The organism is Carboxylicivirga sp. M1479 (assembly GCF_007097485.1).
Taxonomy (GTDB): domain Bacteria; phylum Bacteroidota; class Bacteroidia; order Bacteroidales; family Marinilabiliaceae; genus Carboxylicivirga.
In genome coordinates, this window is sequence record NZ_VKDE01000037.1 from 1 (window position 1) to 42,731 (window position 42,731).

A 42,731-nucleotide genomic window follows, 5' to 3' on the forward strand; every position below is an offset into this window, starting at 1 on the left:
AGCGTCATTAAAAACAAAACACCATATCGTCAGGATTATATATGTCTTGATCCGAGAGAGAAAAATATTAATAGCTCCACTAATAAAGTGGCTTAAAAACTTGTAATTAATTAGAGTATATGAAACGACCATGTAAATTTAATTATCCAAATTGACACACATGCGGATGATGAAATTTACTTGAGAGTTCCATCTGACAGATGAAAATAAATTTAAACAGATGAAAATCTTAAGCTATAACGTTAAAAATTTCAGGCAACTAGAATACATAAAAATGCTCCCCGAAAGTGTTAAACAGGAAATAGAAATTGTTTCCCGCGTTTTGCCTTTTAAAGCGAACAATTATGTAACCGACTACCTGATTGACTGGAAAAACTACGAAACAGACCCCTGTTACATACTCACTTTTCCGAACCGACACATGCTGCCGGAGGATGATTACCAGAAAATTAAATGGGCGGTTGTGAATAACAAAGCCCAGCATGAAATCACTCAGATAGCCAACAACATTCGCCTGAGTCTTAACCCACATCCAGCACAACAACAATCAAACATACCAAGCTTAAATGGCGAACCCTTGCCAGGCGTACAACACAAATACCGCGATATTGCCTTGTTTTTCCCTACACAAGGACAAACCTGTCATGCCAATTGCACTTTTTGCTTTCGCTGGCCTCAATTTGTAAAGGACCTGGATCTTCAATTTTCGATGAAAGAGATTGACCGTGTGTGTGACTATTTCAGGCAACATGAGCATTTGCATGAACTATTGTTTACTGGTGGCGACCCAATGATTATGAGTCCGCGTACCATTAGTAAATACATCGACACCATTTTCAAGGCCAATTTAAAAAACCTGAAAACCATTCGTTTTGGAACCAAATCACTGACTTGGTGGCCGTTCGTATTTCTTCCGCAATACAACGAAGAAGCACAAGAAATGCTAGATTTGTTCAAACGAATTGTTGACAAAGGCATTCACCTTTCTATTATGGCACACTTTAACCATTACCAGGAGATGGGTAACAGTGCGGTGGCCGAAGCCATTGCTAACATTCGTGCCACAGGAGCCGAAATTAGAACGCAATCACCTCTTTTGAATAACATTAATGCATCGGCCGAAGTATGGGAAAAGATGTGGGATCAGCAGGTTAACATGGGCATGATACCCTATTATATGTTTATCGAACGCGAGACAGGTCCTTATGGCTACTTTCAGGTGCCCTTGGCTAAAGCGTACGACATATTTACCAATGCCATACGCTATACATCTAGCTTAGCTAAAACTGTTACAGGACCATCCATGTCGGCAGCCATGGGTAAAGCACAAATTATGGGCATCATCGAGAATCCAGTAAATGGAGAAAAGTATTTTCAAATTCAATACATCAGGCATCGTGATGTGAACCAATCGTACAAACCATTTTTAATGCACTACGACGAAAATGCCACATGGATAGATCAGTTAAAACCCGTTGACTCGTTTATAAAATAAGATGATGAGGTGTGGCATATCTTAAAACACTACACTCATTGGAAACTTAAGTTTTGATCACCCCTAAGCTCCCATTGAAGCGGAGCTTGTAGGGCGATCGAAAAAGATCTCTTCTTACACCCACTTCACTCACCACATTAATAAACTTCTTCCTGGTATTTCTTAGCGCCTTTTAGCCCTTCAAAATAAGTGAGCGCATCACTTTCGTTCATCTGTTTATGTTTTGCAATGGCCTTAATAAAACTGCTACGTACCGTTACAGCCAACTGGTCTTTACTACCACAAACATAGGTAACAGCCCCTTTCTCTATCCATTCCAAAATTTCACGCCCATTTTCTTCAATCAGATGACTCACGTATCGTTTTTCCTTCTGATCGCGCGAGAAAGCAGTACTTAACTGCTGAAGGGTACCATCTTTTTGAAATGACATGAGCTCATCTTTATACAAAAAGTCCGATTCACTATTGCGCTCGCCAAAAATCAACCAGTTCACACCCTTGGCACCACGGGCCCTGCGCTCTTGTAAAAAACCCCTAAAGGGCGCTATACCTGTACCTGCTCCAACCATGATCACGGGAGCATCATCATTATCTGGTAATCGGAATTTGGCAATAGTTTCCAGGGTAACCGGCACCATATCACCCTCATCTAATCGATTCCATAAATAGGATGAACAGACACCATTTCTTACCCTTGAGCCACCATTATTTTCAATCACCTTCACCACAATGTCGGCCTGATCGTTTACCGCACTTTTGCTCGATGAAACAGAATACAAACGCTGACTCAACTTACGTAAAACACTCAGAAATTGCTCAACAGTGATGTGCCCCGGATAATCCAACACCAAATCCATGATGTCTTTCTCACTGCTATAAGACTCAAGCGCTTTATCGTCTTGCACTAATTGATTAAGTGCTTCAACTTGTACAATTTCGGCATATTTTTTTATCACCAAAGGAGTTACAAGTGTTAGCTCATAATCATTAATCAACACATCTTTCAATAAACGTGTGGTCTCCTTTTGAGGCACAGGGTAGGCTTTATCAAAATTCAATACCGTCAATAGTTCATCAACCAACGCGCGCGAATTGGTTCCATAAACACCAATGGCATCACCCGGTAAATAGTCAATACCAGAATTTTTCAGCGACAGGCTAACATGCAGCACTTTCTTACTACTGGTTTCTGAAGTCAATAGTTTCTTTTCCAGCAGCTCGGCCTTGTATGCCGAATGTTGCTCTCCATCGATTTTTAGCTCAAAGGTAAAGCCCTCTTTATTGGGTGGATTGACTTTTTTAAGCTGTCCATCCAAGGACTGAAAAACATCGAGAACCCACTGCTTAGCCGTTTCTTCAAAATCAATATCACACTTAGCATGCTCCATTACCGGGTGGCTTCCCAATTCCTCCAGGCGCTTATGAATATCCTCGCCTGTTTGACAAAAATAACGGTAGCTACTATCGCCCAATCCCAAAACAGCAAATTGTGCCTTTACCGAATCCATAGCATCACTGTGCAGAAATTCATAAAAACCCTCGGCTTGAACAGGCGGTTCACCTTCTCCATGCGTACTTACAATTACTAACAGGTTCTTAATGATCTTTACCTGGCTATAATCCATCTCTTGCATATCAAGCAATAAAGCTTCGTATCCAAGGCTCAGGGCATATTCGTGTGCTAGTACTGCCACCGATTTTGCATTACCAGTACGACTACCAAACAGAACATATAAAGTATCTTTCAATTGACTCATCATTTTAGCTTTGTTTTAAAAGGAAAAAGAGGTCGAATTGTTCACATAATGCCACCTATTCTACTGATGAAACGGAGAATGCATTTTTCAAGCAGAAATTAAATATTTTCGTCGACAGTTGAGAGGAGTAGCAGGTTTGAAGCACTTTCTGAATTACCTACTAAAATTAATGCCTAGACCTAGAATTTGAATGTAGTCCGAATTAGGATATTCACTTACATGTGACTAATAAAAAGCACCTTTAATTCGTTAATTAAAAGTGCTTTTACAGTTTGAAGAACTGATCTACTGTAACTAATACAGTCAAAAATCAATATCATATAGGCCTTCGGCATCTTTTTCGAACCACTCTACACTCATATCAGTCATAGGGTGACTTCGTAAACGCTCCAATATTTCAAAATTGATGGTGGCTGCATGACTACCCATCATACTAACACGATGCACCTGGTCAACGGTTTTAAAGCTAGCTGCCAATACTTGTGTATCTAAGCCGTATTGCTCAAAATTCTCTACAATATTTCCCACCACTTCAATACCGTGCGATGAGATATTGTCTAAGCGATTGACATACGGAGCCACCCAATCGGCCCCTGCTCGGGCAGCAACCAAAGCTTGTTGCTGTGTAAAAATGGCGGTTGCAGTTACCTTTATACCAGCCTCTTTTATCATGCTCATCGCCTTGTATCCCTCTTCAGTAACAGGAATTTTAGCGAAATAATTATCTCCTAAAGCGTACTTTTGCTTGTAAGCTTTAGCCTCACGAAGCATATCCTCTGCTTTATTACTTATCATTTGCACATGAAGCATTTTATCACCTACAATCTCAATCAACCCTGGTAAAATCTGTGACATAGGCTTACCAGCCTGAGCAATAATTGTAGGATTAGTTGTAACTCCATCAATGGGAAAATAGTAAAACAACTTTTTCAACTCCTCTACATTAGCAGTATCCGCTAAATACAACATATCTATTCAATTAATAATTTAATTTATCCGCATTCTCTAATAAAAAAGCTTCCGCTTCTACATTCCACAAACCTACATTTTTTTCACAAATCTCATGCAACTGAGCGTAAACAGGATTGCTTTGACCTAAGCTCTTGAATTCTGAAATGGCTGTTAGCGGCATCTCAACATGAGGATACACCAATTTTTTGCCACCTGGAATATTTGGTAAATCAAGCGTTGCCTCTGGCACTACGTTTAGTCCACCAATATGTGTCACCAAGCCAGCAGGATCTAGTCCATTAGTCATTATCTCAAGCGCTTCTTTCATATCATAGGTATTTCCACCTGATGTACCCACAATATGTGTATAAGCGTAATGCACGTTATAAAAATTCATTTTGGCTGAGAACTCGGTATTAGATGGTCCTGCAAAGAAGTTTAAACAACCATCAAAACCCAGAATGGCATCGCCCTGCTCAATTACCGGTGCTACTGGTGCAAAAACAAATACATCGTTGTAACCATCACCTCCTGTTATTTCGCGCAGACCAGCCACTGCATCACCCATCTTAGAGGTATTGACATATCGTAAATCAATACCCTTTGACGCTGCAAATTCAACCGTATAAAGACTTGCTGCTCTATCTAAACGCGCCTGGTCAATATCAGTAACTACTAATAATGATGGTTTACGATCTTCACGACGAAGGGCGTAATTAATGGCGGCCAAACCCATAGGCCCAACGCCCGCTAAAATTGCCATCTTACCTCCATCAACAATCTCCATATCGTGCACGTAACTACCTGCTTTAGTATGATAATTAGCATGCATAGCTCCAATTACACAACTTAATGGCTCGGCTAATGACGCTGGATAAAAACCTGGACCTTCATAAGCTAACAAGCAATCCTGTACCAACACATCTTTCGGAATAATTACATAGGTTGCATCACCTCCAATGTGCTGGTATGAATAACCTGGTGCGCTTAACACACCAACTGGACCGTCCTCATAATAAATAGCCGGTTGAATGGAAAATTTCTGGCCAGCTTTGAACTTATCGGTCCATTTAGCCCCCACTTCAATAATTTCACCCGCAAACTCATGACCGATAATAATCGGATTTGTATCAATATCATTAGGTACCCGCTTGTGGTCACTGGCTTGGTTCGCTGCCTTGTAACTTGACATACAAAGGCTATCCGTTACCACTTTTGCTAAAATCTCATCCTCTGTAATCTGGGGTAATTCGAACTCTTCTATGCGAAGGTCTTTTTTACCGTATAATCGTACTGCTTTTGTTTTCATCTGTTTAAATCTATTTTTCAATGGTCAGATGGAACTCGCCAAAATTAATCATACTTCTGTGTGAGAAGCTATTCTCATGGCTCGTTTCATAATTCTTAAGTATCAAGATGCAAGACGTTAGTATCAAGACATTAGTCGATATACCCGCATCATACATCATCATTCAAACATCATTCATCTATCTGAGCATTTCCTGGCCTCCCGTTACCGGAATGGCCTGCCCTGTTTCATATTCCTGATCGATCACATATACAATGGCTTTAGCAACATCTTTTACACGACAACCTCGTCCTGCTGGCACTTGTTTCTCGTAATGAGCCTGAACATCTTCAATGCTACAAGCACCTGGCACTTTACCAGCTTTTAGGTATTGCACAAAGAGGCCATTCTCAGGATCGCTCCATAATGGACCATCAAAGAAATTGCCCGGACAAATGGAGTTCACTTTAATATTGTGAGGCATCAGCTCCAATGCAAAAGACTGTGTTAGACCAATACCACCAAATTTACCACCTGCATAGGCAAAATTACGGTTACTGCCCTTTAATCCTGATTTAGAATTAATTTGAATGATATCAGTGAAGTGTTGCGGTGCCACTTCAGCCTGAAGTTTCATCACACGCGAAGCATGCTTGGCACAATAAAAATATCCGGCATAGTTCACCTTCGTCATTAAATCAAAAGTATCAGGGTCCATCTCATCCAAGCCTCCTGCCCGCAGAATACCAGCATTACTAATGATTGCATCAACACCACCCAATTGTAGCACCGTTTGCTCAACCATGCGCTTAACAGAGTCCGAATCCCCCACATTTACATGAACAAAAATGGCTTTATTGATTTGGCCTAAACTATTCAGCTTGTTAACCATTGCATTACCCACTTCCTCGTTTAAGTCGGCCACAACAACATGTGCACCTTTAGCGAATAATTCCTCGGCAACACCACCGCCAAAGCCCTGTGCTCCACCGGTCACAATAATAATGCGATTTTCAACCACACCATTGATGACAGGTGCACCCTTGGGGTATTCAACCGAAATCACTCCTTTTCCTTTAATAGAAATGGTTTTAACAGGTGCTGACCCCTTTGATAAGTGCTCTTTTAAAGCGGCTATCAAACGCTCCTTATTATCACTTTCATCAATACAAACACAATTGTCAGAGGAAGAATCACACTGTTCAGTTGCATCTAAACTTCCATTACAACTTACCAATGCTGCCTTAGATAACAGCATGCGTACCATTGGTATAATATCAATCAACTCCATGAAGTTCTTTTTTACAGGTTACATGTTTAATAAGTGAATTTCCCAGTTGGAAAAACTCTTCTCGTCTTTCCTGAATGAACACACCTGTTTCATTCAGTATGCCTTTGCCATCTTTCGCAAACAAGTATTGATGAGCGGCTAAAATACAGGCTCCTTCATAATTGATTTGCAGCAATTCATCATCCAGGGGTACGCCACCTTTAGCCATAACCTCTATAGGCTGTTTACCTGGACTATTATGCTCGGTACCAAAGCTCACAACAAAGCCATGCTTTCTTAAATATACAGCATACTCTTTAAGTACCTGATGCGAATTGCGGGTGGGTATCAATTCTACCGAATAGATATTTCGACGCTTAAGACCTTCTTTTACTTTATGCAATTCACGTTCAAAATCAGTATACCCTTTTACGGCATCGGCCAAAAATGGATAAGTAGGTACGCCGCCAGCTTTTAAGATAATTTCTTTAATAACACTACTAGGTGCAAATGCATCCGGATTTTCTTCAACATAAGCCGGTTTACCCGCCTTTAGTAAGGCACTTCTAATCTCATTTTCCATTCCTGCAGATGAGTGCAGATTACTTTCGAAGCACTTATTACCAAATAACAAAAGGTAAAAACCCAGTAAGCGTTCAGTATAATGATAATGCTTCTCAGCTAACAACCTAATTGCCAAAGCCAAATGGCGTTCACGCACATGACCACTGGTCAGATTTCTTTTAATGTCATCAAAATTTAATTCATAGCCAAAACCAACCTCTTTAAACCAATCATTTAACTTCTGCGTCATTTCTTCAGAGCGTTGATTGTTTAGCACCATAATGTCATCCAGTACCCTTTGGTCATCGTCTGACAAAACTGAGGGATAAGCCAAAGCTTTACCACTAATGTAGATACGCCCCGGGTTAGATGGATCATTGATTAAAAAGCCGTTCTTTTTATCTTCCTGATTAATGCCGATAAATTCAACATTAAACAATGGATACAACCCTCTTTTGAAAGCGCCACTACACCATTTTTGATAGGCTTCAAATGTGTAAAAATCATTCACACCAACAACCTGAACATTTTCTTCCAATGCCTGATCTAAGGCCTCTTCAACAGTTGCAAACGCACTAAATGAATAGGGAGTATGAAGGTGATTGTTAACCTTTAGAGGTTCCAATTCCCCCGAAACTGTTTCGGGGGTAAAATCTTTCATATAATTTATGTAGCTCATTGTTGTTTGGTTAAATACCTAGTTTAGAGCGACGAATTATCTCTGCATTAGTGAAGTTATTGGTCACCACATGCCCTTTCAATGGCACAATCTTTTCGTGTATTGCATCAATTAACCATTCTTTAGTTGGGAAGAAATAATCTTCCAATTCATAAGCTGGCGTAATCCAGTTACGTGATCCAACGACAACTGGTGGGGCATCCAACTCGTCGAAAGCCAGTTCAGTAATGCGTTGTGCCATATCCTTCAAGAATGAACCACGTTCGTTAGCATCACTCGTTAACACAATGCGTCCTGTCTTTTTCAAGCTTTCAATAACCGGCTCATAATTAAATGGAACAATCGAGCGGGCGTCAATCACTTCGGCTGACATGCCATATTTTTCTTCTAATTCCTGAGCTGCTTCTAAAGCACGATACATGGTAGCACCTATTGAAAGAATAGTAATGTCTTTACCTTCTTTTTTAACATCTGGCTCACCAAACGGTATTTCGTAATACTCTTCTGGCACACCGCCTTCATGGAATTGCTCACCAATATCGTATATTCGCTGACTCTCAAAGAAAATAACGGGATCCGTTCCCTGAAGAGCAGTATTCATCATTCCTTTAGCATCGTAAGGGGTAACTGGGAAACACACTTTCAATCCAGGAATATGCGCCACTAACGATGACCAATCCTGCGAGTGCTGTGCTCCGTACTTAGAGCCTACCGACACACGAATAACAACCGGCATCTTAATCACATTACCCGACATGGCTTGCCATTTTGGTAACTGATTAAATACTTCATCACCACAACGTCCTAAGAAATCGCAATACATAATCTCAGGAATAACGCGACCACCACACATGGCATAACCAATGGCTGTACCGATGATAGACGCTTCTGAAATTGGTGAGTTAAACAAGCGCTGATATGGTAAGGCTTCTGTTAAGCCACGATACACGGCAAAAGCACCGCCCCAATCGCGATTTTCTTCACCATAGGCAACAAGCGTAGGATCTTTATAAAAACGATCGACAATGGCTTCAAATAAGCCATCACGCAATTGGTATTGTTTGATTTTTGAAAACGATTTTCCATTGGTATCAAAAGCAAAACGCTCTTTCTTGGCAATCTGCTTAACACGAGGATTCTCTTCCATTGGATGATTAACTTCCACCGGACGATCTTCCATTTTGTCCACACTACCTTCAGAGAACATCATGTCTCCAATAATCTCAGGATGCTTTACTAAATCCATGCATGGAGATACTTCATCATCAATAGCCAAAGTCATTGAGTATTTCATCAACTCCGTAATATCGGCTTTAATGGCTTCCAGTTCATCAATACTTGCAATGCCAGCACCTGTTAGCTCCTTGGCATATGAAAGAATACAATCCTGATCTTCCCATGCTTCTACCTCCTCTTTACTTCTGTACGATGAAGCATCAGACGGCGAGTGACCACTATAACGGTAAGTCAGAACATCCAATAAAACAGGACCTTTCTTATCCTTTAATAATTCCATTTTACGACTGTAAGCATCAATCACGGCCAACGGATTATAACCATCAACACGCTCGGCATGCATACTATCACGATTGACACCAGCACCAATACGAGCAGCAATGTCGTAACCCATGGTTTCGCCACAAGTTTGCCCGCCCATACCATATTGGTTATTCATGATGTTAAAGATGATTGGCAAACCACCTTTGTAAGCTCCTTCCCATAACTTTTCAAACTGATCCATTGAGGCAAAGGACAAACCTTCCCAAACAGGGCCACAAGCCATGGATGCATCTCCAATGTTAGCTACTACAATACCATCTTTCTGATTCACTTTCTTAAACAAAGCGGCACCAACTGCGATATCGCCAGATCCGCCCACAATGGCATTATTTGGATAAACACCGAAAGGCGTAAAGAAAGCATGCATTGATCCACCTAGCCCTTTATTAAAGCCCGTTTCGCGAGCGAAAACCTCGGCTAATGTTCCATAAATTAAGAAACGACGAGCCAATGATTTTAAATCGCCTTGATGATTCTCGGAAACGATTTTTAAGATGGTGCCATCAAAGAAATTCTGCATGACTGCAGTTAAGGTCGCGTCATCCATTTTATGAATGGCAGACATTCCTTTGGCTAAAATTTCGCCATGCGAACGGTGCGAACCGAAGATAAAATCCTTTTCATCTAAATGGTAAGCCATACCAACAGCAGCCGACTCCTGTCCGATTGACAAGTGAGCTGGCCCCGGGTGGTTATATGAAATCCCTTGATATTCACCTTTAACTTTAATCTCATTTAACATGGTTTCGAATTCACGAATCAAAACCATATCATGATATATATCTTTAAACTGCTCTTTTGAGAAATTTACTTTCTCTTCCTCAATACTTTTATGGTACTGATTTACTGGAATATCTTTAAATTCAATCTTACCTGATTGTCTAACTTTTGCGGGATCTATAAATTGTGATTTTGGCATTTTTTCTAAACTTTTAAAATTTGCAATTGTGTTTAATGAGAAAAGCTAAAAATGGTTTCTCGGAATATTTCAGATACAGTAGGATGAGGAAAAACGACTTGCTCTAGTTCTTTCACAGTCATTTCGCCTTCGATGGCCATACAGGCACCATATATCATTTCGCTGGAAGGGTTACCCAACATATGCACCCCCAATACTTCGCCATATTTAGCGCCAACAAGCACCTTGCACATACCTGAACCACCTTCATTTTCAGCAATAAAACGACCTGCATACGCCATTGGCAACTGAGCAATTTTATAGCTTATACCTTTTGCTTTGGCCACTTCCTCTGTTAGTCCAACACCAGCAATCTCGGGATTGGTATACACAACTCCCGGAATAGCATTGTAACGCATTTGATCTTCTCCTCCACTCAGGTTGTTTACAACCACTTCGCCTTCGCGACTAGCTGTATGAGCCAACAATGAAAAACCTGTTACATCACCTGCAGCATAAACATTCGGGATATTGGTGCGCATTTTTTCATCGACCTTAATACCACCTTTGAATAGCTCAACGCCGATATTCTCCAAACCAAAACCTGTAGTTACAGGCCTGCGACCAACACTCATCAGTATTTTATCACCCTGGATAGTATGCGTCTTGCCTTCTTTTTCAAAACTTACGGTTTGTCCATCTACCTTGGTAACTTTTGATGACATATTAAAGTCGATGCCTTTCTTGGCATACATTTGACGAAGCATGGCACTCATCTCAACATCCATACCAGTCAGTATTTCATCCATCATTTCAATAATGGTAACCTTTGTTCCTAAGCTATTAAAGAAGCTGGCGAACTCCATTCCAATAACACCGCCACCAATAATCACTAAGGACTTGGGCTGTTGCTCCAAATCAAGAATTTCACGATTTGTTAGAATGGCTTCATTGTTCTCCACTCCAGGAATAGGTGGGACAAAAGCCTCAGAACCTGAACAAATCAGCAGGTTCGAAGCCATTATCTCTCTTTCTTGAAATGCTATTTCAATACCCCGTTGGGTACGTCCTTTTATTAAAGCAGATCCATTCATAACCTCCACCTTAAATTGTTTCATCTTGGCACCAACACCACCGACGAGTTTCTTCACTACCTTTTGCTTGCGTGCCATCATCTTTTCAAAGCTGAATGACAAACTTCCAGCTTCAACACCGTACTTACTACCAGCCTTGGCATTATCGTATAGCTTAGCACTGTACAACAAGGTTTTGGTAGGCATACACCCTTCATTCAAGCATACACCACCTAGTTCTTTCTTTTCGAAGAGCACCACTTTTAGCCCTTTTGCACCAGCCCTTTCGGCAGCTACATAACCAGCAGGTCCTCCTCCTATAATTGCTAAATCGTACATATCCTTAAAAATCTATTGTTAGGTTCTCAATCTCAATGGCTATCTGCTTTAAGAAACGTGTTGCCATTCCACCATCTAAAGCCTGGTGGTCGTAAGTCAGACTTAATCCCATATAAGGCACAAAACCATAAACTCCTCCACCTAAATCAGCCGGACGTGGAACAATCGTATTGACACCTAAAATTGCTACTTGAGGTAGATTAATAACCGGTGTAAACATCTCAACGCCGTAGTTACCCAGGTTGGATACCGTAAACGACGCTGCTTCAGAATTCAATAGCTCAGGATCAACATTACCCTGACGACATGATTCTGCAACTTCCTTAAATTGATTAGATAAACCAGTAATTGATAGGTCATCGGCATTTTTAATGGCAGGAACCATTAGGCCTCTTTCAGTATCTACAGCCAAACCAAGGTGAACCTTACTAAAATACTTCACGCTGTCTCCCAAGAAATGTGCATTGGCATCAGGGAATTGCTTTAAAGCTTTAATAAGCGCAAAACACACCATATCATTGATGGTAATATTAGGTGCACCTTCTGTTGCTTTTACCTGTTTGCGTAATTCTAACAAACGACGTGCATCAGCCCCTAAATGGTGCGTTAGCTGAGCTGAGTTTTGTAGAGAAGCATGCATAGCCTTTGCTATAAGCTTTCTAATATTTGGTAATCTCTTAATTTCAAAATCATTGCCATAAACCGGATTATTGGCACTTAAGTCAGTTGCCCTCACTGCCCCTGCTAAGCCGCTGCCTTTTTCGGCAATTGTCAAACCTTCTTCTTTCATTACCTCCTTGGCCAATGGCGTTACCTTTGGTTTAGATAACAAATAGGCTTCAATATCACGAACAATTACGCGTCCTTCTGGTCCTGTTCCAACAATGCTTGCATAAGGCACCAATTCCGATTCAGCCATTTTTTTTGCTCGAGGCGAAATTTTCACCCGCTCATCGCTGTCCGATTCTTTTAATACTATCTCAACAACGGGCTCTTCCTGCACTTGTTTATCCACCTCTGTTACCTGGATCTCTACCTCAGTAGATTCTGCACTATTAGAGTTAAAACCATCAACGCTCTCTCCTTCCTGACCAATCACACCGATGTTTTGTAATACTGGAATTTCATCACCTGCTTCACAAAAAACAGCCAATAGAACACCATCTTCTTCTGCTTCTTGTTCAAACGATGCTTTATCAGTTTCGTAAGCAAAGAGCATATCTCCTTTAGCGATTACATCTCCTACTTGCTTGTACCAATCGGTAAAAATGCAGGATTCTACGGATTGCCCCTGGCGAGGCATTATAATTGCGTTAGCCATATCTTATTTATTACCAGTTATAATTCATTTTTAATTGCGATCAAATTTATCAAGCACAACATGTATACACAAGTTAATATTAAGAAATCAATCAAGTTACTCTCTTACTGACATTTAACACTATTTACAAGTAACTTGTATATACATCTTATTTAGCTTATCTTTACATGAAATTTTAAAGCATGTCTGATAAAAAAGCACTTCCTCCATATAAAATTCTCTATGAGCAATTGCGCAAGCACATAACAGAGGGCTCGTATTCAAAAGGAGATATTCTCCCCTCTGAAAATGAACTATGCACAACACACAAAGTAACCCGACCAACCGTTAGAAAAGCACTGGACAGGTTGGTGCACGAAGGCTACATTCGCAAAAAACAAGGAAAAGGAAGCATTGTACAAGGACAACCACAAGGCGTAGGCATCCTGTCATTGTCAGGTACCACATCAGCCATTGGCAAAGACAATTTGGAGACAAAGATGATTGTAAGGCCATCGCTAATTAAATGTGACGATGCCTTTGGCTTTCCACTGCATGATTTTGAAAAAGAAGTGGGCTGCTACCGACTTGAACGGCTACGAATAATGAATAAGCAACCGATTTTTTATGATATTACTTTAATCCCCAATATCAATCTCCCGCGCTTTTCAAGTCGAAATTTTGAAAACCGATCGTTATTTGAAATAATGCGTACAGCCTACCAAATTGAAGTATTGGGAGGAGAACAAAAGCTGATGGCTATTAAAGCAGATGAGAAAGTTCAAGAGTACTTTAATGTGGAAGTGGGCCACCCTATTCTTAGACTTGATAGAAAAATGGAAACCAACAAAGACGGCTTTTCTTTTTACAGTCAGGTATATTGTAATACAAATGAATATGGCTTATATGGAACATTCTAAGCCAAACTATGCATTTGGAATTATATGTAATTAGCAAAAATGATTAAGACTCAATTGACGATACATTCTTAAAAAAAGGAGGAGAAAGCCTGAGCCCTCTCCTCCAATTATCTAATCCTATAAGATAAAAACCCAAGCTTAATACGCCGCCTGGTATATTGCAACAGCATCTTCCAAGGATACTTCCTTTGGATTACCGCCTGTACAAACATCCGCAAGCGCATTTTTAGCCATCAACTCAAAATCTTCTTCTTTAGCACCCAATTCTTTAATACTTATTGGAATACCAACATCTTTTGACAACTGAGTAATCGCATCTAAAGCAGACTCAGCAGCTTCAACAGCACTCATCTTTGAAACATCAACACCCATTGCCTCTGCAATTTTAGCAAACTTCTCTGGGCAAGCCGATAGGTTAAAGCGCTCGACATGTGGTAATAAAACCGCATTGGCTACACCATGTGGCGTATTATACAAACCACCTAACTGGTGAGCGGCTGAGTGTACAAAACCTAATCCACAGTTAGAGAAAGCTTGGCCGGCGATGAATTGAGCCCAAGCCATTTTACTGCGAGCTTCCAGGTTACTGACATCCTTAACGGCATCACGAAGACTTTCGCTAATTAGTTGAATAGCATAAAGAGCCATGTGATCGGACCAATGGAATGCACCTGCCGTTACATAGGCTTCAACCGCATGTGTTAATGCATCCATACCTGTTGCTGCAGTTAGAGCAGCAGGTTTATTCAACATTAGTTCAGGATCATTAACCGCAATTGAAACTAAACAATTCTTATCAACCATCACCATCTTCACTTTACGCTCCTCATCGGTAATCACGTAATTAATGGTAACCTCACTGGCCGTACCCGCTGTTGTGTTGATGGCCGCTATTGGTGTTGATTTATGCTTTGAGACATGAATACCTTCAAAATCTTTGATATTACCACCGTTAGTAGCCAAAATACCAATTGCTTTACCACAGTCTTGAGGCGAACCTCCACCAATAGTTAATATGTAATCGCACTTGTTTTCTTCGAAAATAGCCAAGCCATTATGCACATTGGCACAGGTTGGATTAGGCTGAACATCGTCAAAAGTTACATAACCAACAGATTGAACATCCATTAGATCTGTTACTTTCTTAACAACACCTAATTCATTTAAAACTTTATCTGTTACAATAAATACCTTGCAGACTCCCAAAGCTTTAATTTCTTCGACAAGGTCTGTAATAACGCCCGGTCCAACAAGGCTCAAAGGCGGCAGATAAATTCTTCTCTTCTCTAACATTATATTCTTATTTAATTGTCCTATTTTTTTCCAAATGAGCAAAATAAAACCGGCATAGCAGTTAACGGTTCACACCATTAACTAACTACCCGGATTTCTATGTATTACTACAGTAATTTACCTCGTCCTAGAAAAATGTTTTTCTAAGTTCATCGATTTCGCCATCACTCATTGGAGCAAATGCACCTAATGATGTACCCATTACTAATGATTTAGCACTAAACTCAGCAACCTCTAAGCGATCAAAAGCCTGAAGTAGAGAATTACCTGTCATTAACACCGAATCATTCTCAATAATGGCACCCGGGTTCTCCTTAGAGATCAATTCGGGTAATGTATTGTTATTGGTAAAATGCGAACCAAATGGCACATTCGCCATATCTTGCAAGAAAATCCAGCTTTCAGGAATGGTTCTTACATCCAATTTCTTGTGAGTCACACCATATGCCATTAAATACTCTGGCTGTGTTAAAATAATGGCGTTAATCTCAGGATGCATTTCGTAAATTTTTTGGTGCAACCAAGTTGAACGACTTGGTACTTTATCAGCTTCACTCCTGCCGTCTTTTACCTGTACAATGTCGCTTTCTTGAATATCCCAACGTGTAGCATCGGTTGGTGTAATTAAAAAGTCATTGTCTTTCCAACGCACTGATATTGTTCCATAGGTACTCATCATCAACCCCTGATCACAAGCACGACGAACCATATTTTTAATTTCCTGACGAATACCTTTTTCATCCGATGTATAAACAACATCGTTCATTTTAGGATGATCCGTTGGAACCTGCTTATTGAAGGTATCCACCTGCTCTTCAGTTAAGAATTGTGGTTCACCAATAATTTTTGAATTTATCAGCGTGCGACAAGCAAATTCCAATGTCTCAAAACGTTCGTAAGCCTTTATAACATTCGATCCGCCAACCACAGCACCGTGGTTTTCCATAATTACTGAATCGAATCCTTCTTTGAATTGCTCCGAAATAGAATCACCTAAATCGTTACTTCCTGGAATATGGTATTTGGCATAGCCAATAGGACCACAAACCGACTTTACCTGCGGAATAACATTGGTATTTGGTATTTGACGAACAATACTAAAAGCTACCAATGCCGGTGGGTGAGCATGCACAACAGACTTTAAATCAGGCCGCTCTACATATATTGCCTTATGAAACGGATATTCCATTGAAGGCTTATGAGGACCGATAATCGTACCATCAGCTTTTACACACATGATGTCACTAGGCTTCAAAGATCCTTTATCGACACCCGATGGAGTTACCCACATATCTCCACTCTCATCCATGATTGAGATATTACCACCCGAAGTAGTAGTTAATCCCTTTTGATAAATCCGATTGATAATCATTATGATTTGATCGCGCGGATGTAACAAATTCAAATTTCTAACTGACATAGTCTTTTTGTTATTTATTTTAAAGTTTTAATATCTATTGAGTAATGTTCGTTAATAATTATTTCAGTACCATTAACTTCCGATAGGAGTAGTTTCCATAAAGGGCGATAACAACAAAGCATAACATTGGCAAAATAAATGATGCATTAACAGCAGGCAACCAAGCCACTGTTTCAAAGTCAATTATCATCGCCTGTAGCATTGGCATAATAGCTCCTCCAACAATAGCCATTACCAACCCGGCAGATCCCATGGTTGTATCCTTACCAACATTCCCTAGTGCAATACCATAAATGGTAGGAAACATTAAGGACATAAATACAGAGGTTGCCACCAGGCAATACAAGCCAGGCATACCAACAATAAAAACAGCACCTGCTGTAGTTGTTATACCACCTATTGCAAACCACATTAATAACTTACTTGCATTAACATATTTCAGAATAAGTGTACTGGCAAAACGACTTACAATAAATAAACCCATGGCCCACATATTGTGATACTGACCGGATTCTTTTGTTAATCCTAGGTTCTCGGCATACTGAATAATGAAGGTCCAACACATTATTTGAGCTGCAACGTAAGCTATCTGTGTTAACACACCAGCGCGATACACTTTATTTTTAATTAATCGCTTCATAGATTGCAAGGGATGAATTTGCTCCTGATGTGCCGTATCCGGCATTTTCACCACTGCAATAATCATCAGCATTATTAATACAACAATACCCAATGCCACATAGGGATCTCTGATTATGGCCAAATCATGCAAGCGATCGGCTGCTTTGCTTACTTCATCCAGTGTTGAAAATTCTATTTTATTCCCCTGAGCATCAAAATGCTGATCAGCTGATAAATTGGCCAAAACAAACTTTGCAGCCACCATCATTCCTAAAAATGAACCCATTGGATTAAATGACTGCGCCAGATTCAAACGGCGAGTTGATGTTTCTTTAGAACCTAAAGAAAGAATAAACGGATTGGCAGTTGTTTCAAGAAATGCCAGACCAAATGTTAGGATATATAAGGATCCAACAAAAAAGCCGAACATTTGAAACTGCGCAGCCGGATAAAACAAAAGAGCTCCGGTAGCATACAAACCAAGGCCTAATAGAATTCCTTTTTTATAAGAATATTTTTGCGCAAATAAGGCAGCCGGAATAGCCATAGTTGCATAACCTCCATAAAACGCAAATTGAATTAAGGTTGCCTTTGTATGCGTGAGCTCCATCACCGTTTTAAAGGCCGCCACCATTGGATTTGTAATATCGTTAGCAAAACCCCATAAAGCAAAGAGGCTTGTTATTAAGATAAATGGTACGAGGTATTTTTTTTCAACAACTTTCTCAGTTATTTTACTCATAATTTTGGATTTAGTAATCTGTTCATTTGGATTTTTTAGCCCACAGGGGTAACACCTTTTTTAAGAATGATATTTCCATACTTTGCCGTTTCACCGGTCATCACTACCGCAAAGGCTTCTTTTGTGCGTTCATAAAAAGCAAAGCGATCAATTCGTTCGATAGGCGCTACAGTGGGATTTGTTTTGTGTATAACATGTAAATACGAAGCTTCAACATTAGAATCTAAAACATCTCCCTCAACAGCTTGCATCATTATTAAGGGCGCTTTAACATAGGCATCCAACTCCAAAAGCGGTAAAATTGCTTCTAGTAAATCAGGAACACAAAGTCCATCAGCCCTTAAAACACGATTATTAAAGCTCTCGCCAGGAAAATGAGCATCTGCTAGGATGATTTCGTCACCATGCCCCATTCGGTATAAAACTGAAAGCAATTCGGGGCTTAATAGTGGAGATATGCCTTTTAACATTATCGATTAATTTTGTATGAAACTTGATTATTTCTTAAAGTTAAGATACTTCTTGTATAAAGAATTATAGATGGCAGAATTGCCAGATGGCATAACCAACTTAGGTTTATAGTCTATTTTATTCCTTGCTGCCATACTAGTTTTACTCACGCCTAAACCAGCAAATACGTACATAGAAGCACCGAGTACAGTTGTTTCCTTTTGATCAATAAACTGAATTGGCACATTACAAACATCAGCCCTAAGCTGATTCCACAACCTATTTTTAGAACCTCCGCCTACACAAATAATTCGCTCAGCTTTAAAGTTACCAGCCACCTCAAGCGCATCTAAAGCTTCACGAAGACGAAAAGCCAAACTTTCTAGAAAAGCTCGATACAACTGACCTCTTTGCGTATTAATCGTTAAACCTTTTATCGTACCTCCATTGGCACTGGAGCCATCATCATAAAAAGCAGGATCCACCATAAGTCCATTCGCCCCTGGAAGCTCTTGCTCTGCATCGGCTATCATGGTTTCATACAACTCATCTCCTTTTAACTCTGGATAATAATGACGTGAAAACCACTCTAACACACCTGATCCCAACCAGTTTTGACCTATGTCATAAACCCCTTTTTGAGCGTCAATTTCAATAGTCAGGTTGTTATCCAACTCTTTCTGCGTCGACTTAAATGATTGACTTCTTGTCATCAAAATCTCCCAGGTTCCAGAACTTAAAACAGGCTGATTCAACTGAGCTCCTGAACCAAAAATGGCAAATTGAGTATCGTGTCCAGCTAAAAATACTGGCACATCTAAAGGCAAGCCTGTTTCTTCGTGCGCTTGCTGATTAATAGAACCAGCCTGCTGTCCGGCCTCACCAATTTCACCAAACAACTCTGCATCAACGCCAATAGCATCCATCACCCTTTTCGACAATTTCCTATCTTTTAGGTCAGACATCATAGTTGTCCCCATCATGGTAACATCATTTAGAAGAACACCTGAAAGTTTATGAATTAAAAGCGAAGGAATGAAAACGAAGCGATGAGCTTCATCAACTATCTCTGGTTTGTTTTCTTTAAACCAGATCATTTTATTGATTGTATTGAATGCATATGGATAGACACCCGTGATTTTATACAAATCTTGTAAAGGAAGGTATTTATCAATGTTATCCATAATAGCAGATGTACGCTGACACTGCCATGAAATAACGGGGTATAATAATTCACCTTTCTCATCGACAAAGGCACCGTCTACTCCAAAAGTTGTGACGGTTGCGCCTGCAATTCTAGAACAATCAATCTCAGAGGTAACATACTTAGCTGCCTTACGCAGTTTACCCCATAATTTTTCTAAATCCCAAATTCTTCCTCCTGCATAATGAGGGTCTTCATCTGTTTCATTGGGCAAGGCATATGAAGATAAAATTTGGCCAGCATCATCAATAGCTATAACCCTAACATTGGTAGCACCACAATCAAAAACAATTGCTATATCTTTTTCTATCATATCAATTTGCAACAATAGATTGTGGGCAAGGAGATTAATTAATTAACCCCCTTAGCCCAAGTCAATCTCAGGATATTTTAAATTCCGTATAATGAACCGTAATTGGCACAAGCTCTATAATCAGATCCTTCTTTATCTTCACCAAAAGCCGACCAAGCACTTGGACGGAATACATCATCACTTGATACATTATGCATATTAACAGGAATACGTAGCATTGAAGCCAAAGTAATTAAATCAGCTCCGATATGACCATAACTGATAGCTCCATGATTAGCACCCCAGTTTGCCATCACCGAATATACATCCTTGAAAGCACCTTCTCCATTTACGCGAGGCACAAACCAGGTAGTTGGCCATGTAGGATTCGTGCGCTCATCCAATACAGCATGAATATCTTCTGGCAGTTCAACAGTCCATCCTTCTGCTATTTGCAACACAGGACCCAAGCCTTTAACCAAATTAATGCGACTCATGGTCACAGGCATTTCTCCTTCTGTTCTAAAACAAGATGAGAATCCTCCTCCCCTAAAATACTCACGAACAGCAGCTGGCCACTGTGTATTATCTAAACACTTCTGTGCCTCTTCTTCTGATATTTCCCAGAATGGTTTCATCGACGGCTCACCGTTCTCGTTACGCTGTTGCGCTGTTGCATCTAAGGTAGTAGAACCCGAGTTAATCAAATGGATAATTCCATTTTCGGCCAATCCAGACAACTCTTTACCTGTAACTCTTTTTACTGCATCAGGACTCCAATAAGTACGTACATCAGAAAAAATCTGAGACGTATTACTTAATAGGTGGCCAAACAACATGGCAACACCATTGAGGCTATCGTTCTCAGTGGCTAAAATAAAAGATTGGCGAATACCATTCCAGTCGAATGATGAATTTAATATGGCCTCTGCGAAATCTGCATTTGGCTGATAATCGGTCCATTGCCTCTGCCCCTGGAAGCCACCTAAAATAGCATTTCTACCAAGCCCCTCTTCACGGTATCCCATTTCAACCAACTTAGGATTACCAATCATCATATCGCGGCAAATCAAGGTCATTTTAATAACGGTTTCCCATTCATGCTGCTTGCGCTCGGTACTAACCTTATTTTTATCTGAATTATAATCCTTACCCTCTTTGCAGTTTTCTTTTGTCCAAGCCAAAGCCTTTTCAAACTCTGTTTTATCGTAAATTCCCTCATCAATACGGCGAAGGATTTCTGCTGAATCAACAAATTCTGCACGAATACCCAAATAGTCCTGGAAGAAATTTGTATCTACCATAGATCCGGCAATTCCCATGGAACTGTAACCAATGGATAAGTACGATTTACCCTTCATTTGAGCTACGGCCAATGCCGATTTAACAAAGCGCAATAACTTCTCTTGTACATCAGACGGAATACTGATATCGCCTGCATCTTGCACATCGCGACCATATATACCAAAAGTTGGTAACCCTTTTTGAGTATAACCAGCTAATGCAGCAGCTAAGTAAACAGCTCCCGGACGTTCAGTACCATTAAATCCCCAAACTGCTTTTGGCAATAAAGGATCGGTATCCATAACTTCGGTGCCATAACACCAACATGGAGTAACCGTTAAAGAAACACCAACACCCTCTTTCTTGAACTTCTCAGCACACATAGCAGCCTCAGCCACTCCACCAATACATGTATCGGCAATCACACACTCGATGTTTTCACCACTAGGGAATTTCAAATTCTCTTCAAGAAACTTCGCAGCAGCTTTCGCCAAGTCCATAACCTGCGATTCCAATGATTCTCTTACACCATTTTCACGGCCATCTATTACCGGTCTAATTCCAACCTTTGGTAAATCACCTATTAGTCTGTTAGCCATTTTTAATATTTTATATTGTTACTTTTTTAATACATTAATTGAACGATACAAACTTGCTTACAATTCCTTCCGTAAAAAATGTCTAAATTCAATATATTTGTATCTATTTTAAACAACACATGAAAACTAGATTACAACATAAGGGTGATCCATCTGAAATCACACAGGTTATTCCGAAGTACGAAGTAAAAATCCACTGTTGCCGATATTGGTGGTTACAAAACTGGGAGTTTAAGGATTTGTCATTCCCATTCTGGAGGGTGTATCATAATAACTTTGATGGAGCAGCCATCATCTACAAGGATGAAGTAATACAAATAACACCAGACAAACTAATACTAATAGCTCCAAACACTTCTTATTCAACCTATCTTTATAATCATGCAATACCTCAAACAGGGTATGCTTTAAAAGGAGGGCGTGTCAATCAGAAGCTCCCTATTAACGAACAATTCCTTTTGCACCTCTTTATCCATTTTAACCTTGGCATGCCTTACGACGGCACCAAGGCAGGCATCTACACGCTTCCAATAACCGACGAATTAAAGACGATGCTGTCAAGAATTAAAAGACACTTAAACTATGAACACTCAAAATTTAGTTTCTTTTCAACTTTGGCCATCAACTCTATTATCAATCACTTATTATCGTCACTACCAGAAGAGAGCTGGCAAAGTGTCACAAAAGATTATAGAATTCTCAAAGTAATCAATTACATTGACCAACACATAACCACCAGCTTATCAAATCCTCAATTAGCTGAATTATCATCCATGGCCACCAATGCATTCACCCGGCTATTCACACAAGAAACAGGTATATCACCGCAGAAATTTGTAAAAAAGAAACGCATTGATAAAGCCTGCATACTTATTCACCACTCACACTATTCAATAGAAGAAATTGCAACAAAGTGTGGTTTCGCTGACCGCTATCACTTTACGCGAATTTTTAGCCAGGTCACAGGTTATTCACCTGCAAAGTATAAGAAGGATTTTAGAATAAAGTAATCTACTTTTGTAATGATATTATTCTTATACTAGTACAATTTTCCTCCCCTCCTAATTTTATGATTAGCATTCCTACGCATAGTTTGCATTAACTATTATCACTAAATCAAAAAAGTTACTAAATAATATAAATCCTCAATTTAGGAATTCATTTTTTTAGAAATCGACAAATACATTTTTCATCTAATCATATTGACTAGCAACACGTTTCGCCCATGAAGCTTTCGGTTCTTTTTTAGAAATGCATGTAAGATGTATATATACAAAAAAAGCGATTCAAAGACTAAATCTCTGAATCGCTTGTTATTTCTAGTACCGAGAGGCGGGCTTGAACCGCCGACCTCAGGATTATGAATCCTGCGCTCTAACCAGCTGAGCTACCTCGGCATTTTTTGCATTTTTGGAGTAATTAACACCTCTGTGTATCTCCTTTTTTGCGGTTGCAAATGTATGAGAAAACTTCATTCCTACCAACTAAAAAAACGAAAAAATTTGCTTTTTTTTATTACACACAAGCAAACTCATTAGTTTATAAGCAAATCGCTCCTGATTTTTTTTTCGTTGTGCAGCACTTAACACAAAGACCGTAAGTTTTAATTTTAACGAGAATTCTACTATATTGTAGGCCAATTCAGAATTCTAACAAAATACGCCAATATGCCAACTCCAAAGGAAAAATTCGAATTAGAATATATCATTAGGACCTCTCCATCTATTTTATTTACTCGCTTGAGTAACCCAAGTGGTTTATCAGAGTGGTTTGCTGATGACGTTAACCTAAAAGGAAAGGTATTCACTTTTGTATGGGAAGGCTCAGAACAACAAGCCGAGCAAGTTTTACGTAAAGAAAATAAAATGGTACGTTTTCATTGGTTAGATGATGAAGATGACAAAACGTATTTCGAATTCCGTATTAATGTAGATGATTTAACGGGCGAAACGGCTCTTGTTGTCATCGACTTTGCTGAGGAAGACGAAAAAGAAGATTCCATTGAGCTTTGGAATCAACAAATTGATGAGCTAAAGCACGGCCTTGGCTCAGTATAAATAAGCTAAATTCACCAGTACTATATGCGCTTGACAAGATTGTCAGGCGCTTTTTTTTGTTGTAATATCTGGTTTTGGAATACTGTCATATAGCATCTTGCTAGTATCAATTACCTATACTACTTTTCATTAAAGCTATTTATAAGTAAGAGTTATCAGTCCCTCAATTGTCTTACCTGAAGACAAGCTCAACTCTTTACATGAAACGACCATGTAAATTTGATTATCCAAATTTTTCACACAGGAAGATGAAATACGAAGTATTCATGAATACGTTTGAACGTGAAAGTTTGATGAATAAAAAATTTACTTGAGAGTTCCACCTGACAAATAAAAATAGATTTAAACTGATGAAAAAGCTACACCTCTTCATCCTCAAAAGTTACTTAGGACCTTTAGTTGCCACATTCTTCATCTCACTATTTGTACTACTCTTGCAAATCCTATGGCGCTACATCGATATTTTGGTCGGAAAAGGTCTTGACACGCTCACTTTATCTGAACTATTATTCTATGCCGTTTTACAAGTTATGCCCATGGCACTGCCTCTGGCTGTTCTTTTAGCATCATTAATGACCTTTGGGAATATGGGCGAGAATTACGAATTAACCGCCATTAAAGCATCTGGCGTATCGCTGTTTAAAACCATGAGACCACTTATCATTTTAACGGCACTCATTTCAATATCGGCTTTTGCATTTGCCGACAACGTAATGCCTTGGGCCAACCTCAAGTTTCAATCACTTATGTATTCCATCCAAACGCACCAACCCGAACTTGAGATAAAGGAAAAGGTATTTAATAACATGGATGCCTACACGATTAAAGTTGACCATAAAGACAAGGAAACTAACATGCTCTATGGTGTGATGATTTACGATCATAGCAATCGTAAAAATCCCTCATCGAACGTTACTATGGCAGAAAAGGGAAGTATCAATATGGATGAGAACACTCAAATGATGCAATTGACACTTTATAACGGCTCAAAGTTTGAAGAAAACACAAAACAACAAGCTCACTCCTTAACAAGTAAGGACAAGCAAAAATTCAGACATGATACTTTTAAAAAACAAAGAGTTCTGTTGAATGCACAAAACACTCAATTCAATCGTATCGATGAGTCTGGTTACATGGATCACAATAAGATGAAAAACATACAACAACTAAGAAATGACATTAGGAACTATAAAAATGAACAGATCAGCATTATCAGGCAAATAAAAGATAACAACAAGCAAAACATAAATGCGCACTTTCCACCCACTATCGCAATCGATCAATTTAAAGAATACCTTAAAACAAGTAGTTTAAGAAGTCAACAAACGTCTTTAAGAGCGGCCAAAAGAATGGTTCAAAACAAGCTGATTGACTTAAATAACGACATTACCAAAATCAGAACACAACGAAGCAAACAACTACAGCATCAAGTTGAATTACATCGAAAATTCACACTGCCATTCATCTGTTTTATTTTCTTTTTCATTGGCTCATCCTTAGGGGCCATCATCAGAAAAGGAGGACTAGGCATGCCAGTAGTGCTGGCAATTGCATTCTTTATTGTATTCTACATTCTCGATACCTTGGGAGCCAACATGGCACTTAAAGAAGCATTACCTTTACCACTAGGCATGTGGTTATCATCTACAGTCCTATTAATAATTGGCGTATTTTTAACCTACCAATCGGCCAACGACTCCAGTTTATTAAATATTGAAGATTTAAAAACGTTTATAAAAAAACGTTTTAGGCCAGAATCATTTAACCTACAAAACAGCCTGGATGAAGAGCAATAACTTGCAATAAAAAAATCGATATCGTTCAGCTGCGCATCACATATTCAAAAACCTAAATAACATTGTATGGATGTTTCAATGATTCAACTAACTTTGCCATCAGGATTGTAATAAATCGAGACAGGAGATTATTGAGACGATGAAGAAACTACACTTCTTTATACTTAAAAGTTATTTGGGGCCATTAGCAATGACTTTCTTTATATCATTATTTATACTAGTGATGCAATTTTTGTGGCGCTATGTTGATGATTTAGTTGGGAAAGGCTTGGACTTTGTGACCTTGGGCGAACTCCTATTTTACGCTTCTGTACAGGTAATTCCTATGGCTTTGCCGCTAGCCATTTTATTGGCTTCGTTAATGACCTTTGGTAGCTTGGGCGAGAACTATGAATTAACGGCCATTAAAGCATCTGGCGTATCACTCATGCGCACCATGAAGCCATTAATCGTTGTTACCGTTATCATTTCATTTTTAGCATTTGGGTTTTCAAATAATGTACTCCCCTGGGCCAACCTAAAACTTTACACCTTGCTATGGTCGGTAAAACAAAAGAAACCAGAACTAGAGATTAAGGAGCAAATTTTTTATGACGGAATAGAAAATTTCAGAATTAAAATTAGCGGCAAAGACCCAGAAACTGGCTTAATGCACGATGTTATGATTTATGACCACCGTGATAGCCGCAACCCAAATACTAACGTTACTTTGGCCGATTCGGGTAAACTACAGGTTTCGAGCAATAAGTCATTTATGAAGCTTACTCTTATGGATGGCGTGCGTTTTGAAGAAAATGTACGAAACGAGAAAAAGCGATTAAACGATAGGGCCAAGCAGCGTTTTAGAAAAGATAAGTTCAAGAAACAGGTGGCTCTTTTTGATATGCAAGGCCATAACCTGGAACGAAGTGACGAACAGTTGTTTTCGAGCAACGATAGAATGAAAAACTTAGCTCAATTACAAGATGGCATCGACACATTGAGCACGCAAACATCTGAAATAACCAATCAAATACAGGAGCAAACCAAAAACTTCTACTTTCAACAACGAAAATATTTACATCGTAGAAATAAAGAGATAGAAAAAATAGCAGTTGACTCGGCACAAATACTTAATTCAGATTCCTTGTTTAATGCGCTGAGCACACACCAGCAACTGATGGCCATTGAAGGTGCCAAACGTCAGGCTCAGGATAACCGAAGCCAATTAGAAGGAAAGCTTAGTCGTTACCGTAATTACAACACAAAAATAACACGTCACTTTATGGAAGTGCACCGAAAATTTACCCTTTCATTTGCCTGCTTTATTTTCTTTTTTATTGGTGCTCCATTAGGCGCCATTATTCGAAAAGGAGGCCTTGGCATGCCAGTGGTTATTTCTGTTTTGTTTTTCATCTTCTATTACATCATCGATACACTAGGTGTTAAATTTGCCAAAGAAGGTGCTTGGCATGTTTATCAGGGCATGTGGCTTTCTTCAGCAATACTGTTTCCTTTAGGGGCATTTTTAACGTACAAATCAGCAACAGATTCAACTCTTCTTAATGCTGATGCCTACATCATCTTCTTTCAAAAACTTTTTAAAAGAGAAAAATTTGACCTGAAGAACCGCCTTGATAAAGAAAAAGAAGCTGAATCAGATGCTAAGACGTGAGGTATTTCATTGTTTCGCAGTGTATTTTCATTAATTTTGCACCCTATTTCGGTTTATGCCGCTCAAAATAAAGATAACAAATGTCAGCAGAACAAGAGTTTAAGTTAAATTCAATACCAGAGGCTATTGAAGCAATAAAAAGAGGTGAACTAATTATTGTTGTTGATGATGAAGATCGTGAAAACGAAGGCGATTTTATTGCTGCAGCTGAATTAATGACACCAGAGAAAGTCAATTTTATGGCTACTCATGGACGTGGATTAATTTGCACCCCATTAACTGAAGAACGATGCGATGAGTTAGAATTGGATTTAATGGTTGGCAAAAATACAGCTAGTCACGCTACTCCATTTACTGTTTCTATTGACTTATTAGGATACGGTTGTACAACAGGCATATCCGCTTCAGATCGTGCTAAAACAATATTGGCATTAACCAATCCGGAAACAACACCAGAAGAACTTGGTCGTCCGGGACACATATTTCCACTAAAAGCTAAAAATCGAGGTGTTTTACGTCGTGCTGGTCATACCGAAGCGGGAGTTGATTTGGCTCGATTAGCAGGGCTTCAGCCTGTAGGTGTGTTGGTTGAGATATTAAATGAGGATGGCACCATGGCGCGCATGCCTCAGTTGGTAAAGATTGCCGAAAAATTCAATCTTAAAATCATCACTATTAAAGATTTGATTGCTTACCGTTTACAAAAGGAAAGTTTAATAATCAAAGGTGTTGAAGTTAATTTACCAACCGCACACGGAGATTTTCGATTTATTCCTTTCAAGCAAAAATCCAATGGTGTTGAGCACATGGCCTTAATAAAAGGTACTTGGGAAGAAGATGAACCTGTTTTAGTACGCGTACATTCATCATGTGCTACTGGTGATATTTTTGGCTCTTTACGATGCGAATGTGGCGAACAACTACAAAAAGCCATGGAACTGATTAATAAAGAAGGGAAAGGTGCTATCGTATACATGAACCAGGAAGGGCGAGGCATTGGCTTAATGAATAAAATTGCAGCCTACAAACTTCAGGAAGAAGGATTAGATACGGTTGAAGCGAATATTGAATTAGGCTTTGAAGAGGACGAGCGCGACTATGGCGTTGGAGCTCAAATACTTCGCGAATTAAACATTGGCAAAATGAAACTAATGACCAATAATCCAATTAAACGAATTGGCTTAGAAGGTTATGGTTTAGAAGTAGTTGAAAACATATCAATTGAAATGACTCCTAATCCGCATAACGAGCATTACATGAAAACCAAGAAAGAGCGAATGGGGCACAATCTTGATTTTTTCAAGTACGACAATAAGCAATAATAATCAATCAATTATAGAAAAAAGGAGGCAATAGCCTCCTTTTTTTATGCCTATATTTAAATAATTTGTAAACATATTTTTAATTGATGTGTTTCATTAAGTAAGAGGTGCTGGTGGATGCTTTTACTTATTTCTGCGGTCAAGTAATGTGGTCATTCATGGGTGTGATTAGTGATAGTTTTGAGAATGATCATATGGCTCCACCAGTTTCTTTTTTCTTCATAAAAAGTCGCACATCAATGCAACATTTTTCCAATTCATTTGCCACTATTAATTACGCCTGAACAGGAATCGGTATCGGCGCCTGTAACACTTTGCCAACAATTAACCTCTGATCTAAGGCGCAACACACCTAGCAAGGCAAATACAAGTGCTTCTTTATAATCTATCAATTGCTCATTGGGAACGGACACATTTCCTGTATACTTTTCAGCAATCAATTGTATTAAAAATGTATTCTTAACACCTCCACCAGTAAATAAAACCGAGCCATCAGGCACTAAATTATTCAGATCGTGACTGATAACTATTGAGAAATGCTCATAACACGTTCGAATAATATCCTCAAGGGCATGATGAGATGAGGCATGAATTAGCTTCCAAAAATATTTATCTACCCATTCTTGCGAAAGAGTTTTTGGGGCATCCAACTGGTAATAACTCAAATCATTTAACTCCTGTAAAAGCTGAGGCAATACAACACCTTTTCTTCCTACCTCGCCTCCCTTGTCCATTTGCAAGCCTTTATCAGCCACCAATCGATTAACGACGTAATTAACAGGGCACATATCCCAAGCTATTCGCTTGTCATTTTCCTGACATGAAACATTGGCAAAACCACCAATATTAACACATGCACTGTAATTACTAAACAAATGAGCATCGCCAACAGGTACTAATGGTGCTCCCTGACCATTTAGGCACACATCCAGACTACGAAAGTCGGATACTGTTTGAATACCAGTTTGAGCAGCAACCATATTTCCATCTCCCACCTGAAAATTAAGATTCAAATCAGGCTCATGAAAAACGGTATGACCATGCGATGCAATTAAATCAGGTTTAATTGATTCATCCTGCAAAAAAGAATTGATCGCCTCTCCCATCCATGTGCCATATTGCCTATGTAGCAATAGCAGAGCTCTACCAGACAACGAAGGAGCCGTTTTTAAACGCTCGAGCCAGGTTTTGGAATAGGCAATTGTGCAACATTTAATAAAAGTATACGACCATTTTTTTTGCGTGTAAGTTAATTCACAAACCAGCAAATCCAGACCATCCAATGATGTACCAGACATGGCTCCAACACAACAATACGAATTCTTTATTTGTTTCATGAGAGTATGTGTATTTTCATTACTTGAAATTACTCAAGATTTTAAATTTAAAACCCCATTTGTTCAACAAAAAATTCTAAAATTATGCCCAACATTTCAACAACTTACCTTGGACTACAATTAAAAAGTCCGATTATTGCCGCCAGCTCAGGATTAACTAACTCATTGGAAGACATAAAGGCGATTGAAAAAGCAGGTGCGGGAGCTGTCGTTCTCAAATCGTTGTTTGAGGAAGAAATTGTGACAGAAATGGAGCGTGAGTTGCACCAAATGCACTCGCAAAACTACCTATATCCTGAAACAATGGATTATTACGATACATTTGATGTAGAAGGTACCTTAAGTGATTATTTACGACTTATTAGCGATTGTAAAAAAGAAGTAGGCATACCTGTAATAGCCAGTGTGAACTGTATTACAGCCCACAATTGGCCATCGTATGCCCGTAATTTGGAAGACGCTGGAGCCAGAGCCATTGAACTAAATATTTATGCTCTCCCATCGGATTTAGAGCGTAAAGGTGAAGAACAGGAGCAAGTGTATTTTGATGTTATTGAAGCCGTTTTGAAAGAAGTGAGCATCCCCGTTTCTATCAAAATAAGCCATTACTTTTCAAACCTAGGCGAGGTTATCACACGCTTATCTAAAACGGGCATTGCCGGATTAACCCTATTCAACCGCTTCTATTCTCCTGATATTGATGTGGATAATTTGGAAGTTATTCCTACTCATATTTTTAGTCAAGAACATGAATACACCATGCCATTGCGATGGATCGCCATTACCTCTAACCGCGTAGATTGCCATTTAGCAGCCACCACAGGTATTCACGACTCTCGCACGATTGTTAAAATGCTGTTGGCAGGCGCTCAGGTTGTGCAGCTGGCAAGTACTTTATACAAGAATGGCGTTGAAACGATTCAACGCTACAACCACGAAATTGATCAGTGGATGAAGAAACACGACTTTAAAAACTTGGACGATTTCAGAGGCTCATTAAGCCAGTCAAACGCGGCTAATCCTGCAGGATACCTGAGGGTTCAATTCATGAAACAATTTAGTCAGAAATAATTCAACTTTAATTTTTAATGGCCTCTACTCAGGGGCCATTACTATTTTTGCCCCGCCAATACTATTATCCACCATTCATCTTATCTTTGTAGCCTGATAATATCAATACATCAAATAATGGATTTTGACGACTACTACATGTCAGACCCTTTGGAGGAAAATGTAGATTATTACATGGATCCGCGAGGTTTTAGGGTAATGACAGAAAAATACTTAACAGAAAGAGGCTATTGCTGTGGCAATGGCTGTAAACACTGCCCTTATTTTCCGCCTCATCAAAAAGGCAACCGCGAACTTAAAGAATAAACATCTAATCCTTAAGAAATGACAAATACCGATTTACGAATTGTTTTTATGGGTACTCCCGATTTTGCGGTAGAAAGCCTAAAAGCATTGGTTGAGAATAATTATAACATAGTTGGCGTTGTAACTGCTCCTGACCGCCCGGCCGGACGTGGACAGAAACTCAAACAATCGCCCGTTAAAGAATATGCTACTTCAGTTGACATTCCCGTGCTTCAACCCGAAAAGCTAAAAAACGAAGATTTTCTTAATGAACTAAAAGCTCTAAAGGCTGATTTACAAATAATCGTTGCATTCCGTATGTTGCCCGAATTAGTTTGGAACATGCCACGACTGGGGTCATTTAACTTACACGGATCTTTACTACCACAATACAGGGGTGCTGCCCCAATTAATTGGGCAGTAATTAATGGCGATAAAAAAACGGGCGTAAGCACTTTTTTCTTGCAACACGAAATTGATACTGGTAATATCATCGATCAAGCAGAATTAGCCATTAATGAAGATGATACGGCTGGAACTGTTCATGACAAAATGATGGTACTTGGCGCTCAGTTAGTAATCAAAACGGCGGCGGCCATATCCCAGGGCAATGTAAAAGCAGTACCTCAAAATGAATACAACAAAGATGTTGTACTTAACCCAGCACCAAAAATCTTTAAAGATGACTGCCGCATTGATTGGACCAATGACCATGAATCAGTCAGAAACCACATTCGTGGATTATCGCCCTACCCAACAGCATGGACCGAATTTGTTTTAAAAAACGAAAAAACACTCAGCGTAAAAATATTTTACGCTTCATTTAGCGAAACTCAACTTCCTGTAGGTGCAATTGAAACAGACAACAAAACCTATTTACGCATAGGCAGTAAAAATGGTAGCTTAAATATTGAGCAACTTCAAATAGCTGGAAAAAAACGCATGACCATAGAAGAACTATTGCGCGGCTTTGATGCAGAGCAAATCATTAGCGTTAAATAAACATCAAAAAACAAAGGGGATAACATTTACACAACGTAAATGTTATCCCCTGTTATATGCTTTTAACTCACTTTACTTCTTACGCTTTCTTAAGTTTAATTGATCTCCCTCTTTCACTTTTGCTCCCTCATTCAAATTATTAAACTTACGTAGCTTACTCATTTTTACACCATATTTTTGTGAGATATAATGTAGGTCTTCATCGGCTTTAACAACATGGGATGCATGACTCTTATGCGCTTTTCCTTTTTTACCCTGAATATAAATATAGCGATGATCTTGCATCTTGGCCGTCTTTGGCAAATCGTTATAATGGTATAACTCCCAAGGGCGCAGACCAAACTCTTCCGATACTGATTCAAAGCTATCGCCCTCTTCAACGGCAATATATTTCACACCATTATTATACTCTATTATATGAGTATTAAATGTAACTATCTCAAAATTATCATTCGAACCACTTGAGGCCGGTTTTTTCCAATGTTTGTTCTCATCCAGCTGATGGAGCTTATACTTTTCAATAATATTAATTAAGCTGTGTGCATACTTGGGGTCGGTAGCGTAGCCTGCCTTTTTCAAACCTTTAGCCCAGCCTTTGTAATCGGTAAGCTTCAATTCAAACAAACTGGCATAGCGCTTTTTTCCTACAAGAAACTCCGAATGATCGATATATGATTCGTACACCGTTTTATACTTTCTAAAGCATTCTCCTTTAGCATCATCATCGTGGTAAACACGTTTGCCTTTCCAGTCGCTGTGGCACTTTATTCCGAAGTGGTTATTTGATTTACGAGCCAAGGTGCTATTACCATTACCCGACTCCAAAATACCTTGCGCCATGGTAATACTGGCAGGTATGCCCACCCGCTTCATTTCTTTCACAGCCAAATCCTTGTATTGATCGATGTATTCAGGCGTGGTATTTTTACGGTACGATTGTGCTTCAATGCCACTACTTATGAGCCATCCGAATATGCTTAAGGTCAAAAATAAATACTTCATGCTGTTTAATTTATGTATATCAGGTTGGGGCAAAGATAAAAAATTACAAATCCCTTGCTAGCTATTTAATAAACGTTAGCATCACTAAACTAAGTATAAAATGACTCGTAAAAGGTCATCAACCTGAGTCAAATGCTCTAAAGTCCGGCAAATAAGATCGATACTTTGCAAAATTTCATCAAGCTTCTATGGATTTCAATCAAAGATGATGTTCACGAACATCAACATGTTATATTGGAAAGCTCAAACTTCTATAATCTAATCTCACTTTTCTGGCTTATAACATCAAAATTGTCAACATTTTCATCACAAGAGATGTAAAAAGACATGAACATCCATACCCATCGCCCATCTCAACTAAACCTATATAGCAGACTATCGATCCCAAATACATCTCTATAGAGTTCAAATCCAACCCACCCGATGTCATTTGAGAGTATTCACGACCTCATTACGTTCAAAGTTGATCTTGGATCGTACACTAGCCATCAAAAGTAGATTCACACCCCTTGATTCATAAAAAGTTGCCATGTAAATAGGCACGTAACAGCACTTAATGGTTAAAGAAGCGTTAAAGTTGATAGAAACAAACGCTTAAAAACTAATAATTCATCGACATACTTACATATTTTTTATCTTTGCTCGAACAGTTTGTTTTCCTGTGGCTTTTATCACATCATTAGTCATATACATTCACAATTCCACAAATGAAATTATTGGGTGGGAAATTAAACAAACAACTATTTCGAAAAGATTAAGAAAATGAAGATAGCACTTATTGGTTACGGAAAAATGGGTCAGGAGATTGAGAAAATTGCTCTTGACCGTGGACATGAAATCGTTAGTAAAATTGATGTTTCGAGTGAGGACTCATTTACAGATGATGCATTTAAATCTGCTGATGTAGCCATTGAATTTACACGTCCTGAAGCGGCCTACGATAATTACATGAAATGTTTTGATGCCAAAGTACCAGTTGTATCTGGAACAACGGGCTGGTTAGATAAGTTGGCAGAGATAAAAGATCGCTGCGACAACGATAATCAAACGTTTTTCTATGCTTCTAATTTTAGCTTGGGCGTTAACATCTTCTTTGAACTTAACAAGCAATTGGCACGCATCATGAATAAGATGGATGAGTATAATGTATCCATGGAAGAAGTGCACCACACACAAAAACTGGATGCTCCAAGCGGTACAGCCATTACTCTTGCCGAAGGTATTATTGAGAATATCGACAAAAAAAATGACTGGAAATTAGATCAGGAAGAAAGCAATTCTGATTTAGCCATAAAAGCAATACGCGAAGGACAAGTCCCAGGCATCCACACTGTTAAATACGAATCATCGGTAGATGAGATTATCATACACCACAGTGCTAAATCAAGAAAAGGATTTGCCTTGGGTGCTGTATTGGCGGCGGAGTTTGCCAGCAAAAACTCTGGTTATTTAAGCATGAACGACTTATTAAACTTCTAAGCTAATCATACTCTTATGCAAAATGTTTCTTTATTCAAGTGGATCAAACTTGGAATAGCTAGTTTAGTTTTCATCCTATGGGTAATATGGGTTGCTAACTTCTGGTTGCTATTATTATACCCACTGGTTTTCGACAACTACATAACAAAAAAGATTCCTTGGGATTTTTGGAAGAAAACAAAGGATGGCAAAAAACCCAATGCCATTATTGAGTGGGCTGATGCCCTTATTTTCGCACTTTTTGCCGTTTACATGATCAATATTTTTCTGTTTCAGAATTATAAAATCCCAACCAGTTCATTGGAAAAATCATTATTGGTGGGCGATCATTTATTCGTAAGCAAAGTGAGTTATGGTCCGCGAATGCCCAATACGCCAATCGCATTTCCATTGGTTCAAAACACCTTCCCTATAACCAACTCAAAATCGTATACTAGTTGGCCACACTGGGATTACAAACGTCTTAAGGGTTTTGGCGATGTTAAGCGCGACGATATTGTTGTATTCAACTTTCCAGCGGGCGACACAGTACCATTCAAGGTCACTAATCCCGACTATTACAACTTAATGATGGAAACGGGCAAGTCGCAAATCATGCGTGATCGCTCCTTAATGCCTCAGCAAGCTTTTGAGAGTGACTGGCATCGTAATCAATTCCTCATGAACATTGGGAGACAAGTTATTAACAATGATCCCAATACATTTGGCGAGGTTCTTTACCGTCCGGTTGATCGCCGCGATAACTACGTAAAACGTTGTGTTGCCATTCCTGGCGATGAATTTGAAATCAGAAGTAACCAAATCTATATCAATGGAGAGGCCGTTACAAATCCTGAAGACATTCAGCATAACTACCAAATTCAAACAGATGGCACCGTGCTAAACGATCGCTTCTTTGAGCGCTTAGGCATTTCAAAAGAAGATCAACAAGGTATTCCTCCCAACTATTATTTGCCTTTAAATAAAGAGAAGGCGGAGAAAGTTAAAGCCATGTCTTTTATCAAGAGCATAGAGATAGAAGAGGAAAAACCTAATGGTAGCGGATTTCAATCCTTTCCTTTCAGCAGTGATTATGATTGGAGTCGTGATAATTTTGGCCCCTTAAAAATGCCTAAGGCAGGCGAAAGTGTTGAACTGACCATGAAAAACATTGTATTATACGATCGCATCATTCAAAACTTTGAAGGCAACAAGTTGGAAGTTAAAAATGGAGCCATCTATATTAATGGCGAGATAGCTAACTCCTATACCTTTGAAATGGATTATTACTTCATGCTAGGAGATAATCGCCATAAATCAGCCGACTCGCGTTATTGGGGATTTGTACCTGAAGATCATATTGTTGGAAAACCTATTTTAGTTTGGTTATCCCTCGACAAAGACAAAGGCTTCCCAGCGAATATACGTTGGAAACGTTTTTTCAAAATAGTACATAACTAAAAGCATTAGGAAGCTCAATCATGAGCTTCCTTTTTTATGAACACCCTCAAGTCAGTCATACAATTCATTATAGTTATAGGCCTGGTATTGCTTAGCATCTGGAGCCAAAGTTGGGTACTTACTATTTTCCTATTTATAGTATGTATTATTGTGTGGCACCAATCAATTCCTTTAGTTCAGGCTAAACTTAAAGCATTGTTAAACCCTCTTCAACTAAAAATTGCAGAGTGGTTGCTCGCCATTTGCTTTTCGCTATTTTTCATTTGGTTTAGTAACCAATACCTGGTTAGCTTCTACTCCTTGCAATCGAGTAGTATGAATCCATCCTACCACAAAAAGGAACTAATTATTATTAACAAGATAGCCTACGGCCCAGCTCTTAATCGTAACAATAGCCAACTGTACCGACGATTAAAAGGTTATAATAAACCTATGCATGGCGAAGTAATTGCTTTGCATTTCCCTGAGGCTGACACTTGCTTTCAAGATTATTTAGATCAGGATTATCATTTTATAAAACGGCAGTACGCCACTACCAACAACTACACACCTATACTTGATAATAAAGTAATTTTTAAACAGGTACAAGAGCGACCTGTTTATATTAAAAGGCTTGTTGCTTTGCCTGGCGACACTTTACGAATTATTGATGGCGATTATTACATCAACAACAATAACTTAGGTATTAACCAATTGTCCATATCTAAATACGAACTCTCCAATTCTGCACCAACGCATTTAAAAGATCGCCTGCTAAAACATGCCTTATCAAGTTATCAGGAGAACGATCTTCAAATAATAGAAATACAAAACAAAATAGTGTTTAGCAATTCTGTTTGGGCTTCTTATCTAACAAGGAAAGAAGAAGTGATGAACATGCCGAACACCTATGTTTTTCCGTTTAAAACCAATTATTTTTGGAATGCTTCTTACCTGGGACCTATAATTTTGCCAACAAAAGGCAAAACAGTGCGCCTTACGCTAACAAACATCCCGCTTTATAAACGAATAATTGAATCATACGAAGGAAATAGCTTAAAGATAGTTGGCGATCAAATATTTATAAATGGTCGAAAAACAATTGAATACACATTTTTAATGAATTATTACTGGGTAGCTGGAGACAATAAAAAACACTCCTTTGACAGCAGGTATTGGGGATTCGTGCCCGAAAACCATATTATTGGACGAGTTGAAAAACTAAAAGCTGGTATTTGATAATTTCCCTATCTTGCATTGTATTTAACTTTTAACCATTCTACAATGAAAAAATCATTCTGGGTATTCCTACTTTTATCTACAGCCTTGGTTATTTTCTCTGTTCAAAATGCCAAGCCAGTGCGTGTCAATTTCTTTCTAAAAGAAATGCATATTTCACTCGCCATACTTCTAATTATTGTTTTTATATCGGGTGTTATTGCTAGTGCTTCTTACTTTTTCATTAAATCAAGAAAGAAAGATAAAAACATAGATGACAGCCCAGCAGATACTGAAATAGAAGAAACCAATGCAGACGAATAAATTAATTCCTTTAACGTATTTAGGTTCAATACAACTTTTCTCCCATGTTGTTAATGCCAACGAAATAGTACTTGAACAACATGCCAATTATCAACGTAAAACATATACCAACAGATGTTCTATAACTGGCGCTAATGGTTCACTTAGTTTGGCGGTGCCAGTTGTTAAAAGTAAAAGTGATAAAACCTCCATTAAGGACACATTAATCAGTTATGATACCGATTGGCAAAAGCAACATTGGCGTTCAATTGTATCGGCCTATAACAGTTCGCCTTTTTTTGAGTATTATGCCGATGATTTTCAACCATTCTACGAAAAACACACGAAGTACCTGGTAGATTTTAACATGGCTTTATTCAATGTGATACTGGATGAATTGGAGATAGAACCAAAAATTACTTTATCGGAGCATTATATACGCCCCAATGAGTTCCAACATGATGATGTAAGGCCATTTATTCATCCGAAAGCCAAACCTGAGGACGATCCATGTTATCAGAGCATCGAGTATCGTCAGGTTTTCTCTGAGAAATACTCTTTTATTCCCAACTTAAGTGTGATTGACCTACTATTTAATAAAGGACCAGAGACCTACGACATCCTAAAGGATTCGCTACTTACGAAGATTTAATAAGGCTTCTTCAATTATAGTTTGATGATCAAAAGCTAAGTTAGGTAAATCGCCTACTTCAAACCACTGGGCATCAATAGCATCATCCATGCCCTGAGCTTTTATAGGCTCATTAACGGAGGCTGTATAAACTATTGAAATCGTACGATGACGCGGGTCACGATCAACAGATCCGTAGGTTTTAAATTGAGTAATAGACACATCAACGATCCCCGTTTCTTCTTTCAATTCTCGTAAAGCAGCTGTGTGCAAATCCTCATCCATATCAACAAAACCACCAGGCAAAGCCCACAGACCTTTATACGGTTCATTTCCTCGTTGAATCAACAATATTTTCGGATTTGTTTGTCGCGTAACAATTAACACATCCGTTGTTACGCAAGGACGCGGGTATTCGTAGGTATAGCTCATTACAAAATACGTTTAATCACTCTCAATTTATGGCTATAGCTTTTTGTTTCTTCATCAAAAATACCCTGATGATCTAATTTATCAACGCGCACACGGCCTGAAGCATGAATAATATCTCCTCTGCCTAAACAAAGGCCAACATGGGTAATAACACCTTCTTCGTTATCAAAAAATGCTAAATCGCCTAGGCATGTTTCTTCCACAAAATTGATGATGTCGCCTAGAACCATCTGCTGAGAAGCATCACGCGGCAAATTAAAACCTGCCATTTTATAAACCACTTGTGTAAAACCAGAACAGTCTATGCCATAAAAGCTTCTCCCGCCCCAGAGGTAAGGCGTATTAAGGTATGATGAAGCACTATCGGCAATTGACCCAGCGGGCTTATCAACATTATGGTTTCCTGATAGGTAAAACTCTTTTTTACCAATACTAAAACTATTACGATCGGGGCCATTAAAATAAATTGAACTCCCACCTGATAAGAGATGCATTGTTTTATCAGGCTCCGAAACAACTTTAATAAAAGGTGCTGGCACCAGCCATTTATCAGCCTGCATCCAATTTTCTACTTCCTTCTCTTGAATAGAATCAATCAATTTAGAATTTATCCACCCCTCGTAAGCATCATGATGCAAGCGCACTTTAGTCCAATCGCCCTCAGTCTCCAACATATCCAAGGTTTCGCCAAATAATACCTGACTTACCATCTCAGCTCTTTCACTAGCCTCACTTCGCAATGGAATAAAACCATATGTACAAATCGATTTCTTCATCTACTTAAAATAAAAGCAAATTAATAATACTGCCTATAAGCGGGAACAAAATTGCTCTAAAAAAAGTTACCTTTAACTATCTTTGGTCATATTTATACTGCCATTAATAAAAAATACAATTATGCTTGAACGAATTTCACAGCTCAAAACTAAGTTATATAAACCAATAGCCCGCATTACCCTTTTTTTAATCAGCATAGCACTTGTAACATACTTACTGCCTAAAACAGGTAAATTTGCTTATGAGTATCAAAATGGCACTCCCTGGAAACATCAAACATTAATTGCCCCGTTTGACTTTCCGATATACAAAACACAAGCTGAAGTAACGAGTGAAACAAACTCAGCAGTTCAAAACCATCGTCCGTATTTTAAAAAAGATACAACTGTAAGTGTAAACATCAGTCAGCGCTTTAATCAAGATTTTAAGCAATACATTAACAGCAATGGCAGCAAATATTCAACCATTAGCAATTCAAGCTATAAAGACACCAGCGCTTTTGCCTATATACAGCAGTTAATTGACCATAACCTACAGCAATTGTATGCCAAGGGTATTATAATGCTACCGGAGAATTACATTGATGCAGCGCCTGAATTTGAATTGATGCTGATTAAAGGATCGTTTGTTGAGCCTTATGAACTTTATGAATTAGAACAACAAACCAGTGCCTACCAAAAGCTTGGCGAGTTAACGAATTTAAGTTTATCAACTCTGAATGATAGCGCGCAAACAGAGGCTAAGCTACTAATTAATGATCTACAATTGAATAAATACATTGAAGCCAACATTATCATTAACAATGAGCGGAATACACTCGAATTAAGTCGATTAAAAGACAACATCTCACTTACCTCAGGTAGAGTTTTAGCACGACAGCGTATTATTGATCAAGGAGAAATTGTAACCAACGAAACTGAAAAGATAATTGATTCACTAAAAAGAAAGTATGAGGCCAACATCGTTTCTGATACTGATTATTATTTCATTCTGGCGGGCCAATTTCTATTGGTAGCACTCATGTTTACGTCCATCTTTTTATTTCTTCTTTACTTCAGAAAAGATGTTTACCATTCGATTAGCTCCATCGGCTTTATTTTACTCATCACTGTTTTAATGGTCGTTTTCGCGAGTTTAAAACAGTTCTTTAATCATTTTCCTTTTTACATCATTCCGTTTGCCATATTACCGATTATCATACGTACTTTCCTCGATAGTCGTTTGGCTTTCTTTATGCACGTTATAACGATATTAATTTGTGCCTTTTTTGCGCAAAACAGCTTTGAATTTGTATTTATGCAGATTCCTGTAGGACTAGTGGCCATGTTTAGTCTGTTTCGCATGACTCGACGCAGCCATATTGTGAGAGCTGCCATGTTTATTATACTAACTTACGCACTCATTTATACAGCACTTACCCTATGGAAAGAGGGAGACTTAAATAATATTGATCCCTTATTATATGTTTATTTCGTAGCCAACGGTGTTATGCTTCTAATGGTCTATCCATTGATATATATATTTGAACGATTATTCGGATTCCTTTCTGACGTTACATTAATCGAACTATCGGACACCAACCATCCAATATTAAGGGATATGGCAGAAGCTACACCAGGAACTTTTCAACATAGCATTCAAGTTGGAAATTTGGCACAAGAAGTAGCTTATAAACTCAATGCTAACCCTGCATTGGTAAGAGCAGGAGCCATGTATCATGACATTGGTAAGATGGCCTCTCCAATGTTCTTCACAGAGAATCAGGCAGGTGGTTTGAATCCTCATTCAAAACTAGACTTTGAAGAAAGTGCTCAGATTGTTATTAATCACATTGAGAACGGTGTTAAATTGGCCCTAAAACACAAATTACCAAGGCAAATTATTGACTTTATTACCACGCATCAGGGAACGACTAAAACCCGTTATTTTTACAATTCGTTTATTAATAAATATCCTGAGCAAACACCAGACATCAGCTCATTTACTTATCCAGGGCCAACGCCATTCACTAAAGAAACAGCCATATTAATGATGGCAGACTCTATAGAAGCGGCATCTAGAAGTTTAAAGACCTATACGGATGATGAGATTGATAAGCTGGTTGAGAAAATAATTGCCATTCAAATTGAAGAAGAGCAGTTCATCAATGCGCCGATAACATTTAGAGAAATTTCTGAAGCGAAAGAGGTTTTTAAAAACAAACTAAAGAATATCTATCACGCACGTATTGAATACCCTGATATTAAGAAAAAATAAGCTACATATTAAATAGCAGGAGTGCCACTAGAACTATAATTACAGATCTCTATTGAATCTCATAACATTTTAAGAAACCTACTTACTTTTTGAGTAGGTTTTTTTATACAATTAAAGTTCCATGATAGAAATATAGTTAATAGAAGATAAGCTAATATAATTCTCCATTACTATGACATTTAAAATTACTGCATAATTACTTATTGTAGCCCCAAACTTCATATGGCGTATATTTAGATTAAATAAGAGACTTTTTAGAATCTCTTTAGAAAATAATATCCATAGGAAATAATCCAAGTGACATCATCATTGCCTATTAAGTTCGAATAGCATTCCTTAAAAGGTATTAGACAATAAGTACTTATTTGGTTCACACAATAGTTGTATAATACACTTTAACGCACTGAATCCATTCCCAAATATTAGTCAGAAGCAGCATCCGTTTTGCAACAAATATTAGCATTTAAAAAGAGTCCAGGCTGTGAAATTTCTGTTATATCGTAATTTACTTATTCAAATACGTATAAACGCAAAAAATCCGATACTCTTTCGAATATCGGATTTCTCTAAAAAAAAGGCGGCGACCTACTCTCCCACTTCTACGCAGTACCATCGGCGCTATCAGGCTTAACTTCTCTGTTCGGAATGGGAAGAGGTGGAACCCTGATGCAATAACCACCTAAATATTGTT

34 protein-coding genes, 1 tRNA gene and 1 rRNA gene are annotated in these 42,731 nt (G+C 38.7%); 16 read left to right on the forward strand and 20 right to left on the reverse strand.

The genetic code is table 11. The annotated features are described in order from the left end of the window. Positions 1-220 precede the first annotated feature (220 nt). Complete coding sequence (locus FNN09_RS18365) at positions 221-1,495, forward strand: KamA family radical SAM protein (protein WP_143303948.1); 1,275 nt, start codon at positions 221-223, stop codon at positions 1,493-1,495. Positions 1,496-1,632: 137 nt separating this feature from the next. On the opposite strand, the gene FNN09_RS18370 is transcribed toward FNN09_RS18365, so the two are convergent. The 8 genes from FNN09_RS18370 to FNN09_RS18405 form a co-directional block, all read right to left on the reverse strand. Continuing rightward, positions 1,633-3,252, reverse strand: a complete 1,620-nt coding sequence (locus FNN09_RS18370; protein ID WP_185969059.1) for a sulfite reductase flavoprotein subunit alpha — start codon at positions 3,250-3,252, stop codon at positions 1,633-1,635. A gap of 303 nt (positions 3,253-3,555) precedes the next feature. Next, positions 3,556-4,221 carry a transaldolase family protein gene (locus FNN09_RS18375; RefSeq protein WP_143303950.1) on the reverse strand — a complete coding sequence of 222 codons (666 nt, stop codon included), beginning with the start codon at positions 4,219-4,221 and terminating at the stop codon, positions 3,556-3,558. A gap of 10 nt (positions 4,222-4,231) precedes the next feature. Continuing rightward, on the reverse strand, positions 4,232-5,512 hold the full coding sequence (locus FNN09_RS18380; RefSeq protein ID WP_143303951.1) for a zinc-binding dehydrogenase: 1,281 nt from the start codon (positions 5,510-5,512) through the stop codon (positions 4,232-4,234). A gap of 178 nt (positions 5,513-5,690) precedes the next feature. Further along, complete coding sequence (locus tag FNN09_RS18385) at positions 5,691-6,782, reverse strand: SDR family NAD(P)-dependent oxidoreductase (RefSeq protein ID WP_143303952.1); 1,092 nt, start codon at positions 6,780-6,782, stop codon at positions 5,691-5,693. Then, positions 6,769-8,004, reverse strand: coding sequence for a hypothetical protein (locus FNN09_RS18390; protein WP_143303953.1), 1,236 nt, complete (start codon positions 8,002-8,004; stop codon positions 6,769-6,771). The genes FNN09_RS18385 and FNN09_RS18390 overlap by 14 nt, the downstream gene beginning before the upstream one ends. A 10-nt stretch (positions 8,005-8,014) precedes the next feature. After that, positions 8,015-10,483: a thiamine pyrophosphate-dependent enzyme gene (locus FNN09_RS18395; RefSeq protein WP_143303954.1), complete on the reverse strand. Its 2,469-nt coding sequence runs from the start codon at positions 10,481-10,483 to the stop codon at positions 8,015-8,017. 32 nt (positions 10,484-10,515) lie between these two features. Continuing rightward, complete coding sequence (gene lpdA / locus FNN09_RS18400; protein WP_143303955.1) at positions 10,516-11,874, reverse strand: dihydrolipoyl dehydrogenase; 1,359 nt, start codon at positions 11,872-11,874, stop codon at positions 10,516-10,518. Positions 11,875-11,878: 4 nt separating this feature from the next. Further along, positions 11,879-13,195 carry a dihydrolipoamide acetyltransferase family protein gene (locus FNN09_RS18405; protein WP_143303956.1) on the reverse strand — a complete coding sequence of 439 codons (1,317 nt, stop codon included), beginning with the start codon at positions 13,193-13,195 and terminating at the stop codon, positions 11,879-11,881. Positions 13,196-13,377: 182 nt separating this feature from the next. On the opposite strand from FNN09_RS18405, the gene FNN09_RS18410 reads away from it, so the two are divergent. Then, positions 13,378-14,094: a GntR family transcriptional regulator gene (locus tag FNN09_RS18410; RefSeq protein ID WP_143303957.1), complete on the forward strand. Its 717-nt coding sequence runs from the start codon at positions 13,378-13,380 to the stop codon at positions 14,092-14,094. Positions 14,095-14,232: 138 nt separating this feature from the next. Here FNN09_RS18410 and FNN09_RS18415 read toward each other — a convergent pair whose 3' ends face one another. From FNN09_RS18415 to FNN09_RS18440, 6 genes are all read right to left on the reverse strand, one after another. After that, positions 14,233-15,387: an iron-containing alcohol dehydrogenase gene (locus FNN09_RS18415; protein ID WP_143303958.1), complete on the reverse strand. Its 1,155-nt coding sequence runs from the start codon at positions 15,385-15,387 to the stop codon at positions 14,233-14,235. A 127-nt stretch (positions 15,388-15,514) separates the two neighbouring features. After that, the gene (locus FNN09_RS18420) at positions 15,515-16,807 is read right to left on the reverse strand and encodes a class II aldolase/adducin family protein (RefSeq protein WP_143303959.1); all 1,293 of its coding nucleotides are present in this window, start codon (positions 16,805-16,807) and stop codon (positions 15,515-15,517) included. Positions 16,808-16,865: 58 nt separating this feature from the next. Then, a complete protein-coding gene (gene fucP, locus FNN09_RS18425) occupies positions 16,866-18,170 on the reverse strand; it encodes an L-fucose:H+ symporter permease (RefSeq protein ID WP_221932537.1) in 1,305 nt (434 codons plus the stop codon). Positions 18,171-18,205: 35 nt separating this feature from the next. Beyond that, entirely contained in the window at positions 18,206-18,640 is a 435-nt protein-coding gene (gene fucU / locus FNN09_RS18430; protein WP_143303960.1) for an L-fucose mutarotase, read from the reverse strand. A gap of 27 nt (positions 18,641-18,667) precedes the next feature. Beyond that, positions 18,668-20,137, reverse strand: a complete 1,470-nt coding sequence (gene fucK, locus FNN09_RS18435) for an L-fuculokinase (RefSeq protein ID WP_143303961.1) — start codon at positions 20,135-20,137, stop codon at positions 18,668-18,670. Positions 20,138-20,214: 77 nt separating this feature from the next. Next, positions 20,215-21,999, reverse strand: a complete 1,785-nt coding sequence (locus FNN09_RS18440; RefSeq protein WP_185969060.1) for an L-fucose isomerase — start codon at positions 21,997-21,999, stop codon at positions 20,215-20,217. A gap of 119 nt (positions 22,000-22,118) precedes the next feature. Here FNN09_RS18440 and FNN09_RS18445 point away from each other — a divergent pair, with 119 nt between their 5' ends. Next, positions 22,119-23,009 (forward strand): helix-turn-helix domain-containing protein, encoded by an 891-nt coding sequence (locus tag FNN09_RS18445; protein ID WP_143303962.1) that lies wholly within the window; start codon positions 22,119-22,121, stop codon positions 23,007-23,009. A 313-nt stretch (positions 23,010-23,322) separates the two neighbouring features. On the opposite strand, the gene FNN09_RS18450 is transcribed toward FNN09_RS18445, so the two are convergent. Then, positions 23,323-23,396: transfer RNA gene (locus FNN09_RS18450), tRNA-Met, on the reverse strand. A gap of 270 nt (positions 23,397-23,666) precedes the next feature. Between FNN09_RS18450 and FNN09_RS18455 the strand changes: the two genes are divergently transcribed. The 4 genes from FNN09_RS18455 (at position 23,667) to FNN09_RS18470 (ending at position 28,828) form a co-directional block, all read left to right on the forward strand. Then, the gene (locus FNN09_RS18455) at positions 23,667-24,056 is read left to right on the forward strand and encodes an START-like domain-containing protein (RefSeq protein WP_143303963.1); all 390 of its coding nucleotides are present in this window, start codon (positions 23,667-23,669) and stop codon (positions 24,054-24,056) included. A 350-nt stretch (positions 24,057-24,406) separates the two neighbouring features. Beyond that, positions 24,407-25,852 (forward strand): LptF/LptG family permease, encoded by a 1,446-nt coding sequence (locus tag FNN09_RS18460; protein WP_143303964.1) that lies wholly within the window; start codon positions 24,407-24,409, stop codon positions 25,850-25,852. 139 nt (positions 25,853-25,991) lie between these two features. Then, positions 25,992-27,506, forward strand: coding sequence for an LptF/LptG family permease (locus FNN09_RS18465; RefSeq protein ID WP_143303965.1), 1,515 nt, complete (start codon positions 25,992-25,994; stop codon positions 27,504-27,506). A gap of 80 nt (positions 27,507-27,586) precedes the next feature. Then, the gene (locus tag FNN09_RS18470; RefSeq protein ID WP_143303966.1) at positions 27,587-28,828 is read left to right on the forward strand and encodes a bifunctional 3,4-dihydroxy-2-butanone-4-phosphate synthase/GTP cyclohydrolase II; all 1,242 of its coding nucleotides are present in this window, start codon (positions 27,587-27,589) and stop codon (positions 28,826-28,828) included. Positions 28,829-29,085: 257 nt separating this feature from the next. On the opposite strand, the gene FNN09_RS18475 is transcribed toward FNN09_RS18470, so the two are convergent. Continuing rightward, positions 29,086-30,165 carry an anhydro-N-acetylmuramic acid kinase gene (locus tag FNN09_RS18475; protein WP_143303967.1) on the reverse strand — a complete coding sequence of 360 codons (1,080 nt, stop codon included), beginning with the start codon at positions 30,163-30,165 and terminating at the stop codon, positions 29,086-29,088. Positions 30,166-30,249: 84 nt separating this feature from the next. On the opposite strand from FNN09_RS18475, the gene FNN09_RS18480 reads away from it, so the two are divergent. The 3 genes from FNN09_RS18480 to fmt all read left to right on the forward strand — a co-directional run bounded on the left by FNN09_RS18480 (position 30,250) and on the right by fmt (position 32,523). Then, positions 30,250-31,236 carry a dihydroorotate dehydrogenase-like protein gene (locus tag FNN09_RS18480; RefSeq protein ID WP_143303968.1) on the forward strand — a complete coding sequence of 329 codons (987 nt, stop codon included), beginning with the start codon at positions 30,250-30,252 and terminating at the stop codon, positions 31,234-31,236. Between the two features lie 117 nt (positions 31,237-31,353). After that, positions 31,354-31,542: a DUF5522 domain-containing protein gene (locus FNN09_RS18485; RefSeq protein WP_143303969.1), complete on the forward strand. Its 189-nt coding sequence runs from the start codon at positions 31,354-31,356 to the stop codon at positions 31,540-31,542. A gap of 18 nt (positions 31,543-31,560) precedes the next feature. Further along, positions 31,561-32,523, forward strand: coding sequence for a methionyl-tRNA formyltransferase (gene fmt / locus FNN09_RS18490; protein ID WP_143303970.1), 963 nt, complete (start codon positions 31,561-31,563; stop codon positions 32,521-32,523). Between the two features lie 72 nt (positions 32,524-32,595). Here the strand turns inward: fmt and FNN09_RS18495 are convergent, their stop codons facing one another. Next, positions 32,596-33,525 carry a glucosaminidase domain-containing protein gene (locus tag FNN09_RS18495; protein ID WP_143303971.1) on the reverse strand — a complete coding sequence of 310 codons (930 nt, stop codon included), beginning with the start codon at positions 33,523-33,525 and terminating at the stop codon, positions 32,596-32,598. Between the two features lie 762 nt (positions 33,526-34,287). Here FNN09_RS18495 and dapB point away from each other — a divergent pair. From dapB to FNN09_RS18520, 5 genes are read left to right on the forward strand one after another with little or no spacing between them, the layout of a single operon-like run. Next, a complete protein-coding gene (dapB, locus tag FNN09_RS18500) occupies positions 34,288-35,004 on the forward strand; it encodes a 4-hydroxy-tetrahydrodipicolinate reductase (RefSeq protein ID WP_143303972.1) in 717 nt (238 codons plus the stop codon). A gap of 15 nt (positions 35,005-35,019) precedes the next feature. Next, positions 35,020-36,444: a S26 family signal peptidase gene (locus tag FNN09_RS18505; RefSeq protein ID WP_143303973.1), complete on the forward strand. Its 1,425-nt coding sequence runs from the start codon at positions 35,020-35,022 to the stop codon at positions 36,442-36,444. A 36-nt stretch (positions 36,445-36,480) separates the two neighbouring features. After that, positions 36,481-37,662, forward strand: coding sequence for a signal peptidase I (lepB, locus tag FNN09_RS18510; protein ID WP_143303974.1), 1,182 nt, complete (start codon positions 36,481-36,483; stop codon positions 37,660-37,662). Between the two features lie 45 nt (positions 37,663-37,707). After that, positions 37,708-37,965: a lipopolysaccharide assembly protein LapA domain-containing protein gene (locus tag FNN09_RS18515; protein WP_143303975.1), complete on the forward strand. Its 258-nt coding sequence runs from the start codon at positions 37,708-37,710 to the stop codon at positions 37,963-37,965. Beyond that, positions 37,952-38,596 carry a WbqC family protein gene (locus FNN09_RS18520; protein WP_143303976.1) on the forward strand — a complete coding sequence of 215 codons (645 nt, stop codon included), beginning with the start codon at positions 37,952-37,954 and terminating at the stop codon, positions 38,594-38,596. The genes FNN09_RS18515 and FNN09_RS18520 overlap by 14 nt, the downstream gene beginning before the upstream one ends. On the opposite strand, the gene FNN09_RS18525 is transcribed toward FNN09_RS18520, so the two are convergent. Together FNN09_RS18525 and FNN09_RS18530 are read right to left on the reverse strand one after the other, a co-directional pair. Next, a complete protein-coding gene (locus FNN09_RS18525; protein ID WP_143303977.1) occupies positions 38,579-39,007 on the reverse strand; it encodes an NUDIX hydrolase in 429 nt (142 codons plus the stop codon). The two genes, FNN09_RS18520 and FNN09_RS18525, sit on opposite strands and share 18 nt — an antisense overlap. After that, on the reverse strand, positions 39,007-39,783 hold the full coding sequence (locus FNN09_RS18530; protein WP_143303978.1) for a C40 family peptidase: 777 nt from the start codon (positions 39,781-39,783) through the stop codon (positions 39,007-39,009). Before FNN09_RS18530 ends, FNN09_RS18525 begins: the two co-directional genes overlap by 1 nt. A gap of 121 nt (positions 39,784-39,904) precedes the next feature. On the opposite strand from FNN09_RS18530, the gene FNN09_RS18535 reads away from it, so the two are divergent. Further along, positions 39,905-42,040: an HD family phosphohydrolase gene (locus FNN09_RS18535; protein ID WP_143303979.1), complete on the forward strand. Its 2,136-nt coding sequence runs from the start codon at positions 39,905-39,907 to the stop codon at positions 42,038-42,040. Positions 42,041-42,612: 572 nt separating this feature from the next. Here FNN09_RS18535 and rrf read toward each other — a convergent pair. Next, positions 42,613-42,723: ribosomal RNA gene (rrf, locus tag FNN09_RS18540) — 5S ribosomal RNA — on the reverse strand. Positions 42,724-42,731 lie beyond the last annotated feature (8 nt).

Bases quoted from the DNA above. Each gene is read 5' to 3' on its own strand.
- lpdA (WP_143303955.1), bottom strand. From the start codon at position 11,874: ATGTACGATTTAGCAATTATAGGAGGAGGACCTGCTGGTTATGTAGCT.
- FNN09_RS18385 (WP_143303952.1), bottom strand. From the start codon at position 6,782: ATGGAGTTGATTGATATTATACCAATGGTACGCATGCTGTTATCTAAG.
- FNN09_RS18415 (WP_143303958.1), bottom strand. From the start codon at position 15,387: ATGTTAGAGAAGAGAAGAATTTATCTGCCGCCTTTGAGCCTTGTTGGA.
- fmt (WP_143303970.1), top strand. From the start codon at position 31,561: ATGACAAATACCGATTTACGAATTGTTTTTATGGGTACTCCCGATTTT.
- lepB (WP_143303974.1), top strand. From the start codon at position 36,481: ATGAACACCCTCAAGTCAGTCATACAATTCATTATAGTTATAGGCCTG.
- FNN09_RS18495 (WP_143303971.1), bottom strand. From the start codon at position 33,525: ATGAAGTATTTATTTTTGACCTTAAGCATATTCGGATGGCTCATAAGT.
- FNN09_RS18375 (WP_143303950.1), bottom strand. From the start codon at position 4,221: ATGTTGTATTTAGCGGATACTGCTAATGTAGAGGAGTTGAAAAAGTTG.
- FNN09_RS18480 (WP_143303968.1), top strand. From the start codon at position 30,250: ATGCCCAACATTTCAACAACTTACCTTGGACTACAATTAAAAAGTCCG.
- FNN09_RS18445 (WP_143303962.1), top strand. From the start codon at position 22,119: ATGAAAACTAGATTACAACATAAGGGTGATCCATCTGAAATCACACAG.
- FNN09_RS18395 (WP_143303954.1), bottom strand. From the start codon at position 10,483: ATGCCAAAATCACAATTTATAGATCCCGCAAAAGTTAGACAATCAGGT.
- fucU (WP_143303960.1), bottom strand. From the start codon at position 18,640: ATGTTAAAAGGCATATCTCCACTATTAAGCCCCGAATTGCTTTCAGTT.
- FNN09_RS18505 (WP_143303973.1), top strand. From the start codon at position 35,020: ATGCAAAATGTTTCTTTATTCAAGTGGATCAAACTTGGAATAGCTAGT.
- FNN09_RS18535 (WP_143303979.1), top strand. From the start codon at position 39,905: ATGCTTGAACGAATTTCACAGCTCAAAACTAAGTTATATAAACCAATA.
- FNN09_RS18370 (WP_185969059.1), bottom strand. From the start codon at position 3,252: ATGAGTCAATTGAAAGATACTTTATATGTTCTGTTTGGTAGTCGTACT.
- FNN09_RS18440 (WP_185969060.1), bottom strand. From the start codon at position 21,999: ATGGCTAACAGACTAATAGGTGATTTACCAAAGGTTGGAATTAGACCG.
- FNN09_RS18465 (WP_143303965.1), top strand. From the start codon at position 25,992: ATGAAGAAACTACACTTCTTTATACTTAAAAGTTATTTGGGGCCATTA.
- FNN09_RS18515 (WP_143303975.1), top strand. From the start codon at position 37,708: ATGAAAAAATCATTCTGGGTATTCCTACTTTTATCTACAGCCTTGGTT.
- FNN09_RS18390 (WP_143303953.1), bottom strand. From the start codon at position 8,004: ATGAGCTACATAAATTATATGAAAGATTTTACCCCCGAAACAGTTTCG.
- dapB (WP_143303972.1), top strand. From the start codon at position 34,288: ATGAAGATAGCACTTATTGGTTACGGAAAAATGGGTCAGGAGATTGAG.
- FNN09_RS18380 (WP_143303951.1), bottom strand. From the start codon at position 5,512: ATGAAAACAAAAGCAGTACGATTATACGGTAAAAAAGACCTTCGCATA.
- FNN09_RS18410 (WP_143303957.1), top strand. From the start codon at position 13,378: ATGTCTGATAAAAAAGCACTTCCTCCATATAAAATTCTCTATGAGCAA.
- fucP (WP_221932537.1), bottom strand. From the start codon at position 18,170: ATGAGTAAAATAACTGAGAAAGTTGTTGAAAAAAAATACCTCGTACCA.
- FNN09_RS18525 (WP_143303977.1), bottom strand. From the start codon at position 39,007: ATGAGCTATACCTACGAATACCCGCGTCCTTGCGTAACAACGGATGTG.
- FNN09_RS18485 (WP_143303969.1), top strand. From the start codon at position 31,354: ATGGATTTTGACGACTACTACATGTCAGACCCTTTGGAGGAAAATGTA.
- FNN09_RS18405 (WP_143303956.1), bottom strand. From the start codon at position 13,195: ATGGCTAACGCAATTATAATGCCTCGCCAGGGGCAATCCGTAGAATCC.
- FNN09_RS18470 (WP_143303966.1), top strand. From the start codon at position 27,587: ATGTCAGCAGAACAAGAGTTTAAGTTAAATTCAATACCAGAGGCTATT.
- FNN09_RS18365 (WP_143303948.1), top strand. From the start codon at position 221: ATGAAAATCTTAAGCTATAACGTTAAAAATTTCAGGCAACTAGAATAC.
- FNN09_RS18460 (WP_143303964.1), top strand. From the start codon at position 24,407: ATGAAAAAGCTACACCTCTTCATCCTCAAAAGTTACTTAGGACCTTTA.
- FNN09_RS18455 (WP_143303963.1), top strand. From the start codon at position 23,667: ATGCCAACTCCAAAGGAAAAATTCGAATTAGAATATATCATTAGGACC.
- FNN09_RS18530 (WP_143303978.1), bottom strand. From the start codon at position 39,783: ATGAAGAAATCGATTTGTACATATGGTTTTATTCCATTGCGAAGTGAG.
- FNN09_RS18475 (WP_143303967.1), bottom strand. From the start codon at position 30,165: ATGAAACAAATAAAGAATTCGTATTGTTGTGTTGGAGCCATGTCTGGT.
- FNN09_RS18420 (WP_143303959.1), bottom strand. From the start codon at position 16,807: ATGTCAGTTAGAAATTTGAATTTGTTACATCCGCGCGATCAAATCATA.
- FNN09_RS18520 (WP_143303976.1), top strand. From the start codon at position 37,952: ATGCAGACGAATAAATTAATTCCTTTAACGTATTTAGGTTCAATACAA.
- fucK (WP_143303961.1), bottom strand. From the start codon at position 20,137: ATGATAGAAAAAGATATAGCAATTGTTTTTGATTGTGGTGCTACCAAT.